The 57,671-nt window shown below is 44.2% G+C and carries 55 protein-coding genes (1 of these 55 only partly in view); 23 read left to right on the forward strand and 32 right to left on the reverse strand.

Features of this window, described 5'->3' with window-relative positions:
- Nucleotides 1-254: 254 nt before the first annotated feature.
- From EDC63_RS07395 to ndk, 18 genes are all read right to left on the reverse strand, one after another.
- Entirely contained in the window at nucleotides 255-818 is a 564-nt protein-coding gene (locus tag EDC63_RS07395) for a cytochrome b/b6 domain-containing protein (RefSeq protein ID WP_124945622.1), read from the reverse strand.
- Between the two features lie 7 nt (nucleotides 819-825).
- Nucleotides 826-1,092: a PepSY domain-containing protein gene (locus tag EDC63_RS07400; protein WP_306307880.1), complete on the reverse strand. Its 267-nt coding sequence runs from the start codon at nucleotides 1,090-1,092 to the stop codon at nucleotides 826-828.
- Between the two features lie 159 nt (nucleotides 1,093-1,251).
- The gene (locus EDC63_RS07405; protein ID WP_124945621.1) at nucleotides 1,252-2,544 is read right to left on the reverse strand and encodes an adenylosuccinate synthase; all 1,293 of its coding nucleotides are present in this window, start codon (nucleotides 2,542-2,544) and stop codon (nucleotides 1,252-1,254) included.
- A 22-nt stretch (nucleotides 2,545-2,566) separates the two neighbouring features.
- Nucleotides 2,567-3,718, reverse strand: coding sequence for an ATP phosphoribosyltransferase regulatory subunit (locus tag EDC63_RS07410; RefSeq protein ID WP_124945620.1), 1,152 nt, complete (start codon nucleotides 3,716-3,718; stop codon nucleotides 2,567-2,569).
- Nucleotides 3,719-3,844: 126 nt separating this feature from the next.
- Nucleotides 3,845-4,036, reverse strand: a complete 192-nt coding sequence (locus EDC63_RS07415; RefSeq protein ID WP_124945619.1) for a DUF2065 domain-containing protein — start codon at nucleotides 4,034-4,036, stop codon at nucleotides 3,845-3,847.
- Between the two features lie 3 nt (nucleotides 4,037-4,039).
- Nucleotides 4,040-4,915 carry a protease modulator HflC gene (gene hflC / locus EDC63_RS07420; protein ID WP_124945681.1) on the reverse strand — a complete coding sequence of 292 codons (876 nt, stop codon included), beginning with the start codon at nucleotides 4,913-4,915 and terminating at the stop codon, nucleotides 4,040-4,042.
- A complete protein-coding gene (hflK, locus tag EDC63_RS07425) occupies nucleotides 4,915-6,111 on the reverse strand; it encodes an FtsH protease activity modulator HflK (RefSeq protein ID WP_124945618.1) in 1,197 nt (398 codons plus the stop codon). The genes hflC and hflK overlap by 1 nt, the downstream gene beginning before the upstream one ends.
- A gap of 25 nt (nucleotides 6,112-6,136) precedes the next feature.
- Nucleotides 6,137-7,279 carry a ribosome rescue GTPase HflX gene (hflX, locus tag EDC63_RS07430; RefSeq protein ID WP_124945617.1) on the reverse strand — a complete coding sequence of 381 codons (1,143 nt, stop codon included), beginning with the start codon at nucleotides 7,277-7,279 and terminating at the stop codon, nucleotides 6,137-6,139.
- On the reverse strand, nucleotides 7,279-7,515 hold the full coding sequence (gene hfq / locus EDC63_RS07435; protein WP_124945616.1) for an RNA chaperone Hfq: 237 nt from the start codon (nucleotides 7,513-7,515) through the stop codon (nucleotides 7,279-7,281). Before hfq ends, hflX begins: the two co-directional genes overlap by 1 nt.
- A gap of 279 nt (nucleotides 7,516-7,794) precedes the next feature.
- On the reverse strand, nucleotides 7,795-9,195 hold the full coding sequence (gene der / locus EDC63_RS07440; RefSeq protein WP_124945615.1) for a ribosome biogenesis GTPase Der: 1,401 nt from the start codon (nucleotides 9,193-9,195) through the stop codon (nucleotides 7,795-7,797).
- A 104-nt stretch (nucleotides 9,196-9,299) separates the two neighbouring features.
- Entirely contained in the window at nucleotides 9,300-10,457 is a 1,158-nt protein-coding gene (bamB, locus tag EDC63_RS07445) for an outer membrane protein assembly factor BamB (protein ID WP_223248198.1), read from the reverse strand.
- Nucleotides 10,454-11,086: a YfgM family protein gene (locus tag EDC63_RS07450; protein ID WP_124945614.1), complete on the reverse strand. Its 633-nt coding sequence runs from the start codon at nucleotides 11,084-11,086 to the stop codon at nucleotides 10,454-10,456. The genes bamB and EDC63_RS07450 overlap by 4 nt, the downstream gene beginning before the upstream one ends.
- A gap of 15 nt (nucleotides 11,087-11,101) precedes the next feature.
- Complete coding sequence (gene hisS / locus EDC63_RS07455; protein WP_124945613.1) at nucleotides 11,102-12,379, reverse strand: histidine--tRNA ligase; 1,278 nt, start codon at nucleotides 12,377-12,379, stop codon at nucleotides 11,102-11,104.
- Nucleotides 12,380-12,415: 36 nt separating this feature from the next.
- Complete coding sequence (gene ispG, locus EDC63_RS07460; RefSeq protein WP_124945612.1) at nucleotides 12,416-13,540, reverse strand: flavodoxin-dependent (E)-4-hydroxy-3-methylbut-2-enyl-diphosphate synthase; 1,125 nt, start codon at nucleotides 13,538-13,540, stop codon at nucleotides 12,416-12,418.
- A gap of 21 nt (nucleotides 13,541-13,561) precedes the next feature.
- Nucleotides 13,562-14,443: a RodZ domain-containing protein gene (locus tag EDC63_RS07465; RefSeq protein ID WP_124945611.1), complete on the reverse strand. Its 882-nt coding sequence runs from the start codon at nucleotides 14,441-14,443 to the stop codon at nucleotides 13,562-13,564.
- Complete coding sequence (gene pilW, locus EDC63_RS07470; protein WP_223272278.1) at nucleotides 14,440-15,237, reverse strand: type IV pilus biogenesis/stability protein PilW; 798 nt, start codon at nucleotides 15,235-15,237, stop codon at nucleotides 14,440-14,442. The genes EDC63_RS07465 and pilW overlap by 4 nt, the downstream gene beginning before the upstream one ends.
- Nucleotides 15,221-16,312, reverse strand: a complete 1,092-nt coding sequence (gene rlmN, locus EDC63_RS07475) for a 23S rRNA (adenine(2503)-C(2))-methyltransferase RlmN (RefSeq protein WP_124945678.1) — start codon at nucleotides 16,310-16,312, stop codon at nucleotides 15,221-15,223. The genes pilW and rlmN overlap by 17 nt, the downstream gene beginning before the upstream one ends.
- Before the next feature lie 9 nt (nucleotides 16,313-16,321).
- Nucleotides 16,322-16,747, reverse strand: a complete 426-nt coding sequence (gene ndk / locus EDC63_RS07480; protein WP_124945610.1) for a nucleoside-diphosphate kinase — start codon at nucleotides 16,745-16,747, stop codon at nucleotides 16,322-16,324.
- Between the two features lie 201 nt (nucleotides 16,748-16,948).
- Between ndk and EDC63_RS18745 the strand changes: the two genes are divergently transcribed.
- On the forward strand, nucleotides 16,949-17,641 hold the full coding sequence (locus EDC63_RS18745; RefSeq protein WP_223248197.1) for an SPOR domain-containing protein: 693 nt from the start codon (nucleotides 16,949-16,951) through the stop codon (nucleotides 17,639-17,641).
- 124 nt (nucleotides 17,642-17,765) lie between these two features.
- Entirely contained in the window at nucleotides 17,766-18,476 is a 711-nt protein-coding gene (locus EDC63_RS07490; protein ID WP_124945609.1) for a hypothetical protein, read from the forward strand.
- Between the two features lies 1 nt (nucleotide 18,477).
- Here the strand turns inward: EDC63_RS07490 and EDC63_RS07495 are convergent, their stop codons facing one another.
- The 5 genes from EDC63_RS07495 to EDC63_RS07515 all read right to left on the reverse strand — a co-directional run bounded on the left by EDC63_RS07495 (nucleotide 18,478) and on the right by EDC63_RS07515 (nucleotide 23,642).
- Nucleotides 18,478-19,764 carry a TRAP transporter large permease gene (locus tag EDC63_RS07495; RefSeq protein ID WP_124945608.1) on the reverse strand — a complete coding sequence of 429 codons (1,287 nt, stop codon included), beginning with the start codon at nucleotides 19,762-19,764 and terminating at the stop codon, nucleotides 18,478-18,480.
- The gene (locus tag EDC63_RS07500) at nucleotides 19,761-20,264 is read right to left on the reverse strand and encodes a TRAP transporter small permease (protein ID WP_124945607.1); all 504 of its coding nucleotides are present in this window, start codon (nucleotides 20,262-20,264) and stop codon (nucleotides 19,761-19,763) included. Before EDC63_RS07500 ends, EDC63_RS07495 begins: the two co-directional genes overlap by 4 nt.
- Nucleotides 20,265-20,268: 4 nt before the next feature.
- On the reverse strand, nucleotides 20,269-21,288 hold the full coding sequence (locus EDC63_RS07505; RefSeq protein WP_124945606.1) for a TRAP transporter substrate-binding protein: 1,020 nt from the start codon (nucleotides 21,286-21,288) through the stop codon (nucleotides 20,269-20,271).
- Between the two features lie 73 nt (nucleotides 21,289-21,361).
- Nucleotides 21,362-22,705, reverse strand: coding sequence for a tRNA lysidine(34) synthetase TilS (gene tilS, locus EDC63_RS07510; protein WP_124945605.1), 1,344 nt, complete (start codon nucleotides 22,703-22,705; stop codon nucleotides 21,362-21,364).
- The gene (locus tag EDC63_RS07515; protein ID WP_124945604.1) at nucleotides 22,674-23,642 is read right to left on the reverse strand and encodes an acetyl-CoA carboxylase carboxyltransferase subunit alpha; all 969 of its coding nucleotides are present in this window, start codon (nucleotides 23,640-23,642) and stop codon (nucleotides 22,674-22,676) included. Before EDC63_RS07515 ends, tilS begins: the two co-directional genes overlap by 32 nt.
- A 435-nt stretch (nucleotides 23,643-24,077) precedes the next feature.
- On the opposite strand from EDC63_RS07515, the gene EDC63_RS07520 reads away from it, so the two are divergent.
- Nucleotides 24,078-25,643: a response regulator gene (locus tag EDC63_RS07520; RefSeq protein WP_165922941.1), complete on the forward strand. Its 1,566-nt coding sequence runs from the start codon at nucleotides 24,078-24,080 to the stop codon at nucleotides 25,641-25,643.
- 2 nt (nucleotides 25,644-25,645) lie between these two features.
- Here EDC63_RS07520 and EDC63_RS07525 read toward each other — a convergent pair whose 3' ends face one another.
- Nucleotides 25,646-26,065, reverse strand: coding sequence for a response regulator transcription factor (locus tag EDC63_RS07525; RefSeq protein ID WP_124945602.1), 420 nt, complete (start codon nucleotides 26,063-26,065; stop codon nucleotides 25,646-25,648).
- Between the two features lie 199 nt (nucleotides 26,066-26,264).
- On the opposite strand from EDC63_RS07525, the gene EDC63_RS07530 reads away from it, so the two are divergent.
- Both EDC63_RS07530 and EDC63_RS07535 read left to right on the forward strand, forming a co-directional pair.
- On the forward strand, nucleotides 26,265-28,694 hold the full coding sequence (locus EDC63_RS07530; protein WP_223248196.1) for a Lon protease family protein: 2,430 nt from the start codon (nucleotides 26,265-26,267) through the stop codon (nucleotides 28,692-28,694).
- Between the two features lie 7 nt (nucleotides 28,695-28,701).
- Nucleotides 28,702-29,472, forward strand: coding sequence for a universal stress protein (locus tag EDC63_RS07535; protein ID WP_124945600.1), 771 nt, complete (start codon nucleotides 28,702-28,704; stop codon nucleotides 29,470-29,472).
- Between the two features lie 3 nt (nucleotides 29,473-29,475).
- Here EDC63_RS07535 and EDC63_RS07540 read toward each other — a convergent pair whose 3' ends face one another.
- The 5 genes from EDC63_RS07540 to EDC63_RS07560 form a co-directional block, all read right to left on the reverse strand.
- Complete coding sequence (locus EDC63_RS07540; protein WP_124945599.1) at nucleotides 29,476-31,920, reverse strand: serine/threonine protein kinase; 2,445 nt, start codon at nucleotides 31,918-31,920, stop codon at nucleotides 29,476-29,478.
- 267 nt (nucleotides 31,921-32,187) lie between these two features.
- A complete protein-coding gene (locus tag EDC63_RS07545) occupies nucleotides 32,188-35,826 on the reverse strand; it encodes an AsmA-like C-terminal region-containing protein (protein WP_124945598.1) in 3,639 nt (1,212 codons plus the stop codon).
- Between the two features lie 1,099 nt (nucleotides 35,827-36,925).
- On the reverse strand, nucleotides 36,926-37,573 hold the full coding sequence (locus EDC63_RS07550) for a class II aldolase/adducin family protein (protein WP_223248194.1): 648 nt from the start codon (nucleotides 37,571-37,573) through the stop codon (nucleotides 36,926-36,928).
- Nucleotides 37,570-38,661 (reverse strand): S-methyl-5-thioribose-1-phosphate isomerase, encoded by a 1,092-nt coding sequence (mtnA, locus tag EDC63_RS07555; protein WP_124945597.1) that lies wholly within the window; start codon nucleotides 38,659-38,661, stop codon nucleotides 37,570-37,572. The genes EDC63_RS07550 and mtnA overlap by 4 nt, the downstream gene beginning before the upstream one ends.
- Before the next feature lie 251 nt (nucleotides 38,662-38,912).
- Entirely contained in the window at nucleotides 38,913-39,785 is an 873-nt protein-coding gene (locus EDC63_RS07560; protein WP_124945596.1) for an AAA family ATPase, read from the reverse strand.
- Between the two features lie 400 nt (nucleotides 39,786-40,185).
- On the opposite strand from EDC63_RS07560, the gene msrA reads away from it, so the two are divergent.
- The 3 genes from msrA (at nucleotide 40,186) to EDC63_RS07575 (ending at nucleotide 41,971) form a co-directional block, all read left to right on the forward strand.
- Nucleotides 40,186-40,752, forward strand: coding sequence for a peptide-methionine (S)-S-oxide reductase MsrA (gene msrA / locus EDC63_RS07565; protein WP_124945595.1), 567 nt, complete (start codon nucleotides 40,186-40,188; stop codon nucleotides 40,750-40,752).
- A 67-nt stretch (nucleotides 40,753-40,819) separates the two neighbouring features.
- Nucleotides 40,820-41,704: a metallophosphoesterase gene (locus tag EDC63_RS07570; RefSeq protein WP_124945594.1), complete on the forward strand. Its 885-nt coding sequence runs from the start codon at nucleotides 40,820-40,822 to the stop codon at nucleotides 41,702-41,704.
- A gap of 15 nt (nucleotides 41,705-41,719) precedes the next feature.
- A complete protein-coding gene (locus tag EDC63_RS07575) occupies nucleotides 41,720-41,971 on the forward strand; it encodes a hypothetical protein (protein WP_124945593.1) in 252 nt (83 codons plus the stop codon).
- 9 nt (nucleotides 41,972-41,980) lie between these two features.
- On the opposite strand, the gene EDC63_RS07580 is transcribed toward EDC63_RS07575, so the two are convergent.
- Nucleotides 41,981-42,898 carry an ROK family protein gene (locus EDC63_RS07580; RefSeq protein WP_124945592.1) on the reverse strand — a complete coding sequence of 306 codons (918 nt, stop codon included), beginning with the start codon at nucleotides 42,896-42,898 and terminating at the stop codon, nucleotides 41,981-41,983.
- 84 nt (nucleotides 42,899-42,982) lie between these two features.
- Between EDC63_RS07580 and EDC63_RS07585 the strand changes: the two genes are divergently transcribed.
- From EDC63_RS07585 to EDC63_RS07595, 3 genes are all read left to right on the forward strand, one after another.
- Nucleotides 42,983-43,285, forward strand: a complete 303-nt coding sequence (locus tag EDC63_RS07585) for a DUF2288 domain-containing protein (RefSeq protein ID WP_124945591.1) — start codon at nucleotides 42,983-42,985, stop codon at nucleotides 43,283-43,285.
- 173 nt (nucleotides 43,286-43,458) lie between these two features.
- Entirely contained in the window at nucleotides 43,459-43,782 is a 324-nt protein-coding gene (locus tag EDC63_RS07590; RefSeq protein ID WP_124945590.1) for a cytochrome C, read from the forward strand.
- 175 nt (nucleotides 43,783-43,957) lie between these two features.
- Nucleotides 43,958-44,152 (forward strand): hypothetical protein, encoded by a 195-nt coding sequence (locus EDC63_RS07595; protein WP_124945589.1) that lies wholly within the window; start codon nucleotides 43,958-43,960, stop codon nucleotides 44,150-44,152.
- Between the two features lie 44 nt (nucleotides 44,153-44,196).
- Here the strand turns inward: EDC63_RS07595 and greB are convergent, their stop codons facing one another.
- Nucleotides 44,197-44,754 (reverse strand): transcription elongation factor GreB, encoded by a 558-nt coding sequence (greB, locus tag EDC63_RS07600; RefSeq protein WP_124945588.1) that lies wholly within the window; start codon nucleotides 44,752-44,754, stop codon nucleotides 44,197-44,199.
- Nucleotides 44,755-45,565: 811 nt separating this feature from the next.
- Between greB and EDC63_RS07605 the strand changes: the two genes are divergently transcribed.
- The gene (locus tag EDC63_RS07605; protein ID WP_124945587.1) at nucleotides 45,566-46,183 is read left to right on the forward strand and encodes a DNA-3-methyladenine glycosylase family protein; all 618 of its coding nucleotides are present in this window, start codon (nucleotides 45,566-45,568) and stop codon (nucleotides 46,181-46,183) included.
- A gap of 105 nt (nucleotides 46,184-46,288) precedes the next feature.
- On the forward strand, nucleotides 46,289-46,495 hold the full coding sequence (locus EDC63_RS07610) for a YjfB family protein (protein ID WP_124945586.1): 207 nt from the start codon (nucleotides 46,289-46,291) through the stop codon (nucleotides 46,493-46,495).
- Nucleotides 46,496-46,628: 133 nt separating this feature from the next.
- Here the strand turns inward: EDC63_RS07610 and EDC63_RS07615 are convergent, their stop codons facing one another.
- Nucleotides 46,629-48,092 (reverse strand): EAL and HDOD domain-containing protein, encoded by a 1,464-nt coding sequence (locus tag EDC63_RS07615; RefSeq protein ID WP_124945585.1) that lies wholly within the window; start codon nucleotides 48,090-48,092, stop codon nucleotides 46,629-46,631.
- A 182-nt stretch (nucleotides 48,093-48,274) separates the two neighbouring features.
- On the opposite strand from EDC63_RS07615, the gene EDC63_RS07620 reads away from it, so the two are divergent.
- From EDC63_RS07620 to EDC63_RS07665, 10 genes are all read left to right on the forward strand, one after another.
- A complete protein-coding gene (locus EDC63_RS07620) occupies nucleotides 48,275-48,664 on the forward strand; it encodes a DUF302 domain-containing protein (RefSeq protein ID WP_124945584.1) in 390 nt (129 codons plus the stop codon).
- A 24-nt stretch (nucleotides 48,665-48,688) separates the two neighbouring features.
- Complete coding sequence (locus EDC63_RS07625; RefSeq protein ID WP_223248193.1) at nucleotides 48,689-48,952, forward strand: SHOCT domain-containing protein; 264 nt, start codon at nucleotides 48,689-48,691, stop codon at nucleotides 48,950-48,952.
- Between the two features lie 191 nt (nucleotides 48,953-49,143).
- Nucleotides 49,144-49,842: a leucyl/phenylalanyl-tRNA--protein transferase gene (gene aat / locus EDC63_RS07630; RefSeq protein WP_124945583.1), complete on the forward strand. Its 699-nt coding sequence runs from the start codon at nucleotides 49,144-49,146 to the stop codon at nucleotides 49,840-49,842.
- Entirely contained in the window at nucleotides 49,826-50,557 is a 732-nt protein-coding gene (locus tag EDC63_RS07635; protein WP_124945582.1) for an arginyltransferase, read from the forward strand. The genes aat and EDC63_RS07635 overlap by 17 nt, the downstream gene beginning before the upstream one ends.
- Nucleotides 50,523-50,915 (forward strand): group III truncated hemoglobin, encoded by a 393-nt coding sequence (locus EDC63_RS07640; RefSeq protein ID WP_124945581.1) that lies wholly within the window; start codon nucleotides 50,523-50,525, stop codon nucleotides 50,913-50,915. Before EDC63_RS07635 ends, EDC63_RS07640 begins: the two co-directional genes overlap by 35 nt.
- Nucleotides 50,916-51,080: 165 nt before the next feature.
- A complete protein-coding gene (locus tag EDC63_RS07645) occupies nucleotides 51,081-53,444 on the forward strand; it encodes a PAS domain S-box protein (RefSeq protein WP_124945580.1) in 2,364 nt (787 codons plus the stop codon).
- Nucleotides 53,441-53,902, forward strand: coding sequence for a response regulator (locus EDC63_RS07650; RefSeq protein ID WP_124945579.1), 462 nt, complete (start codon nucleotides 53,441-53,443; stop codon nucleotides 53,900-53,902). Before EDC63_RS07645 ends, EDC63_RS07650 begins: the two co-directional genes overlap by 4 nt.
- Before the next feature lie 4 nt (nucleotides 53,903-53,906).
- Entirely contained in the window at nucleotides 53,907-56,396 is a 2,490-nt protein-coding gene (locus EDC63_RS07655; RefSeq protein ID WP_165922942.1) for an EAL domain-containing protein, read from the forward strand.
- Nucleotides 56,397-56,592: 196 nt separating this feature from the next.
- Nucleotides 56,593-57,387: a thymidylate synthase gene (locus tag EDC63_RS07660; protein ID WP_124945577.1), complete on the forward strand. Its 795-nt coding sequence runs from the start codon at nucleotides 56,593-56,595 to the stop codon at nucleotides 57,385-57,387.
- Nucleotides 57,384-57,671 carry the 5' portion of a dihydrofolate reductase gene (locus EDC63_RS07665; RefSeq protein ID WP_124945576.1) on the forward strand. 213 nt of this gene lie beyond the right edge of the window, so only the first 288 of its 501 coding nucleotides appear in the window; the start codon lies at nucleotides 57,384-57,386; its stop codon lies off the right edge, out of view. Before EDC63_RS07660 ends, EDC63_RS07665 begins: the two co-directional genes overlap by 4 nt.

The following is a 57,671-nucleotide window of genomic DNA, read 5'->3' on the forward strand; positions in this document are numbered from 1 at the left end:
TTAATTCAACTAAGTCTGCAAGTTACAAATAAAAGATGTCCATTTCATCGATTGTTCCCGTTCGGCGCAATAACGATTGAGCACTTGCCCTCTGAGTTAAAGAAAAACAACCGTGTAATAAAGAGAATACATAATCTGAAAAAAAATTTCCGTGCTTAGAAAATTACTGTGGGGACGATAATCTACCTGGCTTGCCTAAGCAAAATTAACAAGACCGCCACCCTTCGAAATCATGTTTGAATTGAAAGCTGGAATTAGCGCTGAAACGGCGCAGAGTTAGCAGTACGTTCTTTGCTGCCGGTTACCATTGCTTTAGGCAAATTAATTTTAGTACGATAACTGATTATGAATACCATAAAAATGTGCAACGCGATGAACACCATGAGCGCATAAGAGAGCACTCCATGCAGGGATTCCAGCCACTCTTCACCCCAATATACATCTGTGCCCATTAACCAGCCTGTCAACACCAAAAACAGCACTAACATTACCATCGCAATCGCCATTATTGCACCCAATGGATTCAACCCTACTGTTGCGCACCTGCCATGTTTGGCATAACAATTCAAATAACGCCGAATTCGTTGCCGTGTTGGAAAAAATGCGCCTATACGGGCATACCCACTAATACTTACCCCCCAAACCAGACGCGCAGTTATGGCCAAACCAGCTGCATAGCCTGCCCATCGGTGCAAGTCATCCCCTTCTTCCAGAAAAAATAGATTGGAGGCTATCAGACCGACCAGCCCCCAATGAAACAGTCGCACAAAAATATCCCAAACGTATATTCTTTCAACAATTTGGCTTTCTGGAATCATGTACTGTTTAATGCATTTCTGTTTTAACTGGCTGACCTGAAACCGTATCAAAATATATCTCTACTTTTTTGCCGTCTTTATTGTGGCCATATATTTCGTAACACTGACCATCGACCTTGAATTTTTTAATCTTGTAACCTTGATCTTCCAGTTGCTTGCGAAGATCGGCTTCTTTCATCCAGGTTTCTTTGGGGTGCGATTCACATTTTGCACCAGCCATAACTGATGGAGCAATAGCACTTAACAGCAGAACAAGCATTAATTTCTTCATCATTATTACCTCATTAATTAATAAACAAACAGCAATGATAATAAGAATGATTCGTATTACTGTCAACATAAATTTGATGAGCGTGCAATTGTTTTACTGCTATTCAAAATTAAAATAAAAAAAGGGGCGGTTTTATAACCGCCCCTTTTAATTACTATTAAACTATTTGAATGGATGCCTTAATACAATGGTTTCCTCTCGATCAGGCCCGGTAGAAATCATGTCTAACGGCACTTCGCAAATTTCCTCCATTCTTCTCAAATAGTTTTGCGCTGCTTTAGGTAACAGGTCAAAACTCTTAACGCCAACCGTGCTTTCCTTCCAACCAGGCATGTCTTCATAAATTGGCTCACATTCGGCCAGCGTTTCCGCACCCACCGGTAAAATATCGCTAGTCGTATTGCCAATTTTATATCCTACGCACATACGTAGAGTTTCCATACCATCCAACACATCGAGTTTAGTTACGCATAAACCCGAAACACCATTGATCTGTATTGAGCGCTTAAGGGCTGCCGCATCGAACCAGCCACAACGACGCGCACGCCCAGTAGTTGAACCAAACTCGTGACCCCGTTCAGCAAGGAATTTACCCACTTCATCAAACAACTCTGTAGGAAATGGTCCAGAGCCTACCCGTGTCGTATACGCTTTAGTAATTCCCAATACATAATGCAAGGTATGCGGACCTACACCACTACCTGTAGCGGCACCGCCTGCAGTACAGTTGGAAGAAGTTACAAAAGGATAAGTGCCATGATCTATGTCCAGCAATGTGCCTTGTGCACCTTCAAACAGTAAATTCTTTCCAGCCTTGTTTGCTTCATAAAGCAAACGCGGAACATCACCCACCATAGGCTTGATGCGCTCAGCTAAAGCCAGCGTTTCATCCAGAGTTTTCTGAAAATCAACAGTAGCCGCATTAAAGTAATTTTTAAGCACAAAGTTATGGTAATCCAGCACTTCACCTAACTTGGCAGCAAAACGCTCACGCAGGAACAAATCCTGCATACGTATAGCACGCCTGGCTGCCTTATCTTCATAGGTAGGGCCTATACCACGCCCAGTTGTACCGATTTTTCCAGCACCTTTAGCAATCTCACGTGCCTGATCAATGGCAATATGGTGAGGCAGAATCAAGGGACAAGCTTCTGAGATGATCAAACGGTTACTGACGTTGACACCGGCTTTTTCAAGCATGTCAACTTCTTCCAGCAATGCGTTAGGTGAAACAACCACACCATTCCCGATATAACAGGCAACTTCTTCACGCAAAATACCTGAAGGTATGAGATGCAAGACTGTTTTCTTGCCACCAATAACGAGCGTATGACCGGCATTATGTCCACCCTGGAATCTCACCACGCCTTGGGCGTGATCTGTCAGCCAGTCAACAATTTTACCCTTACCCTCATCTCCCCACTGCGTGCCAATTACGACTACGTTTTTTGTCATGTGTTTCAACCCCAATAAGTCATCAAATCTGTTCTACAACCCAGCCGTTATTTACCCATTTCAACGCACGATCACAATTCAATTCGGATTGACTTGACTCATGCCCAGGCAAATCTACCACAACGATTTCTCCTTTCGAGCGTAGCGCATCAATCGTGCTTTGTAATACATCGTCTTGCAAATGTGGCGCAAGAATACCCGCCGGAACCGGGGGTGGCAGCATCAAACTGAGTATTTGACGCAGGTCCATACTAAAACCAGTTGCAGGACGTGCACGTCCAAATGATTTACCAACTTCATCATACCGGCCACCCAGTGCAATCGCGTTTGCCCAACCCTTACTGTAAGCAGCAAAAACTACACCACTATGGTAATGATAACCACGCAACTCTGCCAGATCAAAGCATGGGTCAACTACGCCCTGCAATTGCTGAGCAATGGCATTCAAATCTGCTATTGCCTGAGTAATCTCAGGATAAGCTGGCAAACATTTGCTTGCCTTAGCCAGCACTTCCAGTCCGCCATAAAGTTCTGGCAAGAGTAATAGTGCCTTTTGAGTTTCTGTTTCAAGCGACGCAGACAGCTCGCGTATGGTAGGTATATCCTTCGATTGAAGCGCTTTAAACAACTCTGACTCTAATTCCTCGGAAACACCACCGCGAACTACCAAACTACGGAAAATTGCAACATGCCCCAAATCAAGATGGATGTCTTTCACACCAGCCAGACTGAGTGACTGAAGCATCAATCTCTGAATTTCAATATCGCTTTCCAGCCCAGTATGGCCATATAACTCAGCGCCAATCTGCAACGGCTCCCGCGTACCAGTGTAACTGGAAGGCACAGTGTGCAGGACACTACCGGCATAACATAAGCGGGTGACCCCTTCGCGATTGAGCAAGTGTGCATCAATACGTGCAACCTGCGGCGTAATATCCGCCCGCAGGCCCATTAGCCTTCCGGATAGTTGATCAACCACTTGAAAGGTTTGCAGCTCCATGTCATGACCGGTACCAGTCATCAATGACTGCATATATTCCAGCATGGGTGGCATGACCAATTGATACCCATGCACATGGTAAAGGTCAAGCAGACGACGACGCAATTGCTCAATACGCAATGCATCAGCAGGAAGAATATCTTCTATATATTCAGGAAGTAACCAGTTACGCATGATATAAATTCAACCACTAAGACGCACAGAACGCCAAGAAACCCAAGATTTACCTGTCAATTCGTCCAATATTTAGGAGCTTGAGCTAAGGTTGTTACTTGGCGCACTTGGCGTCTGGCAGCACCACTATTTATTAAATAAAAAAAGTATTAAAAGTCCAGCAAGCATGGAAGCAAAGCCTAAAAAGCGTAACTGTCCATCAGACATTTCAGTCATTTTACGAAAACTCTCACGCCACAAACCCGGCACAAGTGAAGGTAAGACACCTTCCAGTACCAGCAAAAGCGCAAATGCTGTCAGCAAATCGCTGGAGGACACGAATTACTTACCCGTTTTACCAGGATTTTTCAAATATTTGAAAAATTCAGAGGTTGGCTCCAGTATCATCACGTCACTTTTGTTTTTAAAGCTCTGGCGATAGGCTTCCATGCTACGATAAAATGCATAAAACTCAGGACTTTGGCTGTAAGCAGCCGCATAAATTCCAGACGCCTTTGCATCCCCTTCACCCTTAATGCGCTGTGCATCACGGTAAGCTTCAGCAATAATCACTTCACGCTGCTTATCTGCATCTGCCCGGATTTTTTCAGCTTCAGCTGCACCGGTGGAACGTAATTCGTTGGCTACTCGCTTACGCTCAGCTTCCATACGACGATACACCGAATCACTGACTTCCTGAGGCAAATCTACCCGCTTAAGTCGCACGTCAATCACCTGAACGCCAATTTTACTTGCATCCTGATTGGCTTTTGTACGCAATATTTCCATAATCTGGTCACGTTCACCTGAGACGACATCGTGTACCGTACGTTTACCAAATTCTGCACGCAGACCGTCATTCACGGTTTGCATCAATCGGGTTTGCGCCCGCATCTCATCTCCGCCTACGCTGACATAGTATTGCTTCACATCAACAATACGCCACTTGACGAACGAATCAACCAACACATTCTTCTTTTCAGAAGTAATGAAACGCTCTGGTTCTCCGGTGTCGATTGTTAAAATGCGAGTATCAAAATAGCGCACATTCTGAATAAGCGGTATTTTGAAATACAGGCCAGGCTGCTTCTTGACAGCAACCACTTCACCCAATTGAAATATGATTGCATTTTGCCGTTGATCTACGGTAAACATTGCCAGGCTCAATACAACCAGAACCAGGATTATCCCGATCAAAATAGTGCCTAAGTTCTTCATCATGGACGCTGCTCCCGATCACGGCTTCGGAAAGCATCTCGAGAACGCCATGTATTGTCATTCACAGGGGTTGTCGCTGGCTCAGAGACAGCGGGTTTAGCCGCTGCACTTTCCTGTACAGCAGGAGTCCCTGTAGATTGAATCAATTTATCCAGTGGTAAATACAATAAATTGGATCCACCTGACTTCTGATCAACCAGCACTTTGCTTGTGTTTGATAACATCTGCTCTACAGTATCCAAATAAATACGATCACGGGTAACGCCAGGGGCTTTGTTATATTCAAAGAGAACCTGTTTAAAACGACTTGCCTCACCTTCCGCGTTTGCTATCACACGCTGCTTATAGCCTTCTGATTCCTGAGCTAAACGGGATGCTGCTCCACGCGCTCTTGGTATCACGTCGTTCGCATAAGCCTGACCTTCACTTTTCAACCGTTCACGATCCTGGCCCGCTTTAACCGCATCATCAAATGACGCCTGAACCTGCTCGGGTGGTTGCGCATTCTGCATGGTTACTTTACTGATGCTGATACCCGTTTTATATCGATCCAGAATATCCTGAACCAACTTGGCAGCTTTAGCTGCAACTTCTGCACGCCCTTCGTAAAGTACGAAATCCATTTTATTCTTACCGACGATTTCACGAACAGCTGTTTCTGCTGCCTGCAACACTGCATCATCTGGAGATCGATTAAAAAACAGGTATTCTTCAGGGTTTTTAAGTATGTACTGTACAGCGAACTGAATATCAATGATGTTTTCATCATCAGTCAGCATTAGCGATTCTTTTGGCACTTTGTTTTTCACAGTGCTGCGGTACCCTACTTCAACAGTACGCACCTGTTCCACGTTGACAATTTCTCTGCTCTCAATAGGGTAGGGTAAATGCCAGCGAGGTCCAGACTGAGTAGTTTCCAGAAACTTGCCAAAACGAAGAACGACACCCCGTTCACCCGCATTAACAATATAAAAACCACTTGCAATCCAAACGAGCAACAGCAATACGATAATAAACCCAGCACCACCAACGGTGTTGAATTCAGGCGTACCTTTCCCTGTTCCACCGCCGCCACTGCCATTACCTTTTCCACCAAGAAGCGAATTCAGCTTCTGATTAAATTTACGCCACAATTCATCTAGGTCGGGTGGCCCGTCGTTACCTTTTTTACCCCATTGGGGTTCATTCGATGACATTTTTTTCCATTATATTATTCATGATTCATTTATTAACAACCAAAGGCTCATGCTGTTCCAAACTTTCTTTATCAGCATAAAGCCTTGAACTGTATTCAGAGAGCGCCTGCCGGAGATAATCAACCCCATCTCCATTTATTGCACTTAATCTGACTCGGATAATTCTATCATACTCATCTCGTTCCAAACCGGGACTAAGACCCTTTACGTCAATTTTATTCATCACCAGTATCTGTGGAATAGAGTCTGCACTGATCTCATGCAAGACTTTATTCACTTCGTAAATTTGATCGTCCTTGTTAGGACTGCTGCAATCAACGATATGCAAAAGCAAATCAGCCTGAACAGTCTCTTCCAGTGTTGCACGAAACGCATCAACCAACGTATGCGGTAAATTTTTGATAAAACCGACGGTATCTGACAAAACAATTTGCCCTGTACCTTCGATAAATATCTTTCTGGTTGTTGTATCCAATGTTGCAAAGAGTTGATTTGCCGCATAGGCATTGGCGCGGGTCAACCGATTGAACAATGTTGATTTACCAGCGTTAGTATAGCCCACCAACGATATTGATATGACGTTGGCCCGACTTCTTGCCCGACGCTGAATATCGCGCTGTTGCTTGAGTTTTCCTAATTTTTCCTTAAGAACCTTTACCCTTTTCCCCAGTAAACGACGGTCCGTTTCCAACTGTGTTTCACCTGGCCCGCGTAAGCCAATACCACCCTTTTGCCGCTCCAGATGTGTCCAACCCCGTACCAAACGTGTAGAAAGATGCTCTAACTGAGCCAACTCGACTTGCAGCTTCCCTTCATGACTGCGCGCACGCTGGGCAAAAATATCCAGAATTAAACTGGTTCTATCTATGACCCGGCAACTCAGTTTACGTTCAAGATTGCGTTCCTGGCCTGGGGAGAGTTCATGATTAAATATCACAAGAGGCGCTTCAGACTGACTTACTACCACAGCGATTTCTTCTACCTTACCACTACCAGCAAACAATGCTGGATCTGGCCGGGCCCGCTTTCCCTCAACAATGGAAAGCACTTTGAAATTTGCACTTTCTGCAAGCTGCTTCAATTCTTCCAGGCTCTCTTCATAATCCGGCCTGCCAAAATCCAGACTTACCAGAACTGCGGTTTCACCGCTTTCTGGACGCTCAAACATTAAGAATCCGTATTCTCACTTGAAAGGTTCACAGGTCGCGAAGGCACAATCGTTGAAATGGCGTGTTTATAAACCATTTGGGTAACTGCGTTTTTCAGCAGTACAACATACTGATCAAATGACTCTACCTGGCCTTGCAATTTGATACCGTTCACCAAATAGATCGAGACAGGGACATGCTCTTTACGCAAGACATTCAAAAATGGGTCTTGCAACATTTGCCCTTTTGCACTCATGGTTTCTCCATTGTTTTTTTCTAATTAAATACTTTACTTGATTTTTTATGTAAATGCCATCTAAGAAAAACCCTAGTGACCCATGCCTAGATGTGTTTAAGCTACCATAGAATATAAAACAATCCGAATTTTGTCATTCTAGATGACTTTAAAATAATATCTATTTTTAAACGTGGGGATTAACCAGTTAAATTCAAGCCCACAATCACAATTTCTTTATTCATAATGGGTTGCAACTCGTAATTTTAACTTGCAGCAACACCACATTAACAAACTACTTTATTTTTTCCCATAAAGTTTTCTACCACGCATGCGTTTGCGATGTGCTGTTTTTTCTTCAGCATCAGTCAAAGGTGCTCTCGCTCTCCCTTCAAATGGGTTTGCACCTTGCTTGAATTGAACTCTCAGGGGCGTGCCTTGAAGTTCAAAAGCTTCACGAAATATTCTTTCAAGATACCGTTTATAACTAGCGGGGACTTTATCCACAGCACTGCCATGAACAATAATCAAAGGAGGATTACTCCCCCCCTGATGGGCATAACGCATTTTTGCTCGGAAAGCACCCACTTTGGGAGTTTGATGCTGGGTGGTTGCATCAATCAAAATACGGGTCAGCCGTGGTGTGGGCATCTTGCACATGGCGGCTGCGTAGGCGGTGTCAATCGATTTAAATATTTCTGCGATGCCAGTACCTTGCAATGCAGAAATATAATGAAACTTTGCAAAATCAAGGAAGCCAAGTCTGCGATCAATTGCGCTTTTAATCGTTTCGCGCTGATATTGATCCAATCCATCCCACTTATTCACTGCAACCACGAGCGCCCGACCACTTTCCACTATAAATCCTGCTATGTGTGCATCTTGCTCAGAAATTTCTTCATGGGCATCCAACACAAGCACGACTACATTTGCATCTTCTACAGCCTGTAGCGTTTTGATAACGGAAAATTTCTCAACCGCTTCAAAAACCTTCCCGCGTCTGCGAACGCCCGCAGTATCAATAATGGTATATCGTTTGTCATTACGTTCAAAATCTATATATATACTGTCGCGCGTAGTACCTGGCTGATCAAAAGCGATCACGCGGTCTTCGCCTAATATGCGATTTACCAGTGTGGACTTTCCCGCATTAGGCCTCCCTACCAAAGCGATCTTTGGATGTTTTTCCTTTTCTTCATCTTCTTCTTCAGGAAAGTCTTCCAGCATCAGCTCAACTAATTCACGAACCCCTTCCCCATGCGCTGAAGAAATGGCCAACGGCACACCCAATCCTAATTCAAAAAATTCGGCAGTGATTACTGCACGTTGCATTCCTTCTGATTTATTGACGGCAAGAAATAGTGGCCGGCCTGTTTTACGTAGTTTATCCGCTATCAATTTATCTTGAGCAGTTAAACCATCGCGTGCATCAACCAAAAACACAATTACATCAGCCTCATCAACTGCCTGTAATGTTTGCTTGGCCATTTCATGAAAAATACCCTCTTTCGCCACTGGCTCAAAACCGCCAGTATCAACAACCAGATAAGGCTTTGTTCCAATTTTTCCATGCCCATAATGACGATCACGGGTCAAACCCGGAAAATCAGCAACCAAGGCATCACGCGTTTTGGTTAAACGATTAAAGAGTGTAGATTTTCCAACGTTAGGTCTTCCGACGATGACGATTGTGGGTTTCATAATATTTTGTATTTACCGCAAATTAAAACGCAAAAGATGCATCAATGAATTTTGATACATCTCCATTGCGACAACTCGACATCCTGTTAGATCAATAGATTACTTTACTGAATAGTAAACGCATGCAAACCGCCGCTACGCGTTTGCACCACAAAACCATTTTCAAGGGCGACTGGCTGGCTACCAATTGAACTTCCATCCGTTGCAGCTCTCGCCGCAAAAGAACCATCTTCAATCAACATCAGGTGCACATAACCTTCTACATCACCAACAACAACATACCCACGTCTGACTACAGGTGCACTCAACTTTCTGGCAAACAGCTTATCCTGCTTCCATACGCTACTGCCACTCGTTTTATCCAAAGCCACGACCGCGCCTTTATCATCACTGATATAGACATTACGTTGATCCATTGCCATTCCGGCAATACTTGAAATATCTCTGGCCCAAATCGGGTTACCTGACTGAGTTTCAAAACAGGCGACACGCCCTTGATAAGCAACAGCACAGACCTCACGTGTGTCGACTACCGGCAGACTGGTAATATCTGCAATGCGTTCCAGTTCGGTAGCGCCTTTAGGCAATGCGACAGTTGCTTCCCAGCCTACATTTCCATTTATCAAGTTTAGCCCGACTAATTTACCACCTGCAAATCCAGCAAACACGGCACCATGAGTCACAACAACACCTACATTACTGCGCACTGTCAAAGCAGGCGTAGCGCGTTGATATACCCATTTACGCTTACCATCTTTCGCATCCAGACCAAATATCTTTCCATCTCCGGTGCGAATAACCACCACGCCATCTTCTGTTTGCGGAGCACTCAGCACTTCACTGGATAATTGTGACTGCCATAATAATTTACCATCATCAGAGTAGCTCAAGACTTCTCCCTTACCGGTGCCGACAAAGACCATACCATCGCCAGCTCCCACACCACCTGAAAGCTTTTTACCCGTTTCAACACGCCAAGACTGCTTGCCTGAATCCGCATCGTAGCGGGAAAGATAGCCATCATGGCTAGCCGCATAAACGCTTCCTTTCATGTTTGCCGGTGTAAATACATAGTCTCCGGCACTGCCTGCACTTTCACGCCAAAGCGGTTTGAGCACCGCAGTTTGCTTGAACTCGACTAAAGGAGCAGGCTTTTCACTATTGTCTTTACCGCTAAACCAACTAGCGCAACCTGATAACTGGCTGGTTAACAAGAGTACAATCAAACCGCCAATAAAGTTAATCTTCTTTTTTTCCATCATTTAGCCTCCCCTAAGCTATCCAATTTAATTTGGATATACTTGCGAAACGGACTTTTTTCATCAGTTTTTTGAATGGCCTCACTGTAAGCCTTACGCGCTTCTTCTGCTTTGCCCTGGGCAACCATCACATCTCCCAGAAGATCAGCATACAAACCGTCATAGGTATCTTCATGCTTTGTATTTAGTAGTTTAATGGACTCAACAAAATTCTTTTCATCCAGCAAAATACCTGCCAGGCGCAATCTGGCCATGTCCAGCACCGGCGCTTCCTTTGAATGACTTACTACCCATTCCAGCTGCGCTTTTGCGCTTTTTGCATCACCAGACTCGTAATTGGCGCGCGCACTGATTAATGCAGCTCGAGCTGCATAAGGCGTGCTTGCGTATTTTTCTATCAATTGACCCGCTGCATCACGAATTTTCTTGGTATCTTTAGCCTGTTCTGCATTTTCTAGTTGGCTATACATCGCTGCAGCCTGACGCGCCTGATTACTTTGATAAACTCTCCAACCCTGTATACCAGCAACAGTCACTATAAACACGCTAACTGCCATAATGACGGTTTTACCATTCTGCTTCCACCACGCCTTTAGTGCGTCAACTTGTTCTTGTTCTTCCAGATCGATCATGCTTATTCCTTAGATTTATCGTTTTGCGTCTATTTTGCTTTTTATCATATCAGCAGCTTCACTGACTCCCATACGCGCCTGCTCACCTAACTCGCGCAATGGTTTGACACTTAATTCACTGGCGCTGGCTTCATCATCACCAATAATGATTGCGTAATGGGCGCCATTTGCATCTGCTTTTTTCATCTGGGATTTAAAACTGCCACCCCCGCAATGAAGCACCACATGCAATCCTGCATCACGTAACTGCTCGCTAACCTGTAGTGCTATTTTATCTGCTGCTTCCCCCTGATGGATCAAATAAGCATCGGGGACTTTTAGTGGCACGCTCAATGCAGATTCTTCCATCAATGCCAGTAACCGCTCAACGCCCATTGCAAATCCACAGGCTGGTGCCGGTTTGCCACCTATCTGTTCAATCAGGCCATCATAACGTCCACCTGCGCAGACTGTACCTTGTGCGCCTAATCGGGTTGTTACCCATTCAAAAACGGTGTAATTGTAATAATCCAGCCCACGCACTAATCGTGTGTTGATTTCATAAGGAACATCGGCACTACGCAGAAGCACTTGCACCCCCTCAAAATGTTTGAGAGAGGCTTCATCCAGTTCATCCAGCAACTTTGGTGCTGCATCGATTAAAGCCTGCATTGCAGGGTTTTTACTATCCAGTATCCGCAATGGATTAGAATGTAAGCGACGGCGGGCATCTTCGTCCAACAAATTCTCGTGCGCAGTAAAGTATTGAATCAACTTTGTGCGATGAAGCGCGCGCGAACCAGCGCTGCCTAATGTATTGATCTGAAGTGATACATCCTGCAAGCCGAGCTTTTTCCATAATCGGGCGCACATAATGATTTGTTCAGCGTCTATATCAGGTCCGGAATAACCCAGCGATTCCACACCTACCTGATGAAATTGACGATAACGGCCCTTTTGTGGACGCTCATGACGAAACATAGGACCACTGTAAAAAAGGCGTTGCGGTCCATTATAGAGAAGGTTGTGTTGAATTACTGCACGAACACAGGCAGCCGTACCTTCAGGCCGCAACGTCAGGCTTTCACCATTGAGAGCATCAATAAAAGTGTACATTTCCTTTTCAACGATATCGGTTACTTCCCCGATAGCACGTTTGAACAGAGCTGTCTGCTCTACAATAGGCATACGAATATTACGATAACCATAGCTATGCAGCCAGTCACGTACTGTTTCTTCAAAAAATTCCCATAAATGGGCTTGATCCGGCAGGATATCGTTCATCCCCCGGATGGCTTGTATCGTATTGCTCATGAAATATCAGTCATAAATATAGGCTAGCTGACAGAATTAACTGACAGCTTTAATCGATATTGTTTTCCCTGAAGAAGGAGGAGCTTCCTTCATCCGGGCGATTTTTGCACGCACCTGGCGCTCAAGCTCATCAACCAATTCTTCTTCTTTTACCTTATGACTTGGCTTGCCATCCATATACATCAAGTTAGGGGATCCACCCGCAATCCCCAGATGCGCTTCTTTCGCTTCTCCCGGACCATTCACTACACAACCGATCACGGCCACATCAATGTGTTCCGTTATATCTTCCAGGCGAGCTTCCAGCGCATTTACAGTTTTGATTACATCAAATTCCTGCCGTGAGCAAGAAGGACACGCAATGATATTCACACCTTTGTTTCGTAAATGCAGGCTTTTCAGAATATCAAATCCGACCTTTACTTCTTCTATAGGATCTGCCGCCAAGGAAACCCGGATAGTATCGCCTATACCTTGCGCCAACAACATACTCAGCCCAATGGCCGATTTAACAGCACCTGAACGAAAACCTCCCGCTTCAGTGATACCCAAATGGAGCGGCTGATCTATCTGACTGGCGAGCAGCTTATACGCTTCCACTGCCATAAACACTTCCGATGCTTTTACGCTGACTTTGAAGTCATGGAAATCCAGTTTATAGAGATACTCAATGTGGCGCATAGCAGAATCCACCAAGGCTTGGGGCGTGGGTTCTCCATACTTTTTTTGCAGATCCTTTTCCAGTGATCCAGCGTTAACTCCAATGCGTATAGGGATCCCATGATCCTTAGCAGATTGCACAACTGCACGCACCCTGTCTTCACGCCCAATGTTACCCGGATTGATACGCAGGCAGTCCGCCCCCAATTCAGCAACACGCAATGCAATTTTATAATCAAAATGAATGTCTGTTACTAATGGCACAGGCGAACGTTTCTTTATTTCACCGAAAGCTTCAGCCGCTTCCATCGAGGGAACAGAAACGCGTACAATATCAGCACCAATCTTGGCTGCCCGTTCTATCTGAGCCAACGTGGCTTCTACATCACAAGTTTCTGTGTTGGTCATCGTCTGAACCGAAATCGGCGCATCTCCACCGATAAGTACATTTCCTACCTTAATCTGGCGACTTTTGCGTCTTGGGATTTCTACATGGAACATGAGTAAAGTCTCTGGAATCGATTACTGAAGAGTCAAACGCGCCACGCTGACTTTAATAAAAGGGGTTAAATCCACCTGCTTCCCATTATAAGTCATTCTTACATTAGCAGCATTTCCGACTACGATTGTGAAAGGTGGCATACCTTTCACTAACTGTTCACTCCCTGCGGCATTTAGCTGGGAAAAAATGCTTTTTCCACTTTTATCCTGAATTTCTACCCACGCATCACTATTAAAAGCCATTTTAATAGTACGCTCGCCTGGCGCTAAAGTTTCTTCAGCAGGTACACTTGGCGCGGCCTCTTTAGGCAACTCAGCTGCCGGTTCAACAACACTTTCATTTCCCGGCTTGGCAAGCGGTAGCGTTACCTGCGTATCCGATATAGCGGGCGGCAACGTTACTTTCGGCAATGCAGACGGAGTTACGACCGTATTTACACTCCCCTTTCCCGATTTTAATTGCTGAGGTTGAGAATTTAGCAACTCGTAAACCAGCAGAGGCGCACCGACTACAAGCAACAGAATTGCGAGCGACATCCAGAGCCACATTTTTTTGTGGCCAGATGAAATTTCAATACCCGCATTGGATGAAGAAATAGGAGGAGCAGACGCGTGCGCGATATCTACTTGTAGCGAAGCAAGCATCGGCTCAGGATCTAATTGCAGCAATCGAGCATAATTCCGGATAAAACCTTTCACAAAAGTGATGCCTGGAAGCTTCTCATGTTCGTCAGCTTCCATCGCCTCAACCTGCCGAACACCCAGCTTCAAACTACGTGCCACATCTGCGATGTGCAACCCTTGTGTCTGACGGGCTCTTAAAAGAATTTGTCCAATAGTAAGTGCAGCACTGTACTTTTCATTAGAGGGCACCTCGCCCTCCAACTTTATTTCTTCACTCATTCGTAATGTCCGCTCACCAAAGCCTGCGCCTGAGGAGAAGAAGGGAACTTTCTTCTCAGCTGCAATCCATAGCTCGATTCGGAATTTCTATCACCCAGTTTTCGTGCTACCCGCAAACTCAGCCACAAACTTTCTGCCGAGTCCTGCAAATCCTGCGAGAACTGAGATAAATAAGCTTTTGCTTCAATATATTGCCCACGAGAATAACTGATATTAGCCAACTCATAAAGGGCCTGGGCATTCTGAGGCTGACGCTTGATAACCTTAAGAAAAAAATCTTCAGCACCTGCCATATCTTTTTTCTTTACAAGACAAAGACCCGCATTCAAATAAGATTTTTCCGGAGTCTGGTAAAGGGGATTTTTCACTGCGCTCATAAAATGCTTAATGGATTCATCTACCCGGTTTCGCTGACACAAAAACCAACCATAATTATTATGGGCATCTGAGTCATTCGGATTAAGATTCAAAGCTTTTTCAAAATTCCGGACTGCCAAATCATCCTCATGCAACTCCATATGAACCAAACCCAGTATGTTGTAGCTGGCACCATAACTCGGGTCAGAACTAATTGCATCATTCAACTCGGCTATTGCGACCCCATATTGACCGCGACTATAATAATTGGCACCTAATTCAGCATGAATCACTGCACGACCTCGTGCGTCCACTTGCTCTTGTGTTTTCGGCTGGGCTTGCTGCCCTGCACATCCGCTTAGCAATAATAACAATGCTACTATTGCAAAACTCTTAATACGACACCCCGCAGTTTTTGTTTCAAGCATGTGATGCATTAGGGTTCTCCATTTTTTTTAGTATACGTTTGGTTTTATCCTGCACTTTTCCAACTAGCTGACCGCAAGCTGCATCAATATCATCCCCGCGTGTTTTACGCGTCGTTGTAATCAAACCGGCCTGCATCAAAATATCCCGAAAGCGACGAATAACATCACCGCGTGATCGTTGATAACCGGAGTCCGGAAAAGGATTAAAAGGAATCAGATTAAACTTGCAAGGAATATCCTGGACAAGATTAACCAACTCATGTGCATGAGCTTCGCTATCATTAATGCCATCCAGCATTACATATTCGAAGGTTATAAAATCTCTTGGCGCATCAACCACATAACGCTTACAAGCCGCCATTAACTCTTGCAATGGGTATTTTTTATTAATAGGGACCAGTTCATCACGCAATGCGTCATTAGGCGCATGCAATGATACTGCCAATGCGACTGGACACTGTTCACGCAGCCTTTCCATCGCAGGTAAAACCCCGGAAGTACTGACTGTCACGCGACGGCGAGACATGCCAAAAGCATGGTCGTCCAGCATAATGTTCAGTGCTGTCACCACGTTATCAAAATTGAGTAAAGGTTCTCCCATACCCATCATGACAACATTACTGATGATTCGTTCACCTTTAGGATCACGGCCAAGCGACTTGTTAGCCCACCATAGTTGACCTATAATTTCAGCAACACTCAGGTTACGATTAAATCCTTGTCTGCCCGTGGAACAAAAAGAACATTCCAGCGCGCAACCAACCTGACTTGAAATGCACAATGTACCCCGATTATCTTCAGGGATAAAAACCGCCTCAATGCTGTTGCCTGCCCCCACTTCCAGCAACCACTTTCGTGTGCCGTCTTCAGAAACCTGCTCTAGCATCAAACGTGGCGGTTCTACTACAGCAATACCACCCAATTTCTCTCTTAAACTTTTAGCGATATCAGTCATCTTAGCAAAATCACTTTCACCAAAATGATGGATCCAGCGAAACAGTTGCTTCGCACGAAAAGGCTTCTCACCGATTTCCTCAAAAAATTCAGTGAGCTGTTCCAGATCAAAATTGAGAAGATTTATCAACTTCAAACCTTAGCGAGAATATACATTCATTGCCGGGAAAAAGTAGGCAACTTCAATAGCCGCGGTTTCTGGCGCATCAGATCCATGTACAGCGTTTGCATCAATACTGTCAGCAAAATCTGCACGAATAGTCCCTTTTTCAGCCTTCTTAGGATCAGTTGCACCCATCAGCTCACGATTTTTGGCGATAGCGCCTTCACCTTCAAGCACTTGAACCATAACAGGGCCGGAAATCATGAAATCCACCAAGTCTTTAAAGAAAGGACGCTCGCGATGAACCGCGTAAAAACCTTCTGCTTCTGCACGTGATAAATGCATCATACGAGAAGCAACGATCTTCAGACCATTGCTTTCAAAACGGGAATAAATCTTGCCGATTACGTTTTTTGCTACGGCATCGGGTTTGATAATCGACAAGGCGCGTTCTACAGCCATTTATATTCTCCAAAAGTTGACTAAAACAATAATAAAGCTAACTTATTAAAATACCACGTTAAACGAATGAAATAAACCTTTTTCGGCGATATCAAAGACTTCTATTTCTGTCTAGCGGCTGTATGTCTGTTACAGGCTTGAATTTCATGCTAGCATGATCGCGCGCGCAATTTGGCTAATAGAACAAAGAGGATAAAGCCGATGCTGGAACATAACGCCATTATCAACGAAGAGCAAAACGATTTAAAGAAAAGGGCTACTCGCCGACTGATCGTTGCTGTTTCATTAGTTTTAGCTGCGGTAGCTATTTTGACGGTTTTGAGCAAACAAAAGCCATCCAGGCCTGTTGCCCAGGAATTACCATCAACTACCGTTCAATTAACCCCTCAACCCGCGGTTGAACCTCCACCAGCGATAGAGACATCACCTGCCCCTGCTCCTGAGCCTGAATCCAAACCAGTAGAAACGCCCTCTGCTGCTGCACCAGCAAGCCCGCCAGAAACACCACCTCCTCCGCAGGTTTCAGCGCAACCAGAAATTCAACATTCTCAGCCTGCTTCTACTTCACAAAAGCGACCGGCTCAACCCCAGCCAGCTTTGACAATTGAATCGGCACAAAAAACGGCTATTCCGCACGCTGAAAAACCTGTACCAGCACCTGCTCCAAAAACCCAGACCGTCACCACAGGTCCGAAAACATTTGTTCTCCAGTTAGGCGTGTTTTCCAACCCCGCCAATGCTATTCAGTTACAGGAAAAGTTAGCGCAACATGGCATTCAGTCATACACTGAAACCAGGGTACATGTAGGGCCGTTTAAAGATAAGGCTGAGGCTGACAAGGCCATGGAGAAAATCCGTACTTTAGGCATTGGCGCAGTTGTCGTGCAACATTAACAATTTATTGGATAAATAATTCCACAATGCCCGCTTTTTTCTTACTAGCAAATAAGCAACTTGTCGATATAATTGAATTTTGCAAAAACGGTCCTATGCATTGTTACATGACAGGTTTTTCAACATGACGCAAGAAACAGTGATATCAGTATCTCTTAAGGCTTATTTGCAGTTACTGAAAAAAAATGAAATCAAAAAATCCGATGTTGCCCGTAGCGAACATTTTGCCAGGCTGATCATTTCTAAACTTGGCGAGCAAACAATCACCTCAGTTGCCTACCGAAATGCTGTCAATTTAATGCTGAATTCCATCCCGGATATGTATCGCTCACACGCTTCTACAGTTGCACGCGAGCTTTTTCCGTTTCTGACATCTGATTTTAAATCGGTGGCACTATTAATGAGCACGGGAAATTACCGTGGCATCCGCGAGAACTGCGAGGTATTGTTTGATTGCAATATCAAAAGCATTGACGAGATGTTGAAAATTACTGAAGTGGCTATTCTTTCAGAACGCGAATCTGCGATACATAGCAGATATTTGTCTTACCTGAGTACACTTGGCATTGCCCAACAGGCCATCCACACACGAGCGAGACTTTCAAAAGCGGTAATGTATCTTACTCGAAATATCGACCTCGACAACAAGAGCTATAGTGCACTTTTGGATAGTATGTTGCCATTATTCAGCCTGGAAGAAACCAAGAAGTATCTCGTCTCCATTGCCCGAGAATTTTACTTTTTTTTAAATGAAGATATAAACGCACCTGCCCAGGCAGCTGCCAGCTTTGAAAAATCAAACACCACCATATCCAAGCAACCTCAGCAAAGTTAGCTTACTTTCCCCCATACATTAAATTCGGCAACCATAAAGAAAGCTGGGGTATGTAGGTTACTAGTAACAAGACCGCCGTCACCACCAAAATCCATGGTGATGCCGCTTTGGTAACATCTGTCAGCCCCATTTTGGCCAAGCCACTTGCAACGTAAAGATTCAATCCAACAGGTGGTGTAATCATGCCCAACTCCATATTGATTGTCATGATGATACCAAGATGGATCGGGTCGATTCCCAGCTTGATTGCCACTGGCAAAAATAAAGGCGCAAGAATCAAAATAATTGACGATGGCTCCATGAAGTCACCGGCAAAGAATAACAGCACGTTAACAAAAAGCAGGAACATCCAAGGGGTAAGCCCTTGCTCGATAATCCATTGAGCGAGCGATTGAGGAATATTTTCCGTCGTCAGTAGAAAAGAAAACAACATGGCATTGGTGATTATGTAGAGCAGCATTGCACTCATATTCGCCGATTCCAGCAATACCTTTGGCACTCGCTTCAAAGGAAGATCGCCATAAACAAATACCGCTATCACAAAGGCATAAACAGCACTTACGGCTGCGGCTTCTGTCGGCGTAAATATGCCGCCATAAATACCGCCTATGACAATAACCACCAACAACAATCCCCATACGGAATCACGAAAAGATTGCCAAACTTCCTTGAATGAAGCTCTTTCCATGGTAGGAAACCCTTTCGCTCTGGCCACGGCATAGGTCACACCGAGCAAAGCAAACATCATGATCATTGCTGGCACGATCCCTGCAATAAACAATTTACCAATACTTTCCGAAGTGCTCACACCATAAATCACCATCACAATAGATGGCGGCACTAGAATTCCCAGACCGCCTGAAGTAGATACCACACCTACTGCAAATTTTTTGGTATAACCATGCTTGACCATGGCTGGCAACATGATGGAACCGATAGCGACGACGGTTGCCGGACTTGAGCCGCTAATGGCAGCAAAAAATGCACATGACAATACCGCTGCCATGGCTAATCCTCCACGCATCCAGCCCACTAGCGAGATCGCAAAGCGTACAATGCGGGTTGCTATCCCCCCTGATGTAAGAAAGGTCCCGGATAGAATGAAAAATGGAATGGCCATGATGGAAAAACTGTCTAAACCGGTAAACAGCTTTTGGGAAATAATTTCAACAGGAATAGTGGAAACCGTGAACAGGAAGACCAGCACTGCCATGCCCAGCGCAATGGAAATAGGCGTACCGGTGAGGAGCATCACAAAAAGCAGAATAAATATGATTGCGCCTGTCATTCCGGATGCTCAGTTCCGTAATGATGCATTGGCAACTGGTTTGTCCTGCGAAATTGCACCAAAACTTGGATAAACCGAAAAGACATGAGGGAGGAACCAAGAGGAACACCAAGATAAATGATCCACATGGGCCAGTCAAGATCAGGGGAAGTCTGGCCAGTACTACGCATGAAAAGCACAAATTTCACGCCTAGCAAGGCCACCACTGCAGTAAAAAAAGCCCCCAGTGACAACCCCAGAAATGTAAAAAATCTTTGCCTGGATGGGCTGAGCTTTCTTACCAGCACATCCACCCCGACGTGAATTCCGGTACGCACACCATAGGCGGCACCAAACTTGGCCATCCAGATAAATAGATAAATGGTCAATTCCTGGGCCCAGGGTATACCTGCACCAGTGGTATAACGCAAAGCCACGGCGATGAAGGTTATAATTGTAGCCAGCCCCATAAAAGTGGCAATCAGCCACTCTTCGAGGTGATCCAGCAATCGGCTGAACATTGCCTTACTTTTTGCCGGCTTTTTCTTTCTCTACTTGCGCCGCAATTGCGTAAATTGCCTGGATTGTGTCTTTACCAATGACACTTTCAAACTCGCGGTGAACCGGTAACAAGGCTTTTTGCCAGATGACGCGATCTTTAAAAGGCAGTACATAAACCTCAGTTGTTCCTGCTGCACGCACCTTGGTCAGCGCTTCTTCATTTTCCTGTTTTGCTATTTCGCGTTCGTACTCAGTGGCATCTTTCATGGCTTGAGCCACTATCTTGCGTGTATCGCCAGGCAGTCCATCCCAGAATTTTTTGTTCACAATCACTGCATATCCCAAATACCCATGGTCAGAAATAGTCAGGTGCTTTTGAACTTCATTCATCTTTTGGGTATAGAAGTTTGAATTGGGATTTTCAGTTCCATCCACCACGCCTTGTTGAAGGGCTGTATAAACTTCGCTGAACGCCATAACTTGAGGGTTGGCACCAAGTGCTTTCATTTCAGCATCCAATACTTTGGATGACTGAATACGCATTTTCAAACCCTTAAAATCTTCAACGTTACGCAACGGACGGTTTGCACTCATTTGCTTGAATCCATTATCCCAAAAAGATAAACCGACTATCCCCTTGGAATCCAGCTTGCCCATGAGACTTTTGCCAATCTCACCATCCATGACGCGATAGAGCGTTTCTTTATTTGGGAATATGTATGGTAAATCAAACACTTCAAATTCACGTGCGCCAATTGGCCCAAATTTTGAGAGTGAAGGGGCTAACATCTGTACAGCACCAATCTGGAGCGCTTCCATTTCTTCACGATCTTTATACAATTGACTGTTTGGATAAATTTCGACCTTAACATTCCCACTCGTCCGTTCTTCGACAAGTTGTTTAAACTTTTCTGCAGCCTTTCCCTTCGGTGTATTGGGCGCAACTACATGGCTGAATTTGATTATGATTGGGTCAGCGGCAGAAACCAGACTGGTAAAGCCAAATGCAAACATCAATGTTACGATAGATATAAGTGAACGCATTATTTCCTCCGAATTATTAATGTTATGAAGAACCCAAGCTTTCGAATGTAAAGTTTACCGGGCATGCCTGAAACTAATTTTTTAATTTAACAATAAGCCCCGGCTCACCATCCTGTGCCTGATAAGAACAGTCTACCCCAAATTCTGCTGCCCAAACCAGATTTTCACCACTATACATTAACGGTTGCGCCTCTCTTTTCCAAGGCGGGATCTGCTTCTCTTGATACAAATTTTTTAATGTCCTCCTTGGCCTGAGACAATCCGGACGTAAACGCTCGCCGCCACGTCTCAAGCGAATCAACACGTTGTCGCTAAGCAGCTTGTCCATACTAATTCCCTGCCCAACTACTTTCTCAAAAATTAATGTCCCTGCTATCCCACTCAACTTTAATTCAGATTCCCCTTGCCATGTCCAGCAAAGCTCCACCTGACCTTTTTTGGTTTTCTGACAAACATAAGCCTGATTCTTAAAACGACGAATCTCATTGTCACCCAAAACAATACGCACATTGGCATCCTTCGCCGCATCTAGCAATTGCCGCAGCATTTCGCTCAGACGATCGGCACTAGGCATGGAAATACCCATGCAACCCAGAAAGTAGCGCAACACATTTTTGGCTCGAACATTACTCAAGTCACGCACGCTTTCCAATTGCAGCCTGCCTTCCACAATGGAATGTTGCGCATCGATTGCGGCAAGATCATCCAGCAATTCGGATGCCTCAGCAAAATGTTGACTGAATCTTAAAAAGGTTTGGCGGTAAGCTGGGAAACGTTGCTCAAAAACAGGAAAAACTTTATGACGCAAAAAATTACGATCAAACGCAACATTTTCATTGCTCTCATCTTCTACCCACCGCAAATGATGCAGTTCGGCATAAGATTCAATTTCCTTGCGGGTGGATTTGAGCAAAGGGCGCAAAATGGTTGCACCACTTTTGCAGACTCTGGCAACTGGCATAGCACTTGAACCTTTCATTCCTGTGCCTCGCAACAACTGCAGCAGCAATGTTTCTGCTTGATCATCCAGATGTTGAGCCAACACTACGAAATCAACATCCTGCTTGAAATACTCTGCATATCGCGCCTCTCGTGCAACGGCTTCAAGGCTACACCCACTTTCCCTATTTAAATCAACGGGAACCAGCTGCAAAGGTACCTGATAGTGGTTGCATAACTGTTGGCAGAATGTGGCCCAATTTGATGCAAAAGGGCTTAATTGATGGTTGATGTGAACAGCGGAAAGTTGAAAATCCAAGGATGACTGTAATTGAGACAGGATATCCAGCAGAACAACTGAATCAATCCCGCCACTCAGGCCAAGCACGAGGCGATGCCCTGGATTGACCCATGACTCTAGAATACTTTTAACATTGGGAGGAAGATCACTTAACAGCTGTTTCTTTGAACTTGCCATAGCCCATTAATCGTTCAAAACGCGATTTTAGCAGCGAATCAGTCGTTTGATCCTGAACTTGCCGCAAACTTTCCAGCAAGGATTTTTTCAGAGACTGCATCATGGCAGCCGCATCTCGGTGTGCACCACCGAGAGGTTCATTAATGATTTTATCTACCAAACCAAGCGTTTTCAGTCTATTTGCGGTAATGCCCAAAGTTTCAGCAGCATCGGGAGCCTTATCTGCACTCTTCCACAAGATAGACGCACATCCTTCTGGAGAAATGACCGAATAGGTAGAATATTGCAGAATTTGAGTGACATCGCCCACACCGATCGCCAAGGCGCCACCAGACCCGCCCTCTCCGATAATGGTGCAAATAACGGGGACGCGCAATTCCGCCATAACGTAAAGATTGCGTGCTATCGCTTCTGATTGCCCACGTTCTTCTGCACCGATACCTGGATAGGCCCCGGGCGTGTCGATTAACGTTACCACCGGAATCCCGAATTTCTCTGCCAGACGCATCAAGCGCAATGCTTTACGATAGCCTTCAGGGCGAGGCATACCAAAGTTACGATAAATTTTTTCCTTGGTGTCACGACCTTTCTGGTGTCCAATCACCATCACGGACTGACCATTCAAACGTGCCAGACCACCAACTATAGCCGGGTCATCTGAATAGGCGCGATCTCCGTGCAATTCTTCAAAATCTGTGAATATATTCTGAAGATAATCCAGCGTATAGGGACGCTGAGGATGCCGTGCAACCTGCGAAATTTGCCAAGGTGACAATTTGGCATAAATATCTTTGGTTAAGCTCTGGCTCTTCTTCTGTAACCGATTGATTTCTTCGGATATATCCAATGCCGAATCGTCCTGAACATAGCGAAGTTCTTCGATCTTCGTCTCAAGTTCTGCAATCGGCTGCTCAAAATCCAGAAAAGTGGTCTTCATAAGGTATTACTTTTTGCACAATCCGAAAAACGCCAATGATACAACATTTCTTCATACAACCACAAAATAGCCATCAAGTTGTCTCAATGGACGAGCAAATTTCCGCTCAGCATTCTTTACGAATAATCAGTGTATTTCTTGCAGTTCCATGACGTAAAAGCAAAATTTACATAGCAGTTCATCTGAGTTAGCTGGTTATCAATCGAATTCAATTTATTATCGTTTGAAGGTGTGCTACATTCAAAAATAATGTTGGATAGATGAGAACACACACTCACGATGCTTCAATCAAAAAAGAATGATCAAATATACTCAATTGGCGTAATGAACATTTTCCCCTCCACATTATGCTAACCGTTCAATTCTTTTTGACCTACACTATCGTTTCAAATAGCTTCAGCAGTTATTCCGCAAACTTGTCAGCGATGCATGGCAATGCCAACTGAAAGCTCCCTGACTAAGGCCCAAAAGCATCAGAACCTGGCTACCAAACTCTTTTTATTTCAAATTCCATTTATTGCATTACTCTTTTTGGTCACGATTGCAAGTTTGGGATGGACTACGCATCATTTTATTATTGAAGAAGAACTCACAGAACGTGCAATACAATTGGCGCCTGGCTTAAGCCAATTTGCCGCCAACCTTACTTTATCCGAACGCAGTGAGAAAGCTGTAGACACACAACAATACGGGCGCAATATAACGGATATACTTTATTATCGTTATTACAATGCAAAAGACCTGGGACTGCTTGGGCAATATGTCAAAGAAACGACAGTACGATTACCCGCTCTCCCTGCCAACCAGATTACCCAGCTAAAGCAAAGTCATTCAGAATATCTGTTGCTTACTACGCACACTATAGGTTTTGTCACCTCTATCCGTGTGTTAGCACCAGTATTGCCTCATGACAAAATAATCTCGAATACAAGCAAATTACCAAAAAAGAACTCGGAAGTAATCGGCTATATTGAATTTGCCATGGATCTCGCCCCGGCAAGAAAACACCTCTTCAAATCTATTCTTCCTGTTGCGGTTTTACTGTTGGTGATTCTAATCAGTTTTGTGATAGTGAGCCGCCGATATATTCACAATACGCTGATCTGTATGCTACAAACACAAGTACCATTACAGCGTAGTGAAATTAAAGATATTCATGTTTCAGATCAAATCCTACCAGATAAAACAGCGCAGCTTAATCCACACAAAAATGTCTTTCTGGCGCGTATCCTGATCGCGGATGACAACGAAATCAATCGCAAACTTGCTGTCATTCTGCTCAACCATATTGGCGCAAATATAGATCAGGCAGAAAACGGATTGGAAGCAGTTACCGCTTGCAAGCATAACAACTATGATCTCATCTTGATGGATATACAAATGCCAGTGCTGGATGGAATAGAAGCGACAAAACAAATCAGGTTATTACAGCAAGGTACAAAAAAAATACCTATCATTGCTTTAACCGCCAGTGCGCTGCACGGCGACAAAGAACACTATATTGCTTCAGGGATGGATGATTACCTGGCAAAGCCCCTTACCGAAATATCCCTGAAAGGGATTTTGGCCAAATGGTGCCCTGCGGCTTTCCCGGATCTTCATCCTGTCACTCAAACTGAAATAACCACACCAAACAATGCCGAGATGACTTTGGGCCTGCCAGTACTAGACCCCAAACAGGGGATTGCGCTTGCATTTGGTCAGGTTGATACATGGAAAACCGTGTTGGAAATGCTGCTTAAAAGTTTACCCACGCTGCTTAATGATATGGAACGGTCTTTTGATGCAAAACGCCTGGATGAAATGCAGCAATATGTTCACAAACTCCACGGCTCTTCTAGTTACTGCGGCACCCCGGCGCTTCAATACGCGTCAAAACTACTGGAAATCGCCTGCGAGAGCAGTAACATTGATGACATTGCTGCACAGCTTGCACAAGTAAAGATAGAAATGGTGGCGTTGGCAAACCTGATTGAACTGAAAGGCATACCTGCAGAATAAGCCTATGGCTTATCTTTTGGGAAATCCTGTGCTGTACGCTTGATGTTGTTGAGCGTATTTATTACGCTTGCGGAGTTGAAAGGCTTGACGATAAATTCGTGAGCCCCCAGAGACATTGCCGTATGGACGTGATCTGGCGTAGAAGAAACACTCACCATAACAACTGTTATCTGCGGATGGTTTTGCCTGATCTTTTTCAACACTTCAATACCGTCTATATTGGGCATATTGATGTCCAGAAAAACAACATCCGGCAGAAGCCTAGCGCAATGTGTCAGCGTTGTTTCACCATCATCCGCTTCGCCAACCACCTCGTGATCATACTGCTTCAGCAGTAATCTCAATAAATGACGGGTAATTCCATCATCATCGGCAATAAGTATCCTGTAACGCTGTTTTTCTTCCATAGTTTTTTCTAACATATTGATGACATTATAACAATTGTGCAGATCATGTGCCAGTTTGAGTAAAAATTCAAGCCAATTTTATCAAAACTTACTGCAACATTTTAAATCATTACCTCAGGAAAACGTCTATGATAAAAACAATCATCTCCAATTAATAACACTAAAAATATTTTAGGTAGCATTCAATTAATAATAGTAAATGAGGAATGTATCCGTGTCTAAACACCCACCTCTTCCGCCTCAAGCATTATTTCAGCGTTGCAACCCGGATGATTTTGATTTCACTACCACAGCAGATTTGAATGATCTGACTGAAATTATTGGCCAAACGCGGGCTTTTGATGCCATTAAATTTGGTACCAGCATACGACGCGATGGCTATAATTTATTTGTGCTTGGCCCGCCTGGTATGGGAAAACATACGTTGGTACGACAATTCCTTGAAAATAAAGCGCATGATGAATCCGCCCCTTCAGATTTATGCTACGTAAACAATTTTCAACAACCGCACAAACCCAAAGCACTCCTGCTGCCGCCTGGCAGAGGCACCAGCTTGCGCAAGGATATGCAACAACTGATAGATGAACTTCGCATTGCTATACCTGCGGCTTTCGAGAGTGATGAGTACAGATCCAAGACTGAAACAATTCAGGAGGAATTGAACGAACGACAGGAAAGCGCTTTCCAGATTTTAACCGAAGATGCGGAGAAACAAAGCATAGCCTTTCTCAAAACACCGGGGGGATTTGCTTTTGCGCCTACTCACGATGACAAGGTTATCGAACCAGAAGAGTATGAAAAATTGCCTGAAAATGAGAAAGAGCGCATTGAAAAGTTGGTTGACGAATTGCAGGATCGACTGCAAAAGGTGATCCGTCAGATCCCACAATGGCGTAAGGAAAAACGAGAAAAAATAAAAAAACTGAATAAGGAGATCACCTTACTTGCGGTTGGCAACCTGATCTCAGACATCAGGCACTGTTATACCGATTTCCCCTCTATTCTGGCTTATCTGGAAGAGGTTCAGCAAGATGTTATTGATAACGTTGATGATTTTCGCAAAAAAGAAGAAACTCCTACTGCAGGTACGGACAGCTTAAATCTGGAAAATGCTTTCCGTCGCTATCAGGTCAATATTCTGGTAGATCATAGCGAGCAAAAAGGCGCGCCTATTATTTACGATGACCACCCAATGTACAGCAATCTGGTTGGCCGAGTGGAGCATATTGCCCAGATGGGCGCACTAGTAACGGATTTTATGCTAATCAAACCCGGTTCGCTCCATCAGGCCAATGGTGGTTATTTGCTAGTGGATGTACTCAAGATCTTAGCTCAGCCATTTGGCTGGGAAGGACTGAAACGCGCCCTCAATTCCCGCGAAATTCGCATTGAGTCACTAGGGCAGATGCTCAGCCTGGTCAGCACTGTATCGCTGGAACCTGAACCCGTTCCTTTGGATTTAAAAATCATCCTGTTCGGCGACCGCCTTTTCTATTATTTACTGTATGAAAACGACCCTGAATTTAGTGAACTTTTCAAAGTTGCCGCAGATTTTGAAGACAGTATCGACCGTAATCAGGAGACAAATAATTTGTATGCCCAGCTAATTGGTTCCCTGACACGCAAAGAGAAACTTATCCCTTTTGATCGTTACGCGGTTGCTCGCATCATTGAGCAATGTTCACGGGTAGTTGGCGACTCAGAAAAATTGTCTACCCATATGCAAAGTCTGGTGGACTTACTGCGCGAATCTGAGTATTGGGCCCAACAAGCCGGGAAAAAATCAGTGGATGCCTCAGATATTCAACAAGCAATCGACACTCAAATTCACCGTGCTGACCGACTCAGACAAAACATGTATGAACAAATTATCCGCGGTACCGTGCTGATTGATACATCAGGCGAAACTGTGGGACAAGTAAACGGGCTTGCCGTCATTGAATTAGGCAATTTCGCATTTGCACAGCCTGCTCGCATTACCGCTACAACAAGGTTGGGAGAAGGAGAGTTAATCAACATTGAGCGTGAAGTAGAATTATCCGGTTCAATACATTCAAAGGGGGTATTAATCCTTTCCTCGTTCCTGGCCGAGCGATTTGCCAAAAACCACCCCCTTTCGCTGACTGCTACGCTTACTTTTGAGCAATCTTACGGCATGATTGAAGGCGACAGTGCATCTGTTGCGGAATTATGTGCTTTGCTTTCCAGCCTTTCCAATGTGCCGATCAAACAGTCACTGGCAGTTACTGGTTCAATCAATCAACTTGGGCAAGTGCAGACAATTGGGGGTGTCAACGAAAAGATAGAAGGATTTTTTGATATTTGTAAGGCACGGGGGCTCACAGGTGAGCAAGGCGTGCTGATTCCTGCAACCAATGTAAAACACCTGATGCTGCGCCAGGATATTGTTACCGCAGTATCAACAGGGCAATTTCACGTTTATTCAATAGAAAATGCAGATCAGGCAATAGAATTACTGACAGGAATGCCTGCAGGTGTGTCAGACGCACAGGGTAAGCTGCCGCCTGAAAGCATTAACTATCTGGTTGCTACCAGGCTGCATGAATTATTTTCCATACGTGAATCAACCTCCAGAAATAAATCCAGCTCGCCCCCCAGAAATAAAAAGTATGGTCGGCGTTAAAGAAGTTATGGCAAGCAAACGTATTCTGCTCTCATTAGAGAACTCCAGGCTGGGTGATATGGCGCTTGATGCTGCTGCAGGACTGGCAACCGAGTTGCAAGCTCAGCTACAAGGACTTTTTGTTGAAGATATCAATTTACTGAACCTGGCTGGATTGCCTTTTGCCAGAGAAGTAGGCCATGCATCGGCAACCGAACGCCGAATTTTGCTCTCTGATATCGAGCGATCACTAAAAGCAGGAGCGATGCACGCTCAGCAACTGCTCGCTAAAACAGCAGAACGCTTGCAATTGCAATGGTCTTTTAAAGTGGTTCGCGGCCAACTTATTGCAGACGTATTATCAATGGCAAATGAAGCAGATTTAATCATTTTTGGTCAAATGAAAACAATCCAAAATGAGTCACCCATCCTCCCCTTAAAACAACATATTCAACAGGCACTGGTTGTATTCGATGGCTCGCCTGCTTCACAGCATGCTTTAATGACAGCGCTCCTCGTGGCACGTTTGAACGCAACCACGTTATCTGTATTAGTCGAAAGTAACACAACTGAATCTAAAAACGCATTACGCGAAATCGCCACATCAAAACTGACAACATACTTGTCAAAAACACGTTTTTTTTACACCCAGACACCGCATTTAACCCATAAAATTCAAGCATTGCTTAAAGAGAAAAAAGGGATTCTGGTGATCGGAAAAACTCACCACCAGTTTTCATATAAAGCACTGCTACAATTGCTTGGAAGCATTAACTGCCCTGTGATTCTGGCAACTTGAGTTTTACAATTTCTGCTTAATAGCCAGAACCGCCTGATTGCGTAACGTTTTCAGAAGGTTGAGTTCTTCCGGCTGTATTTTAAGCGCACCTGAATGAATATTATCTGCATACAGCAATCCAACTGCGGATTTTTTAATCATTACCGGGAACAGTATAAATGAATGGGCACCGACATTTTTACGATACCAGTCAGGAATCCTGGATTTAATATTTTCCGCATCAATATCAGCAATCAAAATATCCAGCCCCTGATTGAGAGAAACATGAAACACATCTGGCGAATACTCTAAAGAAAATTTAAAGCTCTTAAGCACTTGGTCAATATCGTCGCCGAACCCGAAACGACCATTCATCGTGTTATGCTTCCCTTCCTTGATACACATCAGCACGCGCGAAAACTTCATCCCTCTGTACATGGTTTCAAGAATCATGCGAAGTAGATCATTTAGCGCGTAATCATCAACTAAAGTATTGGTAATATCCTGAATGCCGGCAGCAAGGACATTTTGCGCAGCTTTGCGCGCACTTTCGGCAGAATCAATATCCTTTGGTCCAGCAGGCTCGGGAGAGTGCAAAACCGTGTCTTGCAGTGCTGCATCCCCTAGTTCTGAGCCACCTTCACTTTCGTTCGCGCTGCTATTTTGCATTTCTGACTTGGTTATATCAGCGATTCCCGACCACTGACTAATTTTTTTCATGAATCCGCTTTGACGCGTATCCAGTTCTAAAATACTGGTTTCTCGCAAAAATTCACGCATGGCATCACCAATTGCCAGCGCCAGCTGTTTATCCGATAGCGCAATACCCTCGCCATATCGGGCACTTAATGCTTTCAACTGTGCGCCTTTTTCCTCAACAGGCGTGTTTGAAGCAATCTGACACAATTCGCTAGCAAGCCCTGAGAGAAGACGGAGTTTCTCTCCTTCTGTCTGTGGTTTATGAATTTTGGTTTCGGTGATTTCACGCATACTGGAAATGATTTTTTCGGGAAAGTTCCACGCCTTGGCAATGCCTATACCCAAGTCTTCATAAGTCACGCCTAAAATTGAAACAGAAGCATGACGCTCTGTTGTACCACCTTGCTGAAGCAATTTTTTGATTTCAACCGTTTCTTCATGAAAATAAAATGTTGCAAGCAATTTGCCCAGATTATGGAACATAGAGCAAATAAATGCTTCTTCCACGTCTTTTACATTACTTTTAGGCGCTAATCCCCTCGCTATTACGCCACCGAATAATGTAGCTAAAATTTCGTCTTTAAGTTGAGCTGCTTGCGGTTTATTTTGCAGGTGTTCCAGCAGGACTAACGTTACCGCAATATTTCGTACAGTATCAAACCCTAATATCACCACAGCACGGGATACTGTGCTGATTGACCCTCCAAATTGGCCATAATAGGCAGCATTGACCAATTTCAAGAGCTTATTAGTCAGTGCAAAGTCTTTTAGTATCACGTTGGAGAGTGCAGATACGCTTTCATTGTCTGATGCGGCAATTTTATTAATTGCGCTAATAGCTTGAGAAATTGCTGGGAAATCACTTTTATGACGCATCCGCCGTAGCAGAAACTCCATCGTGCTTTGCGTCCCTTCTTTTCCATTATTCGATGAAATATCGCTAACCGGATTAAGATACCCTTCCAAAGCGGCAATCATGTTTTCCGCTTTCAAAAAACGATCTGCCGGGTCTTTTGACAGGGCCTTCAAGACGATATTATCAAGCCGTTCATCAACATCATTATCTATTATTGAAGGCGGGCTAAATGACTGATGCTGGATTTTATCCAGCACTTCTTGAACTGTAGAGGCCTGTATTGGATTGCGTCCAATCAGCATCTCATACAATATCATTCCAACTGAAAATATATCTGTTTGCGGGCCAACAGTACCGCTGGAAATATATTCAGGCGCCATATACAGCGGCGTGCCTTTAAACTCAGGTGATGCTACCTTCTCCGAAGCAATATTACTGGCAATACCGAAATCCATTATTCTGGGGATATCGTTACCGCCCATCATGATATTAGCCGGCTTAAGATCACGATGAACAACCTGTTTTCGATGGGCGTAGGCGATGCCTTCCAGTATTTGCAAGGCAATTTCAACTGCCTTGACTGGCGGAATTGCACCTTTGGATTTTAAACGCTGCGCCAGCGTCATCCCTTCAACGTATTCGAAAATCAGATAGGGCTGCCCCTTGTGCTCGCCTGCATCGTACAAGGCAGCTATATTCGGATGTTGCATCTGGCTGACTATTCTGGCCTCATCCAGCAACACCTTCAGTTGAGATTCTTTGCTTTTGGCTGCATTCAAATGAAGCGTTTTTATGGCAACAAGACGTTGTAAATGGGGGTCTTTGGCAAGATAGACTGTTCCTTGTGCCCCCTTACCCAGGGTTTTCAGAACACGAAATCTGCCAATGTCATTTGCAGTTGGGATTTGACTCAAGCAACAGCCTCTTAAAGTTACACTTTCAGGATGATTTTTCCATGTGAGAGAGACCTACACAAATCAGAAAATCGTATACCCAGCCTAGGATACAGAAAGTTCACCGTTTGGTAAATTCATGCAGATTCTCTGCTACTTAAAACTGATGAAATTTTTGCAGCAATGAAGCTGCATAGGGGATAACGATGACAAAAAAACTGACATTACAGACGGCTCTTTATACTTCATAAGTCAGTTCCATGGCTAAACAGACTCAACTTCTAAAACCTAGTTTTCATGGTGCAAGGACAATTCATTGAGTTTACCTGAAACGGAAAAATGCGCTTTAACCAAGGTTGAAGAAGAGCGCAATTCAGCATTGATTCGGCCGGAGACTTGTTTATCCTCAACCAAATCAGCATATCCATTCGCGTTCATCAAGCCAGCTTCCATTTTCAACTGTTTATACTGATAACGATCCTTCATAAGCGTAAATTTGCCAGACAGTTTTTCAAAATTTGTCTGCCCGCCACCACTGATATCATTTTTAGGGGACTGTATCCCCCCCACAAGATTAAAATTACCCAAAACACCTCTCTCAATAGTGAAATCACCTTTTAATTGGGGCGCTTCAAACAACTTTGCAAGCTCATTATTTTGCATGGAATAATCCGCATTGACACTCAATTTTCCCTGAAGAGATATTTCACGGGTAAACAAAGTGGCCAGCGGGGCCAAATCAAGCCCTGATGCACTGTAATCACCAGAAAAATGCCAGATCTTCCCCCATTCCAGCTTCGCATTACCTTTTGCGGATCCACCATATAAGCGTGCATCAATTTCTGTTACTTGCAACGTATTATTTGTTGCAACCGCCTTTCCGCTCACATCATTAAACATAAACGCAGGCCCAAAAGGTAACTGCCAGTTTTTTCCTGAAAAATCGATATCATAGGTTTCGTCATGAGCCAGAATATTCCCGGAAAATTTAGCATCTGCGCTTTTAACAAATGCCCCTTGCAACATCCCGGTTTTTGGGTTTAATTTTATTTCTGCATCGAACAGAGGCAATTTGAAATCTCTGACACCAATATTTACCCCTTTGAGACTGACTCGATTGACCGGTATTGAAAGCTGATTTTCTATTTTTAGCCAATGCGACACGCGTCCCAGAGCATCCTGATCAAATGTCAGAGATTCTCCTTCAATTAGTTTGATGACTTTCCTGTCTTCAAACAGCGATAACATATCCGGCATGACCCGGATAGTACCAATTTTCACATCACGCATGGCACCAACTGAAACACCCTCAAACTTCAAGTGCGGAGAAGGCCAGAGCGATGCGCGAATGGTTGAAATGGAAACAGGTTCATGCACCCGGTCAGATACCATTTGTTCAAAAGCAGGCGAGTAGAAATTTAGCGGAACCAAATGTAACAGCACCAGAACAAGCAGAATCAACCCAATTGCTGTTCCGAGTACATATTTCACGCCCGTAACAAATTGCTTTAGCAATTTAGCCGGTGAAACAAAATTTTTGCTTTTTTTCCCTTTTGCTTCCTTGTTTTTAAAATCTGCCTGAGCTTTCGCCCGGGCCTCAGCCTGCAGCCTTTCCTCTGCATCAATATCCTTTTCTAGTTTTAAACTCGCTTCCGCCTGCAACCTCGCTTCAGACTCACTTCGTGCCAGCAACTCAGCTTCTTCGCGCGCTTCCCTTTCAGCCTCCGCTTTTGCATGCGCAACCACGTTTGCTGCTTCGATAGCCTTTGCTTCTGCTTCAGCTTTTATTCTTTCTGCTTCTTGAGCTTTAGCGCCTGCCTCAGCATCTCTCAATGCTTTAGCTTCCTCTTCTGCCCTCTCTAATGCTTTCTCCGCTTCCTGAGCATGCATTTCAGCGGCTTCACGTTCTTCCTGTTCAGCTTCTACAATTGCATTTCTCTCAGCCTCTTCCCTTGCTTTGGCTTCAGCTGCAACCCTTGCTGCTGCTTCTACTTGTGCAAACTCTTCCGCTTGTTTTCGTGCAATTTCTTCAGCTTCAACTTTTGCCTGTATTTCTGCTTCAGCCCGTGCCAGTGCTTCTGCTGCCTCTCTGGCACGCACCTCGGCTGCTTCTTGCGCTTTCCTTTCTGCTTCTACCCTCTCTTGCTCTTCAGCTTCTTTTCGGGCTTTCTCTTCCGCCTCAGCTTTAGCTTGCCTTTCTGCTTCTTCACGCGCTAACCGCTCAGCTTCCAGCCTTGCTTTTTCTTCTGCTTCAGCCTGTGCTTTGACTTCTGCTGCTTGCCTGGCAAGTTCCTCTGCCTGCGCGCGTTCATCAGCTTCCTTCCGCGCCTTTTCTTCAGCCTCAGCTTTAGCTTGCCTTTCTGCTTCTTCACGCGCTAACCGCTCAGCTTCCAGCCTTGCTTTTTCTTCTGCTTCAGCCTGTGCTTTAGCTTCTGCTGCTTGCCTGGCAAGTTCTTCTGCCCGTGCACGTTCTTCAGCTTCCATCCGGGCTTTTTCTTCCGCCGCAGCTTTAGCTTGTCTTTCGGTTTCATCTCGCGCTAACCGCTCAGCCTCCAGCCTTGCTTTTTCATCTGCCTCAGCCTTTGCTTTGGCTTCAGCTGCTTTTCTAGCCATTTCTTCTGCCAGCGCACGTTCCTCAGCTTCCTTCCTGGCTTTTTCTTCCGCCGCAGCTTTAGCTTGTCTTTCGGTTTCATCTCGCGCTAACCGCTCAGCCTCCAGCCTTGCTTTTTCATCTGCCTCAGCCTTTGCTTTGGCTTCAGCTGCTTTTCTAGCCATTTCTTCTGCCAGCGCACGTTCCTCAGCTTCTTTCCGCGCCTTTTCTTCTGCCTCAGCTTTAGCTTGCCTTTCTGCTTCCGCTATAGCTATGGCTTCAGCAGCTTCTTTGGCACGTTGTTCAGCAGCTTCCTGGGCTTTTCTTTCTGCCTCAACTCTCGCTTTTTCTTCGGCTTTAAGTTTAGCTTGCCTTTCAGCCTCAGCCTTTGCTATTGCTTCAGCTAACTCTCGAGCATGCTGCTCAGCAATTTCCCTTTCTTTTTGCTCAGCGGCTTCTTTTCTGGCTTTCTCTTGAGCTTCTGCCAGGGCTTTTGCTTCAGCCTCCTCTCTAGCTCTAGCCTCTAATCGTTTAGAAAGCCTGAGTTCTGCCATTTTTTGGTCTTCTTCTTCCTCCTGGGCTTTCTGTTCAGCTTCTGCTTTTGCAATTGCTTCTTCTCTGGCTTTTCTTTCAAACACTTCTTTTACTTTTGCTCTTGCCCTGGCCTCTGCCATTGCACGCTTATCAAATTCCTGCCTTACTTTTTCTGCTGCTTCGGCCTTCGCTTTATTTTCCTTTTCTGTTTGAGCTTGTGCCAGCAACTTTACCCGAATCGCTGCTTCTTCCCGCGCTTTCGCATCAGCCTCTGCTTTTGCTTTTATTTCCCTCTCATTCTGAGCTCGTGCTTCAGCCTCTGCTTTGCTCCTTCTTTCCAATTCCCCTTTTATTACTGCCTCAGATTCCTTAAGCGCTCTATTGCTCTCTGCAAGTTTGACTTCGCTTTCCAATTCAGCGGTCAACTCAGACAATTCACTTTCCCAAGCACGCTTATCATCCAGCAGTTTATTTCGTTGTCCCACGGCTGCCTGAGCATCTAAAAACGCCTGAGTATTTGCCTCTGAAACCATAATAGTGGCAGATGAGCCAAAGTCATTTCCAAATTGGGTGAGTTGCTCTCGGACTAATATTTTAATAAATTTTTCTGCAAGTAATGAATTCAATGCGTTATTCAGTTTTACTTCTGATAACTTTTCGGAACGGGCTAATATTTCAGCTACTGACGTTTTTCCATCCACCAGCTGCAATACACGCACGAGATCTCGATGAAGATGTCTGGATTTACCAGTCAGTTCCATCACTCCTTTTGCGGTTTTAGCGTAAATCGTTGTCCAGTCCATTTTCGTCCATTATATTGACTACTTTATTAACAATTTTTTCTTGCATAAAGTAAATTTAACGATAGTTCGCTCCGAGAACAAGCATTAACTCATTAAATACAGCCTAATCAGATAATATCAAATATAGAAATGTCAATAATTACAACAATGTAATTAATCCAGAATGTATTTTTATTTTGTGAGATATCTTTTCTGCACTGCTATTTAAAGTACCCTAACTTACCGAATATGCATATCCAAAACACTTAAAATATATAAAAAACTTATCTTTTTAAAAGCATCGCAAGTCACCAAGAATAAAAATACCAGATTATGAGTTTAATTAAAGCCATCTTAAAGCGTCAATCAACTGCTGATAGCTTCAAAGAAATCAAATATTCAATGATTAACCTTAACTCATTCAAATAATTGTTCTTTTAAACCAATTGTTCGTATTTTAATGTGGCTTAATTTTTCTTGATAAAGATGGAACAATATATTTTCATTCTGTCAACTTTATCAACACACTTTTTTCACTCAATCAGTCGGCTAAATCACCCGTAAATATGAAAAACCACACATTCATGAAAACTTATTTTATAAATAATTTCAAATGGTTACAAAAAAGACTGCATTTTAAGCAACGGGAAAAATCGTAATGTGACAATAGAGTTACTTAACCTATTACGAATATATGCACAGAGTTATCCACAGATCCTGTGGAAAAATGAATTTTTTGTATTTGTACAAGTAAGTTATAGCATTTTCAAGAGAACTTACAGCAGCAATGTACGCCAACTAAAGCAGGTAAATTTGCACATCATTAGCTAGCAGATAAAAACCCTGATTTAAATCAATCTACTCATAACTTTTTTGTTCTAATTTATTCCTGCTGCTTTGTTTACTCAAAGTAATTTTTCAAATTTTTTTTGAGACACAATTATAAAAATATGAATGCAATATTGACACTTTGATTCTCTATGGCACGCTAATTCTGCGCCTCGCCGTCTCAGCGATGAAAGAAGTAACATGCTAATTTGTAAAAATTCAACAACAAGGAAGACATATCAAGTCAGCCGAAATTGATTGCTAATCAGGAATACCATTCCTGCCAATAGCCTTAGTCAGGTATTGAGGGTTGACCATATTGCTTAAATTTTTCCAGAATGATGTCCATTTCTTCATCTGAAAGCACAATCGGTTCACCAATCTGCAACACACGCCAATACTGCTCGCATAAAGATTCCACTTCGACTGTCAGGCCTAGTGTGCGCATTAGCGTACTCCCTACAACAATCATTCCATGATTTCCCAACAGGCAAGCCTTGCGACCTTCCAGCGCTTTTAAGGCATGATCAGAAAGTTGCTGGGTACCAAAGGTAGCGTAAGGTGAGCATCGAATTGTTTTACCCCCAGCTGCTGCAATCATGTAATGAAACGCGGGGATTTCCTTACCCATGCAGGCAAGTGTTGTAGCAAAAGTAGAATGGGTATGCACAATAGCATTGACATCTTTCCTGGCAGCGAAAATATCCCGATGAAAACGCCACTCACTGGAAGGACGGCGATCGCCCTCCCAGTTCCCCTCAAAATCCATTAATACTATATCTTCAGGCGTCATTTCTTCTGCCGACATCCCGGTTGGCGTCACCAGAAACCGATCTTCATAACGTGCACCCACATTACCTGAAGCGCCACGATTCAGGCCAAGACGCGCTAAATCCAGCGAGGTTTCCACCATCTGCTGCCTTAGTGTAAATTCATTCATGCCATTTGCTCCGGATAAAGCCCCAACAATCCATCTTTTGAAGCAGCGCATACTCCGCGTTCAGTTATCAGCCCCGTCACCAGCCTGGCAGGCGTGACATCAAATGCGTAATTAGCTACCTGACAGTCCACTGGTGCGATATTCACCACCACAACCTTACCCGTAGCATCTAGCCCGCTAATGTGAGAAACCTCTGCACCATCGCGTTGTTCTATCGGAATTTCTGTCACACCATTTTGAATACGCCAATCAATCGTGGGTGCGGGTAAGGCAACATAAAAAGGCACATTGTTATCATTGGCCGCCAAAGCTTTAAGATATGTACCGATTTTATTGCATACATCGCCCTGGGCTGTCGTGCGATCAGTACCCACAATGACCATATCCACTTGCCCATGTTGCATCAAGTGCCCACCAACGTTATCTACAATCAAGGTATGCTGCACACCGTGCTGCTGTAACTCCCAGGCAGTAAGACTTGCCCCCTGATTACGCGGTCTGGTTTCATCCACCCAGACGTGCACAGGGATGCCCGCATCATGTGCAGCGTAAATCGGCGCCAATGCAGTACCCCAGTCTACTGTTGCCAACCAACCCGCATTGCAGTGAGTCAGAATATTGACCGGATTACGTTTTTTCTCCCATAAAGCGCGAATAATCGGCAGTCCATTTACCCCGATTGATCGATTAATTTCCACATCTTCGTCCGCAATCAATTTTGCTTCCTGCCAAGCAATTTTAACGCGATCAATATCTGATGCAGCAGAAAGCACCGATTGCATCCGCTCCAGTGCCCAACGCAAATTGACAGCTGTAGGACGGGTTGCCAGCAACACATCACAAGCGGCTTTCAGCCCAAAGTCAGAAGCATTTTCCTGCATAGCCAATGCCACGCCAAAAGCTGCCGTCGCCCCTATCAATGGCGCACCGCGCACCTGCATTGTGCTGATTGCTTGGGCCGCACTTGATAAATCAGTAAGCTGGATCACGGAAAAATCATGCGGGAGTCGAGTCTGATCGATGATGTTCACCGAACTGCCATCCTGCTCTGGCCAGATTGCGCGATAAGAAATACCGTTTATATTCATGAGAAGAGATAAATAGTTGTCAGAACAACCATTATCCCGGAATTCGGGTTGGAGAGCATGATTCCATGATTAGAATCAGCATTGGGAGGCTCAAAGGTGCCATCTGCTGACGGTCGAGGTGTAGAATATCTTGCTTGAAAGCAGACGGCCATGACCAGTAAGAATCGGCCAATTAGGGATTCTCAGCCTCACATGAGCAATAATAAATGGGGGGCTAATAGCCAACAATCCCCCCCAATTCAGCCAGTCAATTAGTACAGGATAGTGTTAAACCCTTCCTCTGGAGAAGGAGGAACAAAATATTTTGTAATTTGCTCATATTCAGCATCACTTGTTTTAAATTGATGTACTCCATCTATATTACGCAAACGTAAACGCTCTTTGCATATTTCATCAGTGCAATTCAGATAATGTAGTTGATGAGCTGCACCAGTTTGCTTGATTATATTCAACATCCATTTCCTTGTATTTGGAGTATTGGCTGGGAAGTCCAGTACAACTGAAATGCCGGACTTTAACAATGATTCGATGTGACGGCTTACCGCATTTCGAAAAAGACCAGTACAACGCACATAATCTGAAATGTTTTTTATCTGATCAGGATAAAGATTAGCAAGCCATTCGTCTTCGCTAATTAATATCGTTCTTATATTTTTAGAAAGTTTTTCCGCGAGAGTCGTCTTCCCTGATGCAATTTTCCCGCAGAGAAGATGTAGAGTTGGATTATTGCTCGATGCCAGCAGTTCTGTGCCGTAGGAGTTATCTATTATACATTTCCATTCACCGTTCCTGTTTTTCTTGAAGATGTAGGTCGCATTTCGCTCCATCGAAAATTGAGAATCGGTTTTTTGATTAGCATTGAGAATTGTCCTCGCAAGGACAAGAGCCGTATCACCAGACTCAATAACATGCATTTCACCTTGTTCCACAACGAGGCTATGGTTGAAATATTCGGCAATAGCGACAAATGCTTTTTGAATTTGCTCTTTCCCCACGGCATTCAAACCCGGTTTTATGACAAGAGTTGCATCATCCGAGTAAAAATTTATCAGATCATTAAAGTTTTCGCAGTTGATGGCGGCATCAGCTCTTTCAATGTAGTGCCTGAGAACATGCGTGGTCATTGTTTTCTCCTAGTCGTAATTAAATTTCCAGGAGGCGGAAACAAAAAACCCGCCTCCTGGGGCGGGTTGCTTAGCTAAATCAAGACGCAAATTAACCCACCATTCTCCGAAGAATGGTGATAATAATCAGCGAGTGAGAAAAATAGTTGCTAAACATGATGTTTAAATTATGCTTTCGAAATGTAAATGAGTCAATCCTGATTTGAGTATTGATATAAATTACAATGTCTGCATTGGGTTGGAGCAATTAGTCTCGCTAAATTGGCTGCCGGATAGCGGACGGTCGCAAATGACTCCAAAGGGTCGAACAGAGTCAATAAATCACAACAACAATCACTACTCATCACCACAGTATCTAAAAACACCCTACCTTAAACAAAAATATTGGTAAACTGTGAGAATGACTGAATCCAATACAAATAACACTACTGCTAACAGTGAAATCGCCACGCTCGGCGGTGGTTGCTTCTGGTGTCTGGAAGCCGTTTTCGACAAGTTGAATGGTGTAACCAGTGTGGAGTCTGGCTATACTGGCGGGCAAACAACCAACCCCACTTATGCAGACATTTGCACTGGCACTACAGGCCATGCTGAAGTTGTACGAATTAACTTTAACCCAAGCGTTATTTCTTTCAGGGAAATTCTGGATGTATTTTTTACGATCCATGACCCCACTACGCTTAATCGCCAGGGCAATGACAGAGGAACGCAATACCGGTCTGTGATTTATTACCATTCTACCGAACAGAAAGAAACTGCTGAAAAGGTAGTAGCAGAACTTAATCAGGCAAACGAATGGGGGTCCCCTTTGGTGACCGAGGTGATGCCCGAAGTCACTTACTACCCGGCCGAAGATTATCATCAGGAATATTTTGAACATCACCCCAACCAACCATACTGCATGGCGGTTGTGGCACCCAAGGTTGCAAAAGCCAACGAAAAATTTGCAAAAAAACTAAAACGTTAAATCTGATTTTGCTATGGCTTCTCTCATCGCCAATCATGGTACGAACTAAATAAGTTTCACAAAAATTATGCGCAACTTTTTTCATACCAGTTTGCTGGGCATTCTCTTTTCTCTTACCCCCCTTTCAGGCCATGCAGCACTGGCTGGCGATTCTCTACCGGCCAAAGCCATCATCCTTGCAGCAGGTGATGTAGCTCAATGCGCTACAACTGGCGCAATGCAAACGGCGGCTTTAATTCAGACATTACCAGGTACGGTTTTAGCTTTAGGTGACCTGGCTTACCCAAAAGGCTCGAATGACAACTTCTCGCAATGTTACGAACCTTACTGGGGGAAATTTAAGGCCAGGACATTACCTGCACCGGGTAACCATGAATACCTGACACCTGACGCATCCGGCTATTTTGAATACTTTGGCGAACGTGCGGGAAAGAACCATACGGGCTATTACAGTATCAATATCGGCCAATGGCATATTGTGTCACTGAATAGCAATATCGATTCCGGCCCCGATTCCATTCAGGCAAAATGGCTGCAAAACGATCTTGTGAATAACCGTAACACTTGCATTCTGGCTTTCTGGCACCACCCAAGATTCAGTTCAGGTAAACATGGCAACAGTATCCACATGTCTACACTATGGAGCATCTTGTATGATCATCATGCGAGTATTGTGCTTGCAGGTCATGACCATCATTATGAACGCTTTGCACCTCTCAATAAGGCAGGCCAGCGTGATGAAAAGCATGGCATACGCTCTTTTGTTGTGGGTACAGGCGGGGCAAAACTTTACGAAATTGAATCCCCAGAACCTGGTAGTGAAGCAAGATACAACGGTTCATGGGGCATCCTGCAACTGACTCTCAATACGGATAGTTATGGCTGGCAATATATTCCTGTTGGGGACAGTCAATTTCAAGACAGCGGCACTGGTCGTTGCGTTACCCAATAAGCTGGAGCGTTAATTATGAAAGGTTTTCATCTTGAAGAATCAAGCAGTGTGGGTGAGCGGTTTGCCCTTGTCTATGCGCCGCGCAGACAGCGCAAACGATTCCCTGAAAACTGTGTGCAGGTAGTAGAGTCCGAGGAAGCCGCATTGAGTGGCGCAAACCAGGAAAAAGACTTGTTTCCCGCTCGCGTTGCCGGGCCATCACGCTCTTCAGAAGGATTCAGACTCTATTATCTTGTTCGCTGGCTGGATATTCAGACCGAAGACTAGATTAAACTGCTATTCGTTCCACAACCAGGCGGCACCGCGCACACCGCTTGAGTCACCATGTTTATTCTTTAATAATTTGGTATCAACTCGATCAGAAAATACATATTGGGGTAACAAGCGAGGCACATTATCAAATAATCGATCGATATTAGACATACCACCCCCGAGCACGATCACATCCGGGTCCAGAATATTAATGACTTGAGCGAGTGAACGCGCCAGCCGATCTTCGTATTGTTTAAGCGTTTGTTCGCACAAAGCGTCACCAGCCAACGCACGTTCAACTATCGTTTCAGAATTTAAATTTTTACCCGTCACAATCAAGTGCTGTCTGGCCATTCCCGGCCCGGATAGAAACGTTTCGATACACCCTTGCTTGCCACAATAGCAATCCGCTCCAGGCAACTCTGTTTCGTTCGGCCAAGGCAGAGGGTTATGCCCCCATTCCCCGGCTATCGCATTGGGGCCAGTCAGAACATGGCCATTCACCACTACACCCCCACCCGTACCAGTACCAATGATGACGCCAAACACCACTGACTCTCCCTCCCCGGCACCATCAGTGGCCTCAGAAAGTGCAAAACAATTGGCATCATTACTGATACGCACAGGGCGCGCTAACAAAGTTTCCAGATCTTTGAGCAAAGGCTTTCCGTTCAGATGCACCGAATTGGAATTTTTCAGCATTCCAGTGGATTTTGAAATAGCGCCCGGCGTACCGATACCCACAGTAACCGGCAGTTCAAACTCCCTTTCAGCTGACTGCACCAAGCCCAAAATAGCTTGCAATGTCGCCGCATAATCTCCTTGAGGCGTAGAGACACGTCGACGCAATAACTCACTGCCGTCTGAATCCAGCGCTATGATTTCAATTTTCGTTCCGCCGAGATCAATGCCCAGCCTGATTGGAATAGATTTTAATGACATTCAGCAATATTACACTGCTTGCAGAAGTTGCAAAACGCCCATTTCAAGTTCATTATTCGTGGTTTTTTCAATGGTATTACCAACATGACAAAAGATACTGAAGTCATGCGCGCAGCTTTGAACGGTGAAACTGCCCGCATTGCTTGGAGTGAACTCCAAACCCTCTTTGCAAGAGGCTTGGTAGTGCAGGTTGATGCTTCCCTTGATTTACTTGATGTCGCCGTGAAGATGGCACTGGATGACAAAATTGCCATAGCATCCTGGATGGAAAATAAACAGGTTGGTAAAGTCAGCGATGATACTGCACAGGCTTGGTTTGAACGTAACCCGGAATTATGGAGCGTAGTTATCGCTCCATGGGTGCTGGTTCAGGAAAAAACATATTAAAACCAAAAAACTGCCCATTGCTGTTCTTAGCCAAATTCAGGGGTTTCATATAGCACTAGATTTATCTGTCTGTTAAACCATAATGATGTAAGGTTACAGAGAGGTCAGCCATGTTGCGTACCCGGCTTGTATTCATATTATTTCTATTTTTTTCTGCTCTGTCGTTTTCCGCGATGTCAGAGGTCATTGAAACTGCGCCTGCTCCACAAACAACCATCAGCACACCGCCACCCATCACACCACCCTCTGCACCAGAACAGGCAACCCCTGTTCCTTTCACGGCAAGCAGAGGGCAGCTTTTGTACGAACTCCAGTGTGTATCATGCCATGAAAGCATGCTACACATTCGCAGCAATCGCCGAGTTACTTCACTCAGCGAATTACGGAGGCAAGTTGAGCATTGGTCAGACGTTTTGAAACCCACATGGTCAGTTGAAGACATTGACGATGTCACACGTTATCTCAATACGCGTTTTTACAAACTGGAAATAAAATAGTTTCTCAGCAACCTTTTACTGAACCAGAGTGAATAACTATTTCCCCTTGCATGGCTATCACTCCCTGAATTTTATTCAAGACTAATATTGGGGTGGTTGTATTTATGCTCTGCTCCAGGCATTAATTCAATTTTCGATTATAAATTTCACTATCACGACTTTTAAGGGGAATGCGATGGAAGCCTGCTACAAAGTAGTAGTCAGATTCAAAGAACAAACAGAAACTGAGCTACCTACGAGCATTACCTATGAAGTGATGGCCAAAGACCCCGCAGAAGCAGAAGACTTGGCGATTAAACTACATAGGAAAGAATGGGAAAAAACACATACTTTTGATTGCATCAAAACAGTGTTTCCCTGTGCCGGGTAAATGAGCGGCGAGGTGCTGTAAGTAAACCAACCCACAGCTTCAGCCTACTCAAATGACTCGTATCGTACAGCTTTTATTTCCAGATGCTGGTCACCACCAGGCGTTTTAACCATCACCTCGTCTCCCTCCCTGGATTTCAACAACGCCTTAGCCATAGGAGATATCCAGCTGATATGTCCGCGACTGGTATCGGTTTCGTCTACTCCGACAATCCGAAAAACATGTTCTGCGCCATTTTCATCTTCTACTACAACCGTTGCACCAAAGAAAACCTGATCGCAATCTTCACGAGATGCGGGATCGACAATCTCGGCTGCTTCCATGCGTTTGGTCAAAAACCGAATACGCTTATCGATTTCTCGCAACCTTTTTTTTCCATAGATATAGTCAGCATTTTCTGAACGATCGCCATTGGATGCGGCCCAAGCAATCACTTTAGTGAGTTCTGGCCTCTCGTCATTTAATAAATGAAGCGCTTCGTTCTTTAAACAGGCATACCCATGGGGTGTAATATAATTTTTATGGACTGCCGGAGTTGGCTGCACTTCTTCAAGCTCATCTTCTGGCAAATCATCCGACTCTTTAATAAACGCTTTGTTCATGCCTTACCTTGCAATACTGTCTTTAATGACCAAATTTTAAACCAGAAGTTCATAGGGAGTGCAATTTCAGATGGATTGCGATATCAGAAGCAGAATGGGTTGTCAAACTTGCACACAGCTATTTTATGACTCAGGAGATTCTAAATGACTGAATTTACTTGAATCCCCTTTATGTCAACATGTTTATAATTTTGTTATTTATCATCATGTTGCACATTGCCCTAAAACCAAGCAATTTAGAAAAACATCAATTGCGTCAGTCATATTACACAATAGCTACCAAAGAATACACAGAGTTATCCACAGGTTTTGTGGAAAAGATTAATTTTGTTTGATAGACAAATGACTTAGCGAAAAAAATCAAATCAGCACAACACTTAATTTACAACTATAGCCGATATTTTATTAATTCAAAATAAAAAAGACAGTCGTCCGCAAACGCTGTCTTTTTAAACCATCACGAACATTAAGCCAAGCTAGAAATGCATCTGTTCATTAAATACTTAGCCACCATCGCTTCATTAAAATGGCAAATTACATTTAATCAAGACAACACAACACTAAAAAAACTGATATAAGCCCATACAATTAATCCGACTACGATAGTTAATGGCAAATTCTCTTTAGAAAAAAGCAAATTCATTTTTCACTCCTCATAAAGTTAAAATGTAAAATCAAATCATTTTTCGATCACAATTCGTAAAGCCAAAGAGCTCAATCACGAATTAAGGATAATTTTATCCTTTTATTAATTATCTGTAAAGAGTGGATTGTTAAACCGCTAATAAAATGATTAGCCAAGGAATTTTAAATGCAACCCGACTATTGGGAACAAGCCATAAACGCTATTTCAGTACGCGACCCAGTACTGAAAAATTTAATTCACGCCTATTCCGGATCTATCTTAAACAGCAGAGGCGATGCTTTTTCAACACTGGCAAGATCCATCGTCGGCCAGCAAATCTCTGTCAAAGCGGCTGAAAGTGTTTGGCAAAAACTCCTATCCCATGTTCAGATAACCTCCCCCATCAGCATTCATAACGCCGAACCCAATGCGCTCAGAGCATGTGGCTTATCTTCCAGAAAAGTCAGCTACCTGAAAGATTTATCCCGCAGCTTCATGAGCGGAGAACTCAATCCTGAAAAACTGGTTACCCTAGAAGATGATCTGCTGGTTGTTGAGCTAGTCAAAGTGAATGGTATTGGCCGATGGACAGCCGAAATGTTCATGATTTTCTTTTTGATGCGTCCAAACGTACTTCCACTTGACGATATCGGATTGCAACGTGCCATGTCACAGCTTTACAATCAGAAACAACCCTTGACCAAACAGGAAATGCGGAAAATTGCTCAAAGCTGGGAACCCTGGCGATCCGTTGCCACTTGGTATTTATGGCGAAGTCTTGACCCGGTTCCAGTCGAATACTAGTAGCCTTTCAGGTTATCGATATTCATGAGCATTTTACTAAAATTACTTTATTTATCGTAAAGTTATGTTATATTGGACATAAGTATTTTGCAGGAGGTGGTTCCCATGGACAACTCAACTATTTCAAACGCTTCAAGTTTGCTATTTGATCAAGCAACCGCTACAGATTCAGGTACGGCCGTCTTGAAAAAAGCATTTGCCATGCAAGCTCAAAATGCCACTGCATTGACCAACCCACCCCCCCAAGCAGAAAAAAATACAGCTGCCAATTTGCCTCCCCATCTTGGGCAAACAATCAATACAACGGCCTGAATCTGTATAGCTACCTTTCAGGTAACTATACATTTTTTCACCTAATCCTCTGCAGCTTTCAGTCGATAAGACTCAGTTCCAGTATCAACAAAACCCAAATTAAACAGATTCTGAAAACATAGTCTGCCAATCGCTACTTATCCAGCTCCTCAGCCCAGATGATTGCCTGCACATGAGCGTGATTCACTGTGTCCGCATCAAAATGGCAAGCCGCTGCATAATGTTCTATTAGCTGATCATTACCTTCTTCACATGCGGAAGCCAGCTCTAAAAACGGCGCATAGCCCCCTTTCCGGTTGACCAGCGCATCTACTACTTTTTCCGGCAGGTTCAAATGACTAATCGCTTGTTCCATTGGGACATTTAACAAGGCATCAAGCATCGAAAAGATGCCTACAATAAAAAGTCCTTCTACTTCTGAAGGCGCAAGCTTCATTTCCCCCAAAGACTCTATCAGCCGTGCTCGCACCATTGCATTTTTCAACAAGGGGTGACTACGCGCTTCAATTTTGCCGCTTGTAAACAGCAGCAGAGTCAGCCAGCGATACAATTGATCATAACCGAGTACTGCCAAAGCGTGCGCAATTGAACTAACTTTCTGCACCATGCCGCATCCTGGTGAATTAATGTATCTGAGCAATTTATAGGATAGTGAAACATCCAGCTTAAACACTTTTTCCAAGTCATGAATTTCAGCATGTTTAGTCACCATGTTAAGCAACTCAATCACTCGCAATCGATCATTATTCAGTCTTGGCGGCTTATTAGGCTGAAGTTTGGTGAAGTAATAACCCTGAAAAAAATCAAAAGACAAGCTGCGACAAGCGTCAAATACATCATCTGTTTCAACGTTTTTTGCAATTAATAGAGGAGAAACCTTTTCTCGCAGGCTTTTCATCTGTTCGCGCAGCGAAATAGCATCCATCCCGGACACGTCAATTCGTACATACTTGGCAAGACGGTAAAAAGGAGCAAATACGGGTGAATAAATAAAATCATCCACCGCAACCTGAAAGCCCGCGGTAATTAAATTTTTCATGCACAACAACTGATCTTCGATATGTTCCGGTGCAATTTTCAGTGCCAGCACCACCCCTCTGCTAGGTACTTCTTCCAGCAGCGCATCAGGTATACAGGCATATGACAACCCTGCAAAAACGGATTTTTGGCCGATTGAATGCGCCAATTCCATGCTGCCCAACCCTCGCAACAACATATCGTCATATAGACGTGAAATAGCCGTATTTTGTTGAAACGCCTGATTTGCATCTTTGTTGCGCAAGATCAGCTCATAACCCACAACATGCTGGTACTTATCCAAAACCGGTTGCCTGCCTAAAATTCGCTGGCGTAATTGCTGTCCGCCAGAGGATTTTCCGTGGGTATCTATTTCCAGCACACTGGTTACAATCGTATCAGCTGTATTTTTATGGGTATCGACAACCCTGTCAGCCTGTGTGGAAGGCTGGTTAGAGACCGGTTTCTCCGCGTCGATTAATAACCCTTCAAGGTGGCTTTCTTCCTCCTCATGGTCAATCGACTGCTTAACAGATGTTGATTTCTTTCCCTTGCGGAAATTCATCAATTTTGAAAACATTTACCTTTCCCGGAGATTGTGCGAACCCACAAGTTAATATTTGGAACAGAAACACTAAACAAGCTTGCTCCTGAAGGGATATAATCTATCATTAGATAACGATTATATGGCTATCTTCTCAGCTTATCCATTCAATAGCGCTAATATTGACTACCTTTTTGTTTAATTTGGAGATTTAATTTATGTACGGATTCAGCACCCAACTCAACATGCCATTTGACGCTGCAGTAGAAAAAACCATCGATGCTTTAAAGACTGAAGGCTTTGGTGTACTGACTGACATCGATGTAAAAGCCACTTTAAAAACAAAGCTTAACATTGACAAACGCCCCTACCGCATTCTTGGTGCCTGCAATCCCCCTTTAGCTAATCGCGCAATTGATGCTGAAGCAGACATTGGCCTACTGTTGCCTTGTAACGTAGTAGTGCGTGAAGAAGCGGACGGAAAAATCACGGTTTCTTTCCTGGACCCTGATGTAATGGTGCAACTGATCGACAACCCTGAGATCCTGGCAGTTGCAAAAGATGCAAAAGCTCGTCTTATGCGTGTTAAAGACAGCATCAGCGCTTAATCGGGTTTAAAAGGGAACATAGAGATGTACGGGTGGGATCATGGTGGCTGGATGTTTGGTGGCAGCGGCGGCTGGATGTTTTTTGGCTGGCTGTGGATGGCACTGGTCTGGCTGATCCCGGTCCTGCTACTCTTTGCGCTTGTCAAATATCTGTTTAGCGTCAGGCCTGGCAACGAAAATAAGTCTTTAGACCGGACTGCATTGAACATACTGGATGAAAAGTATGCTCGTGGAGAACTCACTCGCGAGGAATACCTGCAAAAACGAAACGATCTAAAAATGCCCTGAAACTTACAAGGGTAATTGTACGGCTGGAAATCATAGGTAATTGCCAGCAGTCAATATGTGCAAAAGCCATACTGGCCCTGTATTTCTGATAACTTTGTATCACTGCAATTCAATGATCGTATTTCTCAGCTTCTTGCGAAAACTCATTACACGCTGGTTACGTATTTCTTGGTTCACGTTACAATGGCAGTATGATTCCGTGGCTTGACACACAAACCCCATTCCCCCCTGTTGCGCTTGCACTAAGCGATCCTAATGGCCTTCTCGCTGCAGGTGCGAATTTATCGCCAGAGCGATTGATCGAAGCATACAAACAGGGGATATTCCCCTGGTTCAACGAAGGTGATCCCATTTTGTGGTGGAGTCCTGACCCACGTATGGTGCTGTTCCCGGACGAACTCAAAATTTCCCGCTCACTTCGCAAAACCTTAAAGAAACAACCTTACGAAATTCGTGTCGATACGGCTTTCAAGGAAGTCATGCAAGGCTGCGCAGCACCGCGAAACGCTCAGGCTGGCACATGGATAAGCCCGCGTATGATCGCAGCTTATACACGCCTCCATGAACTTGGCATTGCACATTCTGTCGAAGCATGGAGTGATGATCAATTAGTCGGGGGGCTGTACGGCATGGCAATTGGCAAAATGTTTTATGGCGAATCCATGTTTTCCCGGTTTACAGATGCTTCCAAAATTCCATTTGCACATCTGGTCAAACAATTAAAGCGCTGGGGATTCGGCATGATAGACTGCCAAATGAATACCCCTCACCTGGCTTCTCTGGGTGCACGTGAAATCTCGCGTGACGAATTTAGTCATAAGCTTTCCAACTTGATAGCTCAACCTGAAATTATTGGCTTCTGGCAGTTTGATCATGACTTATTTGAATGAATTTTCACTGCGTAATCTGCAGTTCTATATCACTTCACCTCATTCGTGCAGCTATCTTGAGGGTAAGCAAGCTCGCTCGCAAGTAGCGGTTCCCAATCATCTGATCGACACTCAGGTTTACAGTGAATTGATCAAGCTGGGTTTTCGTCGAAGCGGTTTATACACCTACCGCCCTCATTGCGATAAATGCCGGGCTTGCGTGCCAGTCCGGCTCATTGCTGATCAGTTTGTGCCTAATCGTACTCAAAGACGCACGGCAAAACGTTTAAAACATCTAACGGCAGAGTTTTGCAATCTTGAATTCAATGCTGAACATTACCAGCTCTATCGCAAATATCAAGCAAGCCGCCATGCAGGTGGGGGGATGGATCAGGATAATCGTGAACAGTTCACTAATTTTTTGCTGCAAAGCAATATAGACACGATGCTGGTTGCTTTCCGCGAAGCCGGGGAGCTCCGCATGGTTAGCCTGATTGACCGATTGGGCGATGGATTGTCTTCCGTTTACACATTCTTTGACCCCGATCTGACTCAGGCCAGTTTTGGTACTTACAATATTCTGTGGCAGGCTGAATTGTGCAATAAACTCGGCTTACCCTATGTTTACCTGGGATACTGGATTGCTGAAAGCCGAAAAATGTCCTACAAGATTAATTTTCAGCCACTGGAAGGATACAGAAATGGCGACTGGCATCTCCTCCCCCCGCAAACTTGAACCTCTGTGCGACAAAATCGGTCGTAAAAATGTTGAGGTGGTCATCCACGCGTTTTACGATAAGCTGCAGACAAATCATGAACTCGCGACATTTTTCAACAGAATAACGAACATCTCTGCCCACAAAGCGCATGCGTCTGATTTCTGGTGGATAGCGATGGGCGGAAAAACCGACAATCATTGTACATTCGACATGATTGGGCGACACAAACCACTGGGCTTGAGTCATGATTCCCTCTCCTTATGGCTTGCATTATTTCACGAAACGCTGCTACAACACTTACCGCAGGAACTAGCTGAAAAATGGTGTCAAATGGCACAGGGGATTGGTAAAAATCTCTTCCATAATATTGTCTGATACAGTTGTTTTTAAACATGAAACCAACTTTTCTTTACATCTGTTTTGATTTATGCCAATGTATCTTAATAAATAATCGTTTGCGCAATGCAAACCTGTACACCATAACCAGCCATTTATTTCACCTTTGTCGCTTAATTATGATGCTTAAATTGGTATAACCACATGCCCAATGCCTCAATCCTGATAGTAGAAGATGAATCACAAGTAGCTGAGCATCTGAAGCTTCAACTCACCGATTGTGGCTATCATGTTTTGGCTATAGCCAATAATGGAAAACAAGCTATTGAACTCGCTAAAGAATACTCGCCTGATCTCGTCCTGATGGACATTGTTTTGCCGGGAAAATTGGATGGTATCGAAACAGCCCTTACGATACTCAAGAACCTGGATGTCCCTGTTATTTATCTTACCGCTTATGCAGACGAAGCATTTTTTCAGCGGGCCAAAGTTACAAAACCCTATGCATACCTACTCAAACCCAGCTCGCTGCGGGAGATTCAGCTCACCATCGAAATTGCTTTGGAACGTCACAGAGAAGAAAAATACGCTAAAAACGCGTTAGCAGAATCGGTTGTATCTCACTCTATTGAACGTAGAAAAGCCAATCAGGAAACAATCAACCTACTTGAAAGAATTACCGATGCGTTTGTATCGCTTGACAACAACTGGCACTACACCTATGTCAATAAAAAAGCCGCCCAGATGTTCGGAAAGCAACAGAACGAGATGATCGGAAAACACATCTGGACGGAATTTCCGGACGGTGTCGACCAACCTTTTTACCACGCCTATCACGAAGCTGTTAAAACACAGATTCCAATCCAGTTGGAGGAATATTATGCCCCTTGGGGGGGCTGGTATGAAAATCGTGTTTATCCGTCACCAGAAGGTTTAAGCATTTTTTTTCAAGACATCACTACGCGAAAGCAAACTGAACAAAAATTACTGGAAAGCGAGCGCAAGTTTCGCTCGCTGGCTGAAAGTGCTGCTGTAGGTATTTTTATTTATCAAAACAATCAATTCAGATATGTGAACCCACGGGCGGAAACACTCAGTGGTTACACCCACAATGAATTATTACGTATTGGTTTTATGGATATCATCCACCCGGACTTCCAAAATGATATAAAAATGCGCATGATCAAGCGCATGCAAGGCTTAGAAGCCCATACCGCAGGTTATGAAACAAAAATCATCACTAAACAGGGCAATTCCAAGTGGCTATACATCACCACGGCCACCATCGAATATGAAGGAAAAATGGCTGGTCTCGGTACCGCTTATGACATTACCGAGCAAAAACAGGCAGAACAAGCATTACAGGAGAATGAACGATACAACAGAATGTTGTTCGAGAGCTCGCCCATCGGTTTAGCGTTATGCAAACTGGATGGCACTTTGGTAGATATCAACCAGGCTTTTGCAGACATTCTGGGGCGCAGCATCGAAGATACTTTGCGATTAACTTACTGGGCAATCACGCCAGAAAAATATGCGAATCAAGAACAAGAGCAACTGGTTTCACTCAATGAAACAGGCAAATATGGGCCTTATGAAAAAGAATACATTCACCAGGATGGTCATCTGGTGCCTGTTTTACTCTCCGGGTTATATGTCGAAAAAGGTGGGGAACGCTTCATCTGGTCCAGCGTTGAAAACATTACCAAACGAAAGCAGGCCGAAAATGCGCTTAATGAACTGAATATCAAACTGGAACAACGTGTTGCAGAACGCACTGCCGAGATTGAAACAGCTAATGCACTATTGCAGTTTTCAAAAGAAAGCATTCGCAAGTTAAATATCGAACTGACAAAGCGCGCTGAAGATCTGGAGGCATCCAATCAGGAAATGGAAGCTTTCAGTTATTCCGTTTCCCACGACCTGCGTGCACCTCTACGTGCTGTCCAGGGTTTTGCTCAAGCGTTACTGGAAGACTACGGCACAAAGCTTGATGCAACGGGGCAAGATTTTGCACAACGGATTATTGACGCCTCAAGCCGAATGGATTTATTGATTCAGGACTTGCTAGCATATAGCCGCCTGAGTCGCATTGAGCTTATTGCAAAACCCATCGACCTCGTTAACGTTGTGGCTGAGGCCATCTCTCAGATACAAATTCAAATAAAAGAAAGCCACGCGCAGATTTCAGTGATCAAACCTATGCCTGCCGCATTTGGCAACCGGCAGACTTTAGTACAAGTCATCGCAAATCTACTGTCCAATGCAATCAAATTTGTTTCTCCCGGCACTTCCCCGCAAATACGAGTATGGGCAGAAACCCGCTACCCGAATATACGAATATGGATAGAAGACAACGGCATAGGGTTGCCCGCTGAACACATGGGACGTATTTTCCAGGTTTTTGAGCGACTTCATGGGATAGAAACCTACCCAGGCACTGGCATCGGGCTTGCCATCGTTAAAAAAGGAATGGAACGTATGGGGGGCTCATCTGGTGTAGAATCTGAAGTTGGTAAGGGTAGTCTTTTTTGGCTCGAGCTACCAATAAAGGAGGAAGCACAATGAATGTAGCCCTGCCAACCTTACTACTCGTAGAAGATGACCCTAACGATGTAATGCTTTTCCGCCGCGCCATGGATAAATCAAAAATGGCCAATCCACTCCAGTTAGCAAAGGATGGCGAAGAAGCTGTCGCCTATCTTTCCGGTGAAGGCCTTTACGCAGACCGGAATACATACCCTTTACCTGCGATTATGTTGCTGGACCTGAAATTACCCCGAAAGTCCGGCCTGGAAGTCCTGGAGTGGTTGCGTGATCAACCCGGCATTAATCGCTTGCCGGTGGTTGTCATGACCTCTTCCAAAGAAAGCACTGACGTCGGTCGCGCTTATGATCTCGGAGCCAATTCTTACCTGGTCAAGCCCGTTTCATTCGAAACCCTGCTGGAAATGGTTAAAGTGCTCGGACTATATTGGTTTATACTGAATGAAAAACCAGATATCTCATTGCGAACAATGGAATAGTTTCTTGGAAAAATCAAACCCCACTTTAAAATGTCTGCTGATCGACGACAATCCTGACGATCGAGCACTCGCCATTCGTGAATTGCAGCGTGAATTTGCAAATTTACAGACAGTGTCCGCTACAGATATGCAAAGCTTTCAACATCAGATAGCATTAAATGATCTCGACCTCATTATTACCGACTATCACCTCCAATGGAGTGACGGTTTAACCATTCTGCGAATGGTCAAAGAAACACTACCTAATTGCCCAGTCATCATGTTTACAGGTACCGGCAGCGAAGAAATCGCTGTTGAAGCAATGAAAATTGGCCTTGATGATTATGTGCTAAAATCCCCCAAACATTATGCCTTGCTCACCTCCAGAGCGCGTTCCATACTGGAAAGCCGAAATCAAAAAACCCTATTGAAAATTGCTAAAAACGAGTTAATGGAAAGTGAAACTCAACTCCGAACAATTATTGAATCAGAACCGGAGTGTGTCAAAATCATTGGGTCAAATGGCCGTCTTAAATTCATGAATGCCTCCGGCTTAGCCATGATCGATGCCGACTCTCTGGCACAAGTTGTCGGTCAACGTATGGATTCCCTGATCCTGCCAGAATACCAGAAGGCATTTAACGACTTAACCAAACGCGTTCTTGAGGGGCATAAAGGGCTGCTTGAATTTGAAATAACTGGATTGAAAGGTCGGCATCGATGGTTGGAAACCCATGCTGCGCCTCTTGTCAGCCCAACAACAGGCAACACTTCACTACTGGCTATCACGCGTGATATTACAGAGCAAAAACTGGCAAAAAGCTCGCAAGAAAGACTGAATTCAATCATTAATAGTACGACAGACTTTATCGGTCTTGCAGACAATTCGGGGCATATGCTTTATTGGAATCAGGCTGGCCGTGATGTATTGGGTATCAGTGCTGATCAAGATATCTCTCAAACCAGCATTACAGATATACTCCCGTCATGGGCTGCAGAGATAGTGCTTAAGACCGGCATCCCAACTGCTTCAACAGAAGGCGCCTGGAGCGGCGAATATGCCATATTTGATAAAAAGGGCACAGAGATACCCGTATCTTCCGTCATCATCGGACACAAAAAAATAGATGGCTCCATTGATTACTTTTCCGCCATCATGCGGGACATCAGCGAACGCACTCAACACAAAGCCATGCTGGACTATCTGGCAAACCATGACACACTGACAGGATTACCTAATCGCGCACTGTTTGTTGAACACATTAAACAGGAACTCCTTGACACAACAAACAGCAGCAAACTGATGGCGGTGATATTCATTAATCTTGGACGTTTCAAAGCTATTAACGATGCACTTGGACATGACATTGGGGACCGTTTGCTACAGGTTGTAGCAGAGCGACTAAACATGAATTTGCGTCATGTTGACAGTATAGGCCGCATCGGCGGTGATGAATTTGCATTGGTATTACCTTTTATTGATCGCGCCTCAGAAATTACAGGGATGGCTGAAAAATTTCTGCACCTGTTTGACCATGCTTTTGTCATTGAAAATCACGAGCTCTTCCTGAATGTAAATATTGGTATTGCTTTGTACCCTAATGATGCAGATAAAGCAGAAGATCTGATACAACAAGCTGCAATTGCAATGGGCCGAGCAAAAGAACTGGGTATAAAGAATTCATATCAATTTTTTTCTCCCGAAATGAATGCATCCGCCATGCAACGGTTATCACTGGACAATGCACTGCATCATGCGCTGGAAAGAAATGAATTCCTGCTTTTTTATCAGCCTCAAATAGATATCAGCAAGGGAACCATTGTCGGCATGGAAGCACTCATTCGATGGCAGCACCCGGAACATGGTTTGATTTCCCCGCTCAATTTTATTCCCCTGGCTGAAGAAACCGGATTGATTATTGAAATAGGCGAATGGGTAGTGCGTACCGCCTGCCTGCAAAATAAAGCCTGGCAAGATATGGGGTTACCCCATGTTCAGGTATCCGTCAATCTATCCGGCTTTCAGTTCACGCCAAATCTGGCACCCAGCATTTTGGCAATTCTGAAAGAATCTCGTCTCGATCCTCGCTATCTTGAGTTGGAAATCACTGAAAGCACTTTGATGCAGAATACAGAAGCTACACTGTCTACAATCAAACTGTTAAATGACGCTGGACTGAACTTTGCTATCGATGATTTTGGTACAGGATATTCAAGCTTGAGCTACCTGAAACGTTTTCCTATCAGCACTTTGAAGATAGATCAATCATTTGTGCGTGATGTCACTACAGATCCCAGCGATGCCGCCCTCACAGGAGCGATCATTGCAATGGCACACAGTTTAAATATTAATATTATTGCGGAAGGTGTTGAAACAATAGAGCAAATAGATTTTTTAACCAGACACCATTGCAATACAATGCAAGGTTACTATTTCAGCAAACCATTACCTGCCGAGCAATTTTCACGTTTACTGGCCGAAGGCATTTCGCAAAAACAAATTCATACCCACTAAGACCTTAATCTTGTAAACACCGATTAAGCTAACTAAATATCAAAGTTTTTTGATCTCAAATTCGTCTACGCATACAATATGGTAAATGGCAGGAGCCGGAACTCACTTTGGTAACGCATCATATATTGGTGTTTTGCCCAACCAGTTACCACGCCGGATCTTCAATACGTTCAATTCCAGAAAAAAATAAATGTAAATGCGACAATATCTCGACTTAATGCAACATGTGCTTTCTAACGGTCACATAAAAAGCGACCGAACTGGTACAGGAACAGTCAGCGTTTTTGGTTACCAGATGCGCTACGACCTGGCTCAAGGATTTCCACTGGTCACCACCAAAAAATGCCACTTACGTTCAATCATTCATGAATTGTTATGGTTTTTGAAGGGCGATACCAACATCCAGTATCTGAAAGACAACAAAGTCACCATTTGGGACGAATGGGCTGACGATAAGGGTGACTTAGGCCCGGTTTATGGGTATCAATGGCGTTCATGGCCTACACCGGATGGCCGCCACATTGATCAGATATCGCAAGTCATAGAGCAAATTAAAAGCACACCGGACTCTCGCCGCCTGATTGTTTCCGCCTGGAATGTCGGAGAAATCGAGAAAATGAAATTGCCGCCGTGCCACGCTTTTTTCCAGTTCTATGTGGCTGATGGCAAGCTTTCTTGTCAGTTGTATCAGCGCAGTGCCGATATTTTTCTGGGCGTACCTTTCAATATTGCTTCTTACGCATTACTGACCATGATGGTGGCACAAGTATGCAACCTCAAACTGGGAGATTTTGTGCATACACTGGGAGATGCGCATTTGTATATGAACCATATGAATCAGACCCGCGAGCAGCTCTCCCGGGAACTACGCCCTTTGCCTTCAATGAAGCTTAACCCTGAAGTCAAAAACATTTTCGACTTTAAATTTGAAGACTTTACGCTTGTAGGTTATGACCCTCATCCAGCCATTAAAGCACCCGTAGCCGTATGAGCAAACCACGCATATCCATTATCGCTGCCTTGGCGAAAAATCGCACCATAGGCATAAATAACTCACTGCCATGGCGAATTCCCGGTGAGTTGAAGTACTTTAAAACAGTTACCATGGGTCACCATATTCTCATGGGGCGCAAAACGTTTGAATCCATCGGAAAGCCGCTACCTGGCCGCACTACTGTTATCATCACCCGCAACACGGCTTACCGTATTCCAGATTGCATCGTAACGAACACCCTTGATGCTGCCATTGCGGCAGGTGAGGAAGATGACGAAATT

Origin of the sequence: Sulfurirhabdus autotrophica (genome assembly GCF_004346685.1) — a bacterium.
Lineage (GTDB): Bacteria > Pseudomonadota > Gammaproteobacteria > Burkholderiales > SMCO01 > Sulfurirhabdus > Sulfurirhabdus autotrophica.

Bases quoted from the DNA above. Each gene is read 5' to 3' on its own strand.
- EDC63_RS07395 (WP_124945622.1), bottom strand. From the start codon at position 818: ATGATTCCAGAAAGCCAAATTGTTGAAAGAATATACGTTTGGGATATT.
- EDC63_RS07400 (WP_306307880.1), bottom strand. From the start codon at position 1,092: ATGATGAAGAAATTAATGCTTGTTCTGCTGTTAAGTGCTATTGCTCCA.
- EDC63_RS07405 (WP_124945621.1), bottom strand. From the start codon at position 2,544: ATGACAAAAAACGTAGTCGTAATTGGCACGCAGTGGGGAGATGAGGGT.
- EDC63_RS07410 (WP_124945620.1), bottom strand. From the start codon at position 3,718: ATGCGTAACTGGTTACTTCCTGAATATATAGAAGATATTCTTCCTGCT.
- hflC (WP_124945681.1), bottom strand. From the start codon at position 4,915: ATGAAGAACTTAGGCACTATTTTGATCGGGATAATCCTGGTTCTGGTT.
- hflK (WP_124945618.1), bottom strand. From the start codon at position 6,111: ATGTCATCGAATGAACCCCAATGGGGTAAAAAAGGTAACGACGGGCCA.
- hflX (WP_124945617.1), bottom strand. From the start codon at position 7,279: ATGTTTGAGCGTCCAGAAAGCGGTGAAACCGCAGTTCTGGTAAGTCTG.
- hfq (WP_124945616.1), bottom strand. From the start codon at position 7,515: ATGAGTGCAAAAGGGCAAATGTTGCAAGACCCATTTTTGAATGTCTTG.
- der (WP_124945615.1), bottom strand. From the start codon at position 9,195: ATGAAACCCACAATCGTCATCGTCGGAAGACCTAACGTTGGAAAATCT.
- bamB (WP_223248198.1), bottom strand. From the start codon at position 10,457: ATGATGGAAAAAAAGAAGATTAACTTTATTGGCGGTTTGATTGTACTC.
- EDC63_RS07450 (WP_124945614.1), bottom strand. From the start codon at position 11,086: ATGATCGATCTGGAAGAACAAGAACAAGTTGACGCACTAAAGGCGTGG.
- hisS (WP_124945613.1), bottom strand. From the start codon at position 12,379: ATGAGCAATACGATACAAGCCATCCGGGGGATGAACGATATCCTGCCG.
- ispG (WP_124945612.1), bottom strand. From the start codon at position 13,540: ATGTTCCATGTAGAAATCCCAAGACGCAAAAGTCGCCAGATTAAGGTA.
- EDC63_RS07465 (WP_124945611.1), bottom strand. From the start codon at position 14,443: ATGAGTGAAGAAATAAAGTTGGAGGGCGAGGTGCCCTCTAATGAAAAG.
- pilW (WP_223272278.1), bottom strand. From the start codon at position 15,237: ATGCATCACATGCTTGAAACAAAAACTGCGGGGTGTCGTATTAAGAGT.
- ndk (WP_124945610.1), bottom strand. From the start codon at position 16,747: ATGGCTGTAGAACGCGCCTTGTCGATTATCAAACCCGATGCCGTAGCA.
- EDC63_RS18745 (WP_223248197.1), top strand. From the start codon at position 16,949: ATGCTGGAACATAACGCCATTATCAACGAAGAGCAAAACGATTTAAAG.
- EDC63_RS07490 (WP_124945609.1), top strand. From the start codon at position 17,766: ATGACGCAAGAAACAGTGATATCAGTATCTCTTAAGGCTTATTTGCAG.
- EDC63_RS07495 (WP_124945608.1), bottom strand. From the start codon at position 19,764: ATGACAGGCGCAATCATATTTATTCTGCTTTTTGTGATGCTCCTCACC.
- EDC63_RS07500 (WP_124945607.1), bottom strand. From the start codon at position 20,264: ATGTTCAGCCGATTGCTGGATCACCTCGAAGAGTGGCTGATTGCCACT.
- EDC63_RS07505 (WP_124945606.1), bottom strand. From the start codon at position 21,288: ATGCGTTCACTTATATCTATCGTAACATTGATGTTTGCATTTGGCTTT.
- tilS (WP_124945605.1), bottom strand. From the start codon at position 22,705: ATGGCAAGTTCAAAGAAACAGCTGTTAAGTGATCTTCCTCCCAATGTT.
- EDC63_RS07515 (WP_124945604.1), bottom strand. From the start codon at position 23,642: ATGAAGACCACTTTTCTGGATTTTGAGCAGCCGATTGCAGAACTTGAG.
- EDC63_RS07520 (WP_165922941.1), top strand. From the start codon at position 24,078: ATGCCAACTGAAAGCTCCCTGACTAAGGCCCAAAAGCATCAGAACCTG.
- EDC63_RS07525 (WP_124945602.1), bottom strand. From the start codon at position 26,065: ATGTTAGAAAAAACTATGGAAGAAAAACAGCGTTACAGGATACTTATT.
- EDC63_RS07535 (WP_124945600.1), top strand. From the start codon at position 28,702: ATGGCAAGCAAACGTATTCTGCTCTCATTAGAGAACTCCAGGCTGGGT.
- EDC63_RS07545 (WP_124945598.1), bottom strand. From the start codon at position 35,826: ATGGACTGGACAACGATTTACGCTAAAACCGCAAAAGGAGTGATGGAA.
- EDC63_RS07550 (WP_223248194.1), bottom strand. From the start codon at position 37,573: ATGAATGAATTTACACTAAGGCAGCAGATGGTGGAAACCTCGCTGGAT.
- mtnA (WP_124945597.1), bottom strand. From the start codon at position 38,661: ATGAATATAAACGGTATTTCTTATCGCGCAATCTGGCCAGAGCAGGAT.
- EDC63_RS07560 (WP_124945596.1), bottom strand. From the start codon at position 39,785: ATGACCACGCATGTTCTCAGGCACTACATTGAAAGAGCTGATGCCGCC.
- msrA (WP_124945595.1), top strand. From the start codon at position 40,186: ATGACTGAATCCAATACAAATAACACTACTGCTAACAGTGAAATCGCC.
- EDC63_RS07570 (WP_124945594.1), top strand. From the start codon at position 40,820: ATGCGCAACTTTTTTCATACCAGTTTGCTGGGCATTCTCTTTTCTCTT.
- EDC63_RS07575 (WP_124945593.1), top strand. From the start codon at position 41,720: ATGAAAGGTTTTCATCTTGAAGAATCAAGCAGTGTGGGTGAGCGGTTT.
- EDC63_RS07580 (WP_124945592.1), bottom strand. From the start codon at position 42,898: ATGTCATTAAAATCTATTCCAATCAGGCTGGGCATTGATCTCGGCGGA.
- EDC63_RS07585 (WP_124945591.1), top strand. From the start codon at position 42,983: ATGACAAAAGATACTGAAGTCATGCGCGCAGCTTTGAACGGTGAAACT.
- EDC63_RS07590 (WP_124945590.1), top strand. From the start codon at position 43,459: ATGTCAGAGGTCATTGAAACTGCGCCTGCTCCACAAACAACCATCAGC.
- EDC63_RS07595 (WP_124945589.1), top strand. From the start codon at position 43,958: ATGGAAGCCTGCTACAAAGTAGTAGTCAGATTCAAAGAACAAACAGAA.
- greB (WP_124945588.1), bottom strand. From the start codon at position 44,754: ATGAACAAAGCGTTTATTAAAGAGTCGGATGATTTGCCAGAAGATGAG.
- EDC63_RS07605 (WP_124945587.1), top strand. From the start codon at position 45,566: ATGCAACCCGACTATTGGGAACAAGCCATAAACGCTATTTCAGTACGC.
- EDC63_RS07610 (WP_124945586.1), top strand. From the start codon at position 46,289: ATGGACAACTCAACTATTTCAAACGCTTCAAGTTTGCTATTTGATCAA.
- EDC63_RS07615 (WP_124945585.1), bottom strand. From the start codon at position 48,092: ATGTTTTCAAAATTGATGAATTTCCGCAAGGGAAAGAAATCAACATCT.
- EDC63_RS07620 (WP_124945584.1), top strand. From the start codon at position 48,275: ATGTACGGATTCAGCACCCAACTCAACATGCCATTTGACGCTGCAGTA.
- EDC63_RS07625 (WP_223248193.1), top strand. From the start codon at position 48,689: ATGTACGGGTGGGATCATGGTGGCTGGATGTTTGGTGGCAGCGGCGGC.
- aat (WP_124945583.1), top strand. From the start codon at position 49,144: ATGATTCCGTGGCTTGACACACAAACCCCATTCCCCCCTGTTGCGCTT.
- EDC63_RS07635 (WP_124945582.1), top strand. From the start codon at position 49,826: ATGACTTATTTGAATGAATTTTCACTGCGTAATCTGCAGTTCTATATC.
- EDC63_RS07640 (WP_124945581.1), top strand. From the start codon at position 50,523: ATGGCGACTGGCATCTCCTCCCCCCGCAAACTTGAACCTCTGTGCGAC.
- EDC63_RS07645 (WP_124945580.1), top strand. From the start codon at position 51,081: ATGCCCAATGCCTCAATCCTGATAGTAGAAGATGAATCACAAGTAGCT.
- EDC63_RS07650 (WP_124945579.1), top strand. From the start codon at position 53,441: ATGAATGTAGCCCTGCCAACCTTACTACTCGTAGAAGATGACCCTAAC.
- EDC63_RS07660 (WP_124945577.1), top strand. From the start codon at position 56,593: ATGCGACAATATCTCGACTTAATGCAACATGTGCTTTCTAACGGTCAC.